The organism is Sphingomicrobium lutaoense (genome assembly GCF_014195685.1).
Classification (GTDB): domain Bacteria; phylum Pseudomonadota; class Alphaproteobacteria; order Sphingomonadales; family Sphingomonadaceae; genus Sphingomicrobium; species Sphingomicrobium lutaoense.
This window is the reverse complement of the sequence record NZ_JACICF010000001.1, coordinates 561935-619605: the sequence shown is the minus strand read 5'-3', so window position 1 is coordinate 619605 and position 57671 is coordinate 561935. Positions and strand designations below refer to the sequence as shown.

Sequence of the window (57671 nt, the reverse complement as noted above, 5' to 3'; positions counted from 1 at the left end):
AACGGCGTGCCCAAGGAAATCTCGATCAACCAGGGCCAGATTGCCGAAGCGCTTTCGGAACCCGTGGGCACCATCGTCGAGGGCGTGCGCATCGCGCTCGAAAATACCGCTCCCGAACTGGCCGCCGACATTTGCGACCAGGGCATAGTGCTTACCGGCGGCGGCGCGCTTCTCGAAGGCCTCGACGAGGTTCTCCGCGACGAGACCGGCCTGCCGGTGACGGTTGCCGAGGATCCTCTGACCTGCGTGGCGATCGGCACCGGCCGGGCGCTCGAGGAGGAACAGTTCCGCGGCGTCCTCCAGACCGCATAGGGTGGATTGATGGCGCCGCCGATGATCCGGCGCTCGGGCTGGTCCCGACGGGCGCAATACAGCCTGTTCTTCGGGTTCGTTGCGCTTGTCGCCGGGGCGGTGCTGGGTCTTGTCCTGCTCACCGTCTCGCTGGTGGCACCGCGTACCTTTGCCGATATCAGGGGCGCCGCGATCGACGCCACGCGCCCCATTGCAGAAACCGGCAGCGCGGTGGCCGCGACGGTCGAGGGCCTCGCCAGCGGCGCGGGCGACTATTGGGATGCCGCCGAACAGAATGCCGCGCTCCGCGAGGAGCGTGACGAACTGCGCCGCCGCCTGATCGAGGCCGAAGCGGTGATGCGCGAGAATATCCGCCTCAAGCAGACGATCGGCCTCGTCGAACGCTCGCGCGAACCCATCGCCACCGGCCGTATCATCGGATCGAGCCAGGACAGCCCGCGACGCTTCGCGGTGCTTTCGGTGGGCAGCGAGAATGGCGTCGCCAACGGCATGCCAGTGCGCTCGAGCCGCGGCCTCATCGGGCGGGTGGTCGATACCGGCCGCTTCGCCAGCCGCGTCCTCCTCGTTTCCGACCGGGCCAACGTAGTGCCCGCCAAGCTGTTGCGCACCGACGAAGCGGTGATCGCCAAGGGGCGCGGCGACGGCACCATCGACATCCGTCCGCTCGAGGTTGGCCGCAATCCCTTTCGTCCGGGCGACATCATCGCGACCAGCGGGACAGGCGGCCTTTATCCCCCGCTCGTTCCGGTCGCGAAGGTGATCCGTCTCGACGATGACGGCGCGATCGCGGTGCCCATGGCCCGCCCCGCCGAAAGCGGTTTCGCCATCGTCGAACCTCCCTTCGAACCCGCCGCTCTCGCCAGTGACCCGCTGGGAGACGAATGATGGGGCGGCGCTCGCTCTCCAGTAGCGCGCAATTCCGCCGTGGCCCGGTTCCCGGCGCGGCCTATTGGCCACCCGCAATGGTGCTGCTCGCCAGCTTCTTCGCGCTCTGGCCGGTGATCAGCTTCCGTGGCTGGTGGCCCGACATGGCGCTGCTTTTCCTCATTGCCTGGCGGCTGCAACGCCCCCTCGCCTTCAGTCCCTGGTTCGCCCCGGTCGCGGGCCTCTTCAACGATCTGGTCGCAGGCCATATGATCGGCTTGAGTGTCTTCACCTTCTCGCTGGCGATGATCGTGGCCGAATTGATCGAACGACGCAGGGAATGGCGCGACTATGCCTCCGAATGGCTGGTCGCCGCGATCCTCATCGCGGTCGCCGAGCTGGTGCAATGGCAGGTCGCGCGCCTCAATGGCGCCGATGTGCCGCTCGCGGCCAACGGGGCGCCGATCGTCATCGCCGTGCTGCTCTTCCCGCTCATCGCGGGGATCGTCAACTGGGCCGACGCCAAGAGGCTGCGCGATCGATGAAGCGCGTCACCGAACAGAATCGCGAGCAGCTTTTTTCCCGCCGCATGATGCTGGTGGGCGGGCTTCAGGCGACCTTTGGCGCGGCACTCATCGCCCGTCTCGGCTATCTCTCGATCAGCCAGAACAAATATTACCAGACGCTCGCCGAGGACAATCGCGTCCAGATGATCATCGTCCCGCCGCGCCGCGGCTGGATCGTCGATCGTCATGGCGCGCCCATCGCGATCAACCAGTCGGCGTTCCGCGTCGACGCGATCCCCGACCAGATGGACAAGGAGAATATCGACCGCGAGCTCGATCTTCTCACCCAATTGCTCGACATCGATCCCGAGGAACGCCAGCGCATCCGTGACGAGATCATGTCGAAGAGCGGCTATCGCCCAGTGCAGGTCGCGGACAATATTCCCTACGATCAATATGCCGCGGTAACGGTCCGCCTGCCCGAACTTCCGGGCATCGAACCGATGCGCGGCTTCCGCCGCTTCTATCCCGCCGGCCCCGCGGTCGGGCATCTCGTCGGCTATGTCGGCGCCGCCAGCCGGGAGGAATATGAAGCCGAGGATAACAATCCGCTGCTCGTCACCCCGGGCTTCAAGATCGGCAAGGAAGGCCTCGAGGAAACGCTCGAGAAGCGCCTGCGCGGACAGCCGGGCGGCCAGCGCGTCGAATTGACCGCGCGCGGACGCCTCGTGCGCGAACTCGAACCCAAGCCCGACCGTTCGGGCGGCACGGTGCAACTCGCGCTCGACGCGGGCCTCCATGAATTTGCCGCGCGCCGCATGGGGCTGGAATCGGGCGCCTGCATCGTGCTCGACTGCCTGACCGGCGAAATCCTCGCGATGGCCTCGATGCCCGCTTACGATCCCAACAGCTTCTCCGACGGCATCGGGCGCACCGAATGGCGGCTTCTTTCCGAGAATGAGCGCCGCCCGCTGGTCAACAAGACGCTCAATGCCCTTTATCCCCCGGGCTCGACCCTCAAGCCGATGGCCTCGCTCGCGCTCCAGGGCCAGGGCATCGACCCCGAAGAACGCGTCTTCTGTCCCGGCGGCTACCAGCTCGGCAACCGTTTCTTCCGCTGCCTCGGCAAGCATGGCTCGGTCGACATGAACCGCGCCATCGCCAAAAGCTGCAACACCTATTTCTACGCCATGGGCCACCGCGTCGGCTATGACGTGATCGCCGACATGGCGCGCAAATTGACGCTCGGCGCGACTTATGACCTGCCGGTCGTCAGCCAAAGCTATGGCACCATTCCCGACAGCGAATGGAAGATGCGCAAATATGACCGGCCCTGGACCTCGGCGGATACGCTCAACGCCATCATCGGCCAGGGCTATGTCATCCTCAATCCGCTGCAACTCGCGGTGATGTCGGGGCGCATCGCCTCGGGCCGGGCGATCGACCCCAAGCTGGTCGGCGTCCATCCCAAGCCCGCGCCTCTGCTCGACATCCCGACCCAGCATCTCGACGTCGCACGGCGCGGCATGTGGCAGGTCGTCAATGGCGACGGCACCGCGGGCGCCAGCCGCCTGCCCCTCGACGGCATCGAGATGGGCGGCAAGACCGGCACCGCGCAGGTCCGCCGCCTCTCTTCGGGCGACGGGCGCAATGTGCCGTGGAAATATCGCGACCACGGGCTCTTCATCGGCTTTGCCCCGGTGGACAAGCCGCGCTTCGCGGTCTCGGTGGTGATCGAACATGGGATGGGCGGCAGCCGCGCCGCCGCGCCGGTCGCACGCGACGTGCTCACTTATCTCTACGACCGGGAAAAGGCGATGGCATCGCTCGAACAGATGGAAGAACAATGGGGCGGCAGCCTCAAGCAGCGCACGGCGGCCTTCCACCAGCATGTCCTCGACGTCGCCAACGCCAATGCCGCGCCTTCGCCCACGCCGAGCGAAGGGGACGGCGCGTGATCATCGTCCCACGCCCCGTCGCCCAGCTTCCGTGGCGCGTGATCTTCCTCATCATCGCCATCGGCACGATGGGGCTGATGACGCTCTATTCGACCGCCGGCGGCTCGCTCCAGCCTTGGGCATTGCGCCAAGGCAGCATCTTCATCGCGCTTCTGGGCGTCGCCATCGCGATACGCTACATGCCCGTCAGCTTCATCAAGTCGATGACTCCGCTGGCCTATCTGGCGGTGCTGGGTCTGCTCGTCGCGGTGGAACTGGTCGGCTTCGTCGGCAAGGGCGCCCAACGCTGGATCGACCTCGGCTTCATGAAGCTCCAGCCCTCCGAATTCATGAAGCCCGTGCTCGTCCTCATGCTCGCCCGCTTCTACGAGCTTCTGCCCACCGGCGACATCCGCAAGTGGCGAGCGATCTGGCCCGCCGCGGCGCTGATCGGCATTCCCGCGGGCCTCACCATGATCCAGCCCGATCTGGGCACCTCGCTGGTGCTCATGCTCGGCGGCATCGCAGTCATGTTCCTCGCAGGCCTGCCCGCCTGGCTGTTCATCACCGGCGGCCTCGCCACGGCGGCGGCGATCCCGCTCGCCTTCAGCTTCCTCCACGAATATCAGCAGCGCCGCATCCTCATCTTCCTCGATCCCGAAAGCGATCCCCTGGGCGCGGGCTACAACCTGTCCCAGTCGAAGATCGCGATCGGTTCGGGCGGGGTCTGGGGCAAAGGCTATCTCAACGGCTCGCAAAGCCATCTCCAATATCTGCCCGAAGGCCATACCGATTTCATCTTCTCGGCGATGGTCGAGGAATGGGGCCTTGTCGGCGGCGTGCTGATGATCCTGGGATTCGCGGGGATCCTCGGCTGGGGTTTGAGGGTCGCGCGCCGCGCCAACGACCGCTTCTCGCAGCTCGCCGCGGCGGGCCTCACCACAAATCTCTTCTTCTACGTCACGATCAACCTGATGATGGTGATGGGGCTGGCACCCGTCGTCGGCATCCCGCTACCGCTGGTCAGCTTCGGCGGATCGGCGGTAATGACGGTGCTCCTGTCGATCGGCGTGCTGATGGCGATCGACCGCAAATCGCAGACCGACACGCGCCGTCCGGGCTGGGGATGAAAATAAGATGTTGCGCATGCGAAAAGCGGGTGTTAGAGGCCGCGCCCGCAGCGCAACCGATCCTCGGTTCAAGCATTGCCCTTAGTGTGGACGCATAGCTCAGTTGGTAGAGCAGCTGACTCTTAATCAGCGGGTCCTAGGTTCGAGCCCTAGTGCGTCCACCATTTTTCCCTCGATATCTGAACCGCTTAAGGGAAGTCTTTCGGACCTCCGTGACTTGCCGGTTTGCAATCTGCCCCTGTTCTCGAGGCTATAGATATCAATAGGTTGCGGATCGACTGCAAACCGAAAAGCAAAATCTCGGTGCCGTGCGCTGACCTGGCGGCAACCGCGTCATCGGGGGTAACCGATCGCGTTGCCGCCGCCTCCCACCGGATACGCAGACGGAAGACGGCGGCCCATTTTTCCTCAGAAAATCTCCACCTTTTTGGGTGAATTGAATTCCGACAACTCTGTCGGATGTTCCGTGGGTTTGGCGCTTCCCTCAGCCGAGCATATAGCCCACGTCCGACGCGCCCGTGGGATAGGCAAACATTGTGCTCTTAAGATCATCGGCGGTGAGGCCATGGCGCACTGCAAGTGCGAAAATATTGATGACCTCATCTGCCCCCGGCCCAACGATATGGGCACCGAGGACACGCCCACTATCGCGTTCGATCAACATCTTGTGCCCGTAGATTTCGGCATTGAGTCGACGGGCTGAAAACCACTTGGAGTGCGCTCCGGCGTCGACATCGAAATCCAGCCCCGCATCGCACGCTTCCTTTTCAAGCAGTCCGACCCGGGCAGCGGGCGGCACGGTAAACAGAGCGGACGGCACACCCATATAATTGGGTTCGCGGCCGCTCCCTTCCAGAATGTTCTCCACGACGACCTTCGCATCGTGACTCGATACCGGCGTGAGCGGTGGCCCCGAAGCAGCGGCATCGCCAGCCGCATAGACATGCTCATTGGTTTCGCTGCACAGCTGTGGGGTCAGGAGGAGGCGCCCATTCGCCGCCGCAATATTGGCCGCTTCGAGATCGAGCGCCTCCAGCGCCGGAACTCGCCCGGCTGAATGCACGGCCATATCCACGGTCAATTGTTGGTCGCCAACATGAACGCGCAGGCTCTGAGCATCTTTCGTAATGCCTGTCACTGCACCGTCGACAATCTCGATGCCGAGCCTCTCGAAGCTGGGTAAAAGCCATTCGACGATATCGGGGTCGAATGCCTGCAGGACGCGGCCGCGCTGGACAATCGTGACCTTCGCACCGGCTCTCGCCGCAAGATGGGCCAGCTCCGCCGCAATATAACCGCCGCCCACGAAAAGGATGTGCTCGGGAAGTTTTTCAAGCTCGAGAAAGACATCGCTGTGAGTGAGATGCGTCTCGCCTTCGATATCCAAAGTGCGCGGCTGGGCGCCGGTAGCAATCAGAATATGATCCGCTTCAAGCAAATCACTGTCCACGGCCAATGAACATGAACCGACAAAGCGAGCCTTCCCGTGGAAGGTAGCAACGCCGGCGCGCTCGTATCTTGCTTGTTGTTTGTCCGGCACCGGATCGGTGAAGCTTCGCTTGAACTCCTGCAGATCGCGCCAGTTGATCTGTATATCACCGTCGATGCCGTGACCACGCATCCGCGAAAAGGCGGCAACTACCTCCTCGCCGCTGACCAGCATCTTTTTGGGGTCACAGCCACGCAATGCGCACGTGCCGCCGTAAGGGCGATAGTCGATAACAGCGCATCTCTTGCCCGCCTTGGCCATTCGATGGACGGCGACCTGTGCTGCGGTACCGGAGCCAATGGCAATGAAATCAAACTTGTCAGTCATCGCAGCAACCTTCTCCCTGCTGAATGGGTGGACAGGCTATCGACCCGTACGAACAGAAGACGCAGCAATCGCCTGGCAAAGGCTTCAAGACCACTCCGCATCCCGAACAGTCGTAAAAATACTGGCAGGCGTCGGTGGGCATGACCTCTTCCTTCTCGGTGCCACATTGCGGACAACGCAGTCTGGAGAGCGGGATGACATCAGCCATAGAAAAATGCTCCTACGAGCAGGCCGAGGCCGATTACCAGACCTGCGAGCGTGGCGTAGCGATAGGTCGGACTCGCGCAGGCTGCATCGGCAGGGCAACTGCGTGCGCGCCGGAATTGCCTAGTAACTTGAACCGCTCCGACGAGTAGGAGCAGTGCGGCAACGATCAGCAGGGGTTCGCGATAGGGGGCGACGATCGGCGAGATCCCTCCAAGCCAAGCCGTGCCAATCCCGGCCGAGACCAGCGCCAAGGGAAGCGCACAACAGGCTGCCGCTCCGAATGACGCGAGGATACCTCCCCCTGTCGTCAGTGCGGACCACCAGGAATTGCCACTGCTCATCGCTAGACGCCTTCCAAGTTGATAGCTTCTCCCTATCTAATCTCTGTAGGCACTACAGACTCAAGGGGTGCGGAATGAAGATCGGTAAGCTGTCCGCTCAAACCGGCTGCAAAATCGAGACGATCCGGTACTATGAACGCGTCGGCTTGATTGCCGCGCCCCCCAGAAAGGGAACGTATCGCGATTATTCGCCAGCTGATGTCGACACGCTGCGCTTTATCAGGCGAGGCAGAGAGCTCGGCTTCTCGCTGGATGAGATCCGCACGCTGCTCAGCCTTGCGCCTCGCCAGAACATTCACTGCGATGAAGTGCAACAGATCGCAAAGCGCCAGCTGGCTAGCGTACAAATCAAGATTGCCGATCTAGGGGAGATGGAAAAAGCACTGACTTCAATGATCGAGCAGTGTGGCGAGATGAGCGGGGGTTACTGCCCTGTGATCCAGAGTCTCGCGGGTAAACAGTATGACCCAAGTCCGCTTTGAGGGATATTTGGCCGGGCCGGAAGACTGAGAGAGGGCGCAAAGCGGAGAGTCGGCGCACCTTTATTCCATTCGAACTATTCCGTCCGCCTCAAAGCAATGCAGGGCATTGTAGTCACTGAATTTGTCGGAACGAGTACTGAAATCATTGAAACTGCGCAGGACTCTTAATCAGCGGGTCCTAGGTTCGAGCCCTAGTGCGTCCACCATTTTCCCAAAAACTTAGCGCCGAAACGGAAGCTACATTCCGACATTTTAGCGGCGGTCTTTCCGACAGATCGGCTGCTCGGTCTTTTCCCTACATGTTTCTTGAGCAGCTGAAGTAGGGCGCCATCGCCAAATGTCCTACGATCACGACACGACCCTTCAGATGTGGGAGGGATAGGAAGCTAGCAACATGCTTGCATCTCGTTTCGAAAAGCTGCCTTGAATGCGGCATGGACGAGAAACGCCGGAAAGCCCTCGAAGAAAGACGGGCAAAGATGCAAGCTGATCTTGCCCGATCTCCGGGCGACGACGAAATGCAAAAGGCGCTAGATCAAAGAGGAGTGCCATTCGAACCGTCGCAAGTTGGACTATGGACGCCTCAGTATTTGGCCATCTCATCTTCGCGGATTGACTGGAGCAGGTCACCCTTGGCAGCAGAATGTTGGAAGTCGGAGGGTCTGGCAGCACGAGTCGAGGCCGTCGGCAAACTATTGCAGCGCGTTGCAGCTCCGTCGGATTGGCTCCACTTCTTTTTCGACGACAGTTCAAGCGGGATCGATCTCCAGCAAACTCATGCGCTGCGGGCGCTGGACATCCTCCTCGATACTAGACGAGAAGTCTGGATAACCGCTCGACCGGCCAATTGGCTCATCGAGGTCGACAGGTGCGGAACCACAAGGCTGGCTTTGCCCCCTATCCTGGGTCCCACGGCCGCAGCGGCAGCGGTCGAGCGACAGATGGCATATGTCGGTGCCCTCGTCCGGCCTTTGCGCGAGGACGGAGTTCCGGTGAGTGTTTATGCACGAGATGACCCGGCGGGACCCGATCTACCCCGAGGTGCGGTCGTCTATAACTGGCGTCAGAACAAGCGGACCGAAGGCTTGCCTTTGGATCGAGGTGACTACCAGGGACTTGCAGCAAGATTGAGAGAATTTCTCGAACAGACGGCACCCGGCATAACCCTTCTCGCCTACGATCTTGGTTATGATGACTCGCCCATTGTTTTGACTGAAGCCGAAAAGCTATTGGAACGTCCGCAACTGCTGATGGCGCCGATCGAATGCGGAGCTTACGAAAAGCACGTAAACGGACTTCTTTTGTCCGCCTTCAGCCTCTTCCCTCCCGATGGAAGCTGGGTGGTCAGCGTGCACGCCGATGGTCCGCGCTGGAAGGTAGAGTCAACGGCCTGGAAATGAATTTCAAATTGCTGGGCGATCCGTCACCCAATCGGTGATAGCCAAGGGCTGGATCACAAGTATCGAGCGAACTAGGTGCAGAGCATGTCCGGCTCTCTCCTATCGGTGCGCACCATCCTGGTGGCGATCTTCATGCTCATGGGGGGCAGCGGGTTTCTCGCCACGCTGATTGCAATCCGGCTTGAGCAAGCGGGCCAGGGCGCGTTTCTCATCGGGTTGGTGGCGACAAGCTACTTCGCGGGCTTGACGCTAGGTGCCCTCAAGGTACCTGCGCTTATTGGCCGGATTGGTCACATCCGGGCGTTTGCTGCATTCGTCTCCTTTTACTCGGCCAGCAGCCTCACATACGCGATCCTCGACATGCCCGCGGTATGGCTCATTCTTCGCTTTGCCGACGGTTTCGTGATGAGCGGCGTCTTCGTTTGTCTGGAAAGCTGGCTGAACAGCCTTGCCCGCCCTCGCAATCGCAGCGCCATCCTCGCGTCGTACATGATCGCTCTCTACCTGGGGCAGGCCATCGGGCAATTCTTGCTCAACCTCGGCGACAACGCTCCGGCGCTTCCTTTCATGGCTTCCGCGGTGCTGCTGTCCCTCTCGGTTCTGCCGATCGTCATGACACCTATCGAGCAGCCGGCAATCGAGGAGGCGGCACCTTTTTCGCTCAGGCGTCTCTACGAAACCTCGCCACTTGGAACCGTCGGATCCGTCTCGACGGGCGTAATGCTCGGCGCCTTCTACGCGCTGGGCGCCGTTTACGTGCAGCGGATCGGACTACCCCTGGCGCAGGTGGCACTGTTCACTTCGTGCGTCATATTCGGCGGTGTGGCGCTTCAATATCCGCTCGGACGGTTGTCCGACAGGTTCGACAGGCGTCACGTGATCATCGGCTGCCTCGTTCTGACCGCGGTCCTGTGTGGCGTCCTGACGATCGTCAGCCACCTGCCGATGATCCTGATTTTCGGCTCGATATTCGGCGGCTTCTCTTTCGCCCTCTACCCCCTTTGCGTCGCGCACTCGAACGACCACCTCGACGAGCGCGATAGGGTCAGCGCCAGCAGTGGGCTCGTCATGGCCTATTCTGTCGGCGCCGCCGCCGGACCCGTGATGGGTTCACTAGCGATGGGGGCCCTGGGCCCCTCGGGCTTGTTCGGAACCATCGGAGCCGTGGCACTGCTCACCGCCCTCTTCGGCTTGTGGCGCACGGCGGTAAGCAAGCCGGTGCCGGCGGCACAACAGCAAGATTTCCAGGCACTTCCTCGCACAACCCCGATGGCGACCATGATGGAGGACAAGACTGAAGCTGGATCGTAGACCAGTCGGATCCGTGCGGCCGATCTCTTTTAAGCAGCGGTTCGAAAGCAAAAGATCGCCTCGATGGCATTCCGCAGCCTGACTTTGGCCTTCCTCGAGCGCTCATCGCGATCTCTTTCCCGACACGGCTCGCCGCTCCCACCGCCCGCCACACCCGTAAATTTAATGGCGGCTAAACAACGCGCCGAGGCATTCATCTGGCAGCAAGGGATGGATGAACAGCCGTGAGGCCGAAGCGGCCGAAAAGTCTGTCGCCTACGCGGCAGAACGGTCACTTGAAGGAGCAAAGTTTGTGAACATTTTCAATCGTTACAAGATATCCCTGCTTATGGCCGCGGTGGCGATCCCGGCCAGCGCGGTCTCCGCTCAACAGACCGGAGAAACGGACCCGATCACGGTAAGCGGCCAACTCCCGGAAACGCTGGAGGGTCTGCCCGAAGGTCCCGAACTCAAGGGCTTCATCGCCGCGCGCCGAGGAGGCCAGATGCAGGTAGCCGGCGATGACGGCGCCAGCACGGTGGTCCTCGTCGCGCCGAGCACCGAGATCCGGTCCAGCGGCGGCTTCCTCGGCCTCGACAAGGACAATCTGGCCGCGGACTCGCTGCTCAACGGGCTGCCGGTCAAGGTCGAGACGGTGCAATGGGGTGGCGGCCTGATCGCGACCAAGGTCAAGCTCAAGGAAAAGAACCTCGAGACCGCGTCGATGATCCGTAACGGTACCGCGCAGCGTTTTGGCGAACATGATACCGCCATTGCCGAAAACGCGGCGGCGACCGAGGCACTTCGCGGCCGCTTCGGCGACATCGACCAATACAATATCAAGGCCACCACCGACATCTATTTCGACACGGGCAAGTGGGCGATTTCGAGCGAAGACGTAAGCCAGCTGTGCGCCGCGGCGCACGAGGCTAGCGGCATCGACAATGCGCTCCTGCTAGTCGTCGGCTATACCGATTCTGTCGGCAACGAAGACTATAACCAGGTGCTAAGCGAGAAGCGCGCCGGCAAGGTCGTCAACACCTTGCAGCAAAAATGCGGTTGGGCGCCGTATCGCATGCTGACCCCTACCGGGATGTCCGAGGCTGACCCGGCGGCGGACAATGCAACTCCGCAAGGCAGGGCCCAAAACCGTCGCGTTGCGGTCAACATCCTTGTCAGCAAGGCCGTCGACGGCATGGAACAGCCCGGCGGTTAGAGTTCGAACAGTCTCTGGCGGTTCCCGGTCCATGCAGGGAGCCGCCAGAGCCTGATGATGCGCATCGCGCCAAGCGCACCCGACCTCATCGGCGCTTCCACTGGATTGCCGCATAAGGGAAGATAAAAACCGGCAAAGAACGTGCCAGATGCCCTGAACGAAGTGCCCGGCGATCATCTTCGAAACTTTGACGGTCGAGTTGGGGCGCAAAGCGGACATTCTTCGCACCCCGGAAATCCATGATCGGAACGGCCCGCGACGGCCCATTCTTTTCCTTTGTGCGCGAACGGCTGCTGGTGATAAAGGGGCCGATCACATCGGGAAGGTCGAAATGCACGAAGTATGCACCGACGTTGCGCCTTGCGATCTCGTTCGCCAGTGACCCCCAACATGCCACCTCGCCCCACCGCCTTTGCCGGACTCCTTTGATGAACGAAGACTTTGATGGCTGAGGCCGGAGGGCACCGGTCTTCCGCGTCCACCGCCAAACTGGCAGCGGGAGCGGTCGGGATCGTCTTCGGCGACATCGGCACCTCGCCGATCTACGCCTTTCGCGAGACCTTTGCCGGTCATCATACGCTCGTCCCGGACGCGCTGCACGTCTACGGGGTGTTGAGCCTCATTTTCTGGTCGATGATGATCATCGTGACGCTCAAATATGTCACGATCATCATGCGGGCGGACAATCGCGGCGAAGGGGGGAGCCTCGCGCTTCTCGCCCTCTACACCCGACAGGGCGGTGGTGCGCGATGGACCAAGGGCATCATCCTCCTCGGCGTGTTCGCGACCTCGCTCTTCTATGGCGACAGCATGATTACGCCGGCGATCTCGGTCCTGTCCGCGGTGGAGGGCCTCAGTACCGTCAACCCCGCCTTCTCGCCGCTGGTAATCCCCTTGGCAGTGGTCATCCTAGTGGCGCTGTTCAGCGTGCAAAGGTTCGGCACCGCCGGAATCGCGCGTTTCTTCGCGCCCGTCATGCTCACCTATTTCTTCGTGCTCGCGCTCTTGGGCCTCGCGCATATTCCCAACCATCTTCCGGTGCTCTGGGAAATGCTCAACCCGCTCAACGCAACGCATTTCCTCGGGACGGAGCCCTATCGGGCATTTTTCGCGCTCGGCTCGGTGGTGCTGGCCGTCACCGGCGCCGAAGCCCTTTATGCCGACATGGGACATTTCGGCCGCAAGCCCATTCGTCTTTCCTGGCTGTGGATCGTCATGCCCGCGCTCCTGCTCAACTATCTTGGGCAAGGCGCGCTTCTCCTGTCCCACGACCCCGCTTCGGCGCAGAAGCTGGTCCAGAATCCCTTCTTCTATCTCGCCCCCGATCTCCTTCGCCTGCCCCTCGTCATACTCGCGACCCTGGCGACAGTGATCGCCAGCCAGGCCGTCATCAGCGGGGCTTTCTCGGTCACCCAGCAGGCGATCCAGCTCGGCTTCATGCCCCGCCTGCGCATCGAGCATACGAGCGAGGATGCTGCCGGACAGATCTATGTCCCGGTGATCAACTGGCTCCTGCTGGTCGCGGTCATCCTGCTGGTCCTCACCTTCCGCTCGTCCTCCAACCTGTCGGCTGCCTACGGGATCGCGGTCACGGGCGCGATGCTGATCGACACCATCCTGATCTCGGTGATCCTCCTTTCGCTATGGAAATGGCGCAAGAGCCTCGTCATTCCGCTGCTCGCGCTCTTTTTCACGGTCGACATTCTCTATTTCGGCGCGAACCTCCTGAAGGTGCCCGAAGGCGGCTGGGTCCCGCTGCTCATCGGCGCGCTCGTCTTCACCTTGCTGACCACCTGGGCGAAGGGGCGCCAGCGTCTTCTGCGCTACTTCTCCCGCGAGGTACTGCCCGTCGAACTGTTCGCCAGGACCGGCGCCAAAACGGCGCTGCGTGTCCCGGGAACGGCGGTTTTCCTGACGACCTCCACCGCGGGCGTGCCCCCTTCGCTCCTCCACAATCTGAAGCATAACAAGGTGCTGCACGAGCGCACGTTCCTCCTCACCGTGAAGATCGCCGACGTTCCCCGCGTCCCCGACGACGAACGCACCGAGGTGGAGAGCTACGGCTCGGGGATCTATCGCGTCATCCTCAACTATGGCTTCATGGACCATATCCACGTGCCGCGCGCGCTGGCCCGGCTCGACGGCGGTGGCGGACCGTGCAAGGTCATGGAAACAAGCTATTTCCTCGGTCGACAGACCCTGCTGCCCAGTCGCGGAAAATGGATGCACCGCTGGCAGGAGCAATTGTTCGCGTCGATGATGCGCAATTCGGAAAGCGCCATGACCTATTTCCGCTTGCCTCCCAACCGCGTGGTCGAACTGGGAAGCCAGGTGAAGATCTGATCGCCGGGTCGCCCGCCCCTCACGCCACCTTGTGCGCGGGTCCTTCGTCGCGATCGCTGCGCTTGGCCTTGTTAGCCGCCGGATTGGGCTGCCCGAAATGATAGCCCTGGAAGCAGGAACAGCCGAGCTTCGTCATCGCGCGCACCTGGTCTTCTTCCTCGATGCCCTCGGCGGTCACATCGATATCGAGCGACTTGGCGAGCGACACGATCGCCGAGATGATTGCTTCGCTCTTGGGCGAACCCGAGGCCGCCGACTGGACGAAGTCGCGATCGATCTTGATCATCGAGAATTGCATCTTCTCGATATAGTTGAGCGATGAATAGCCCCGACCGAAATCGTCGAGCGCGAAGGTCACGCCCAGCCGGTTGAGGCTCGCCAGCAACTGCTCGAGCTGCTCATCCATCTCGAGAACCACCGACTCGGTGAGTTCGAGAAGCAGCCGCTGCGGGGCCAGCCCGCTCTTGGCCAGCGCATCGACCACGGTGCCAAGGAAGGCGCCGTTCGAAATCTGGAGCGCCGACACATTGACGGTCAGCCGCACATTCTCGGGCCAGTTGACCGCCTCGTTGCACGCGGTGCGCAGCATCCAAGCGCCCAGCTGCTCGATCAGCAGCGCCTCTTCGGCAATCGGGATGAATACGCTCGGAGAGATTTCGCCCCGCTCAGGGTGGTTCCAGCGCATCAGCGCCTCGTAGCAGACGACCTCACGGTTGGTGCCATTGACGATCGGCTGATAGGAAATCGACAGCTGACCCTCTTCCAGCGCCGCCGCCAAGTCATTCTCGAGAATGGCCCGTTCCTCGAGCTTGTCGCGCATGTGCGGCTTGTAGATTGCGCTCGTCGCGCGCCCCCGCCGCTTGGCTTCGTAGAGCGCAAGGTCGGCATTGGTCATCAAGGTGCTGGTATCGCCGTCCGTCTCGCCGATCGTGGCCAGGCCCACCGAAGCGCCCACCGACACCTCGAAATCGTCGATGGCATAGGGTTGGCCGATCATTCCGATCAGGCGAGCCGCGACTTCGCGCGCTTCGCTCATCTCGGTGGGCGAAGGCAGCATCACGCCGAATTCATCGCCGCCCAGCCGTCCGATCACGGCCTTCTTGCCCGCCGCCGCGCGGAAACGCTCGGCAACCAGCGCGAGGAGCTTGTCGCCCGTCGCATGACCGTAAAGATCGTTGACCTGCTTGAACCGGTCGAGGTCGATGAACATCAGCACGCCCGTCTCGCCGGCCGCGGCGGCCTTGCGCTGCTCGGTTTCGAGAAGGTGGCGGAAATGGTCGCGCGCGAACACGCCCGTCAGGCTGTCATGCTGGGTGACATAGGTCAGCTTCGCATTGGCGGCACTGATCGCCGCCTTGCTGCGCGCCATCATCCTCAAGGTCGCCAGTGCGGCAAGGAAAGCGAGGATGACGAAGGCGATCCCGCCGGTCAGCAACCAGACCTGGTTCTGGGCCTTGGCGAGGCGCACCTCGTTGGCGGCCTTTTCGGCCGACAGCTTGGAAATGCGCAATTCGCGGTTGGCGGCGTCGAAACGCGCGCCGAGAAGCGCATTATTAGCCTTGGCCGACAGGTCGCGCGCTTGCCCGTCGAGCCGGTTGAAGGCGACGAGATGCTGGCTGGCGCGCTGATGCTGGCCGAGCGCCGAATAGACGGTGAAGGCGGTTTCATGGAAATCGCGGAAGAAAGGCGAGGTCGCATCGAGGTCCTGCCCGGCAAAAGTGCGCTGCAGATAGCGTTCGGCCAGCTTGGCATTGCCCCGTGCAAGCGCGATCTGCGCGCGCACGCCATAAAGGAAAGGCTCCCAGGGCTCGGCACCCTTCTCGGCAAAGGCGAGGCCCTTGACGACGGTGGCTTCGGCGGCGCCCAGCTGTCCACGCAGATATTGGGTCGAGGCAATATTGGTCAGGATTCGCGCCTCGAGCAGCGGGCTATCCATCTTCGCGGCGATTTCGAGCGCCTTGCGGAATTCGGCCTCGGCCTCGTCGAACTTCTTCAGTTCCTTGAGCGCATTGGCGGTATTGTTGTGCGCCGAAAGCGAAAGCGCGGGATCTTCGGGATAGGCCAGCCGCGCCTGGCGATAATAGCCGAGCACGCGCTGATAGTCGCGCGCATCCGAATAGAGCGAACCGATATTCTGAAGGACGATCGCTTCGCTGCGCGCCTCGCCGAGCGCCTGGTAACGTTCATGCGCTTCGAGGAAGGAGGAAAGTGCTTCGCCATAATTTCCGCCGAAGGCATTGACCGAGGCGTGCGATCGCAACAGGTCGGCATGCAGCTTGGTTCGCGGAGCGATGCGTTCGGCTTCGGCTAGGCTCTTGCCGAGAAGGTCGGCCGCTTCCTCGCCACGATTGAGGCGCATCAGTGCCTCGCCCTCGAGCCATTGCGCGGTGAGCCTGGCGACATCTTCCTGCCCCGCTTCGCTCGAAGCGAGCTTGCGCGCTTCGCGCGCCAGTTCGAGAGCGGCGGCGGAATCAGCCATCATTGAGGACTTGGCTTCCTCGATCTTGGCAGTGAAGGCGGAAGGAGCGGGAGCCGCGGCCAGGGCCGGGACAGCGGTCGCGAGCGTTGCCGAAGCCAGCGCCGCTACGATCAGTCTCGAACCTCGTCGTGCCATATGCTTTCCCCAAAGTGGGCGTCTGCTGACGGTATTGGCGCAGAAAGCCGACTTTTCTCCCGTTCTTTCGAAATCAGTCCTTAAAATCGGAGGCTGAAGCTACCGCCAAAGACATAATTTTCCGTTTCACCCGGATTTCCCCGGCTTTCGTAGCGTCCGAAGAAGGACAGCTCGCCATCATCGCCGAGCGGTGCGGCATAGGCGGCCTCGCCGACGACGCGGCGCTTGCCCTCGATGCTGAACTGCTGTGCGATCTCGCCCAGTTCGCCGGTCTGCCGATCGACGACGCCGAGGCTGTAGAACTCGATCTCGCCCTTCTCGACATTGAGAGGCTGGGCAACCGACAGGCGGAGCGCATCCTTCTTGCCGAGGAGGCCATGCTTGGTCACCGCGAGCTGGCCCGCCGTACTCAGCACATCGCCCTTGGTGGCAAGCGCCTGGTCGCTGGCGGTTCCGGTCCGCGCGGCGGTGGCCGAAAGGTCGACCTGGATGCCGTGACCCGCGTCATAGGCGGCGGCCAGCGTCAGCGCTTCGGTCGACGTGCCCTGACCCAGCAGGTCGTCGATCGTCGTCTGCGTGCCCAGGAGAGCGCTCTTCTCGCGAAGACGCGTCACCTGCGCGCTCAGGCTGAGGTCGCGATTTACCTTGTGCGACACTTCGACCGAGAAAGCATGCGCTTCATGGTCGTCGAGCTGGTCCATCAGTACCCTCTCCTGCGGCGTGAGGCCCGGCAGGTCGCCCGCGTCGCGGCGGTTCTCGCTATAACCCAGCTTCACGCGGGTGTTCTCGCCAAGCTGGTAGCTCGCGGCGGCAAAGCTTTCGCCCGAAGCGAAGCCCAGCACCGGATTAACCCCGCCGGTATGGCGGTCATGGTCGGCGCTGTTGGTGAAACGCCCGCCGTTGAGGGCCAGCGAGCCCTCGCCATAGCCCATGGTCAGGGCGAACTTGCCCATCGGGTCGCTCAGCGTGGCCGCGCCATGGCTCGGGGTCAGGCGTCCGTCGTAACGGACCGTGGGCAGGGACGCGTCGTAGCGCAGCATCCAGCCGCCCGGCACCTGTGCGCTGCTCGAACGCACGTCGCTGAAGCCGGCGGTGCCGTCACCGTCGCTGTCCGCGCCGCCGCTCAGGATCCACTGCGCGAAACGACTTGCAACGAACTTCTGCAGATATTGCCAGCTTCCGCCGACATTGGTTTTCTTGCCATAGAGCACGCTCGACAGGGGCACCGCGAAATCGCGATGTGTCCCGCCGACACGCTCGAGCATGAAGAAGAAGACCTCGTCGCCTTCCCAGGAGGAACTGATGCCTGAGCGGATGATTTCGGCCGCCGACTGGCTAGAGGAGCGGTAGAAACTGCCCTTTTTCTTGTACATGGTGAAGCTGAGCGCATTGAAATCGAGCGGCGATTGCGAGGCCAGCACGTCAAGCATGCCCCAGCCATAGACCGGATCGGGACCCGGCGCGCCAAGGTCGCGTGCCGACCGGAAAATGATTTCGGTCGTCGCTTTGGGATTGCGCGCCAGCCAAGGCCAGCGATCATGTAAAAGCGAAATCGCTCCCGACACCAGCGGCGCGGCGAAGGAAGTGCCCGAACGGCGAACCACGCCGCCCTGACCGTCAGAGACGAGCAGCATCTCACCAGGCGCCACGATGGTGCGCATATAAAGGCGATTCTGCTCATGGCAGATGCCGTGATCGAGAAGGCACGCCGTGCCCGGACGGTTCGAGAAAGCCGAGATCTCGTCGAGCGGATTGGTCGAACCGACGAGGATCATCGAAGGGTCGGACGCGAAATTCCACTCAAGATCGACAGTCTGGCTAAGGCCGTCATTGCCAGCGGCGATGACGTAAACCGTATTGTCCTTGTGCTTGGCGACCGAGGGGTCAGAGAAGACCTTCGCGATGCCCGGCGCGAGCGCCCAGCCGCTTTCGCCCAGCGAAAGGTTGATGATGCTCGCCGAGGCATGGTCGGTCGATTTGAGGGCCGAGATCGCATGGGTGATGTCGGGCCAGTCGGCGGTGCCGGCGGCGGCAAAGGGATTGTAGAAACTCACGCGGACGTCAGGCGCGATGCCCATCACGCCTTCGCCGTCATGCGCGCCGAAGAGAAGGCTCGCCACCCCGGCTCCATGGCCACCGAGATCGGTCTGACTTCCGCCCTGCCAGATCACATTGTCGGCAAGATCCTGGTCGTTCATCACGGTGGAATCGATCATCCCGATCACCGCGTCGCCGCCACCGCCCTGCATCTGGGTGATCGCGGGGGTCCAATTGACCGACGACATCCAGTGATCGACATGGTCGAGCCCCGAAAAGGTCATCAGGCTGTCGTGCCAGTCGAGGAAGAAGAGCGCGCGATCAACTTCGTCGAGCGCCGCTAGCGAATTGGGATCGTTGATGTCGATGCCGTGCCGCTTGAAGACCTTCTGCGCGAACCCGGCATCGAAGCCGAGGCCGGTTTTGGCCATTACGGCCTTGCCCCACTGCGCTTCGGACCGGCGCACCAGTTCTTTCAGCTGCGCCTGCACGGTCGAATATGGCGAGCTCACCGTCCCGCCCACCAGGCTGTAGCTGAGCAGGCTATCGCTGCCGGCGGCGGCCCACTGCTTGTCGATTTCCTGCCAGAAGACCGTGGTGTCCTGCCAGAAGGTCCCGATCGAGTTCAGATAGGCGCTGTCGAACGCGGAGATATCCCCATAAAAAGCGTTAATGTCGCCCCAGAAGGCACTGATATCGCCGTAGAAAGGACTGATATTCCCGTAGAATGGGTTGATGTTCCCATAGAAGGGGCTGATGTTCCCGTAGAAGGGGTTGATGTTCCCGTAGAACGGATTGATGTTGCCGTAGAACGGATTGATGTTGCCCCAGAAGGCGCCGATGTCGCCGTAGAAGGGATTGATGTTCCCGTAGTTGGGATCGACCCCGTAATTCGCGATCGCGTGCGGCTGGAGAGTGCTCGCTTCCGAAACATTCCCGCTCGGCGGTGCATCGCCTTCCTGGTCGGTGACGATGGAAGTGCCCAGAAGCGCAGCGGGAATGGCATCCCCGTCCTGTGCGTACGCGGGGCTGGCGAGCGAGGCCCCGAGGGCGAGGCTTGCTGCTCCATATGCGATGCTCTTCTTCATATCACTTCCATTCTTGGTCGTTCGGCGTGGATACACACCGGGATATTGAAGAAGTTAATCGCAGGATGTTAACCGAGAGGTATCCCGATGGAGTTAATGGTAAAATAATCACGTATCGGCTTCATTTTCCTGAGTTTCGCGACATTTCCGAAAAGGGAAGATCGACTGTTTCCACCCTTTACAACCCCGCGTCAGGCCTATTTTCCGCTTTTCAGCCGCTTCGTTAACCCGCTCGTCAACAGGCCGCCCAGTGTGCCCCTAGGCACCCCCGGGGCGTGGTCGCAAGCCTCCGCAAACAGCCTTGCCACCAACTCCGAATAGTGAGAACATATAGGGAACATAAACCTCGATTCGATTCTTGTCTGCCCGTGAATGATGACCTGCCCCGCTGCCTTTCCGCCCTCGACGCGCTCCGCGCGGCCGACCTTTCCGGTCATACCGGAAACCCGCATGGCAGCTGGTCCCCGGACCTCCCTCTATCCCCTTCCCTATGGGAGATTTTCTCCAGCGGGGACGAGCTTTCCGCCGATGCCCTCGCCCTCGCGCTCGGCCAGATGCACGGCAATGCCGAGGCACCCGCCCCCTCCTGGCTCTGGGTCCAGGACGCCGACAGCATGCGCCGTTCGGGCCGTCCCTTCCTGCACGGCCTCCCCGCGCCGCTGCGCCCCGGCCTCATCCATGTCCAGGCCCGCCATGGCAGCGATGCCCTCTGGGCGATGGAGGAAGGCGTAAGATGCGGCGCCATGGCCTTTGTCGTGGGCGAATTGTGGGGCGATCCCAAGTCGCTCGACTTCACCGCCACGCGCCGCCTCGTGCTGGCGGCGGAGCGCAGCGGCGTCCCGCTCCTCCTTCTGCGCCGCGAAGGCACGTCCAACCTCTCGGCGGCGCGGCTGCGCTGGCGCACCCGCTCGGCCCCGGCACAGGATCATCGCTGGAACCCGCAGGCCCCCGGCTCGCCCACGCTCGAGGCCGAGCTCTATCGCGGGCGCGGCTTCCGGCCCGGCACTTTCCTCCTGTCGCATGGAGAGGGGCATGAACCGGGCGATCGTCTCCATCTGGTTTCCGACCTTCGCGATCGACCGCTGGAGCCGGATCAGCGCGCGGCAGGGTGAAGAGGCGCGCACTCTCGCCCCTGCCCTGCTCGTCACCGAGACCGCGCACGGCCCCGCCATCGACGCCGCCAATCCCCTCGCCCGTGCGCTGGGGGCGGAAGCGGGCATGCGCCTGGCGGACGCGCGGATGCTCGCGCCGGGCATCGCCGCCTTCCCCTCGGATCATGAAGGCGACCATCGCACGCTTGAGAAAATGGCTCTCGCGGCACAGCGATGGGGACCCTGGACCATGGTCGACGGGCAGGACGCTCTCCTGCTCGACGCCAGTTCAAGCGCGCATCTGTTCGGCGGAGAGGCCGCGATGCTCGCCGACATCGAACATCGCTACGGGATGGAAGGCTATGGCGCGCGCGTCGCGCTGGCTACCAATGCGGGCGCGGCCTGGGCCTTGTCCCATCATGGCGGCGAACGGCCGGTCGTGACCGACCCCGCCGCGCTTCCCGCCGCGCTCGCTCCCCTGCCCGCCGCGGCGCTGCGTCTCAATGCCGACACGCGGCTCCTCCTCTCGCGGCTGGGGCTCAAGACCATCGGGGAGCTGATGGCGGTCCCGCGCGAAAGCCTCGCGCGCCGCTTCCGCAACCGCCGCTCGCCCGAGGCCAATCCGCTGCACCGCCTCGACCAGCTCTTGGGTCGCACCCACGAACCGCTCGTTCCCCTGATCGAGGAAGTGCCTCCCACCGCCGACCGCCGTCTTCTCGAACCGGTGCTGCACGCGCCGCTCCTCGCCCGCATCGTCGCCGATCTCGCGCTCGACCTGGCGCGCACTCTCGAAGCCGCGCGCTTGGGTGCCCGGCGGCTGGTCTTGCGACTGTGGCGCGTCGATGGCGACGCGATCGAGCGGGCGGTCGAACTGGCCTCGCCCTCGCGCGATCCCGACCATCTCGCTCGGCTGTTCGACGAGCGGCTCGACGATATCGAGGCGGGCTTTGGCATCGACCAGGCGCGATTGACCGCGGTCTGGGCCGAACCTCTCGACCAGGCGCAGGACCGGCTCGACCGCGAGCGCGGCAAGGGCACTCCGCTGCCGATGCTGATCGACCGTCTGGTGACCCGGCTGGGCAAGGCCAATGTCGCTTGCCTCGCCCCGCGCCAGAGCCATCTGCCCGAACGCAGCCAGCAGCGCATCGCCGCCGGCGCGGAGCCGCCTTCGCGCGCCCAATATGATCTCGATATCGCCTGCCGCCCCTTGAAGCTGCTCGACCGGCCCGAGGCGATCAGCGTGATCTATCTCACTCCCGACGGCCTGCCGCGCCGCTTCCGCTGGCGCGGCACGATGCACGATATCGTCAAGGTCGAAGGCCCCGAACGCATCTCGCCCGAATGGTGGCGCCAGCGCTCCTCGACGCGGCTGCGCGACTATTATCGCATCGAGGATGGCGAAGGGCGGCGCTACTGGATCTTCCGCAACGGGCTGGTGGGCGACGGGCGCGGCGGCCTGCCCGACTGGTATCTGCACGGACTGTTCGCCTGATGCCCGACAAGCCCCTCACTCCCGACCGGCGCACGCTCGCGCGGCGCGAAGGCGATCCCTTCCGCGGCAATCCGCGCGCCGATTTCGTCGAACTGGGCCTGATGAGCTGCTTTTCCTTCCTGCGCGGCGCATCGGATGCGGTCGATCTCGTGCTCACCGCGCTGCACCAGGGGCATGACGCGCTCGGCATTGCCGATGTGAACACGCTCGCCGGGGTGGTGCGCCTCCACACCGAGGCGAAAACCGCGCGGCTGCGCCCCGTCATCGGCTGCCGGATCGAAACGGTCGAAGGCCATGCCTTTCTCGCCTATCCCGAAGACCGCGCCGCTTATGGCCGCCTCTCGGCGCTCCTCAGCACGGGCAAGATGGCGACACTGTCGGGCGACTGGCAGGACAAGGGCGCGTGCGAAATCGACCTCGCCATGCTCGCGGCCCATGCGACAGGGATCCAGCTCATCCTCTGTCCCCCCGACCGGATCGATTCCGCTTTCGAAAAGCAGGTCGCACGGCTCGCAGGGCAATTGCCGACGATGCGCCACCTGGCCGCCTCCTTTCTCTATCGCGGCGACGATGTGGCGCGGATCAACCGGCTCGACGCGCTGGCGCGGCAGCACGACCTGTCGATCCTCGCCACCAATGCGGTTCTCTACCACGCTCCCGAACGGCGCCCGCTCCAGGACGTGATGACATGCATCCGCGAGAAAACCACCATCGACAAAGCGGGCCTTCTTCTCCTCGCCAATGCCGAGCGGCACCTCAAGTCCCCGGCCGAAATGGTCCGCCTGTTCGCGCGCTGGCCCCATGCCATCGCGGCGACGCGGCAGGTGGCCGACGCCTGCACCTTCAGCCTCGACGAACTGCGCTACGAATATCCCGACGAACCCATTCCCAGGGACCGTACCCCCGACGAACAGCTCGAACGGCTCGCCTGGGAAGGCGCGGCGCGGCGCTATCCGGGGGGCGTTCCCGAAAAGGTGAAGGGGCTCATCGAACGCGAACTGGCGCTGATCGCGAAGCTCGACATCGCGCGCTATTTCCTGACCATCAAGGACATCATCGACTTTGCCCGTTCGTGCGATCCCCCGATCCTCTGCCAGGGCCGCGGCAGCGCCGCCAATTCAGCGGTCTGCTACTGTCTCGAGATCACCGCCGTCGATCCCGACGAATATGAACTGCTGTTCGACCGCTTCATCTCCGAGGAGCGCAAGGAGCCGCCCGACATCGATGTCGATTTCGAACATGAGCGGCGCGAGGAGGTGATCCAATATATCTACCGCCGCTACGGCCGCCATCGCGCGGGGCTGTGCGCCACGGTGATCCACTACCGCCCGCGCATGGCGATTCGCGAGGTCGGCAAGGTGATGGGGCTTTCCGAGGACACGACCAGCGCGCTCGCCCGCACCGTATGGGGCAGCTATGGCAAGGAGATCGCCGAAAAACATGCCGCCGAGGCGGGGCTCGACATGGCCGACCCGCAATTGCGCCGCGTCCTCAGGCTGACCGAACAGATGATCGGCATGCCGCGCCATCTCTCGCAGCATGTCGGGGGCTTCATCCTCACCCAGGGTCCGCTCACCGAAACCGTCCCGGTGGGCAATGGCGCGATGCCCGACCGCAGCTTCATCGAATGGGACAAGGACGATATCGAGGCGCTGGGCATCCTCAAGATCGACGTGCTCGCTCTGGGCATGCTCACCTGCCTGCAAAAGGGCTTGGACCTCTTGCGCGAGCATCATGGCCGCGACATCGATCTCGCCACCGTCCCGCGCGAGGATCCGCGCGTCTATGACATGCTGGTGAAAGGCGACAGTCTGGGCGTGTTCCAGGTCGAAAGCCGCGCCCAGATGAACATGCTGCCGCGGCTCAAGCCGCGCAAATTCTACGATCTGGTGATCGAGGTGGCGATCGTCCGCCCGGGCCCCATCCAGGGCGACATGGTCCATCCCTATCTCAAGCGGCGGCGCGGCGCCGAGCCGGTGGTCATTCCCAAACCCGGCCCCGAACATGGCCCGCCCGATGAACTTTCCTCGATCCTCGGGCGCACGCTCGGCGTTCCCATCTTCCAGGAACAGGCGATGAAGATCGCGCTCGACGCCGCCAACTTCTCCAGCCGCGAAGCCAACCAGCTCAGGAAGGCGATGGCGACCTTCCGCTCGCGCGGCATGGTCGATGAACTGCAGGACAAGATGGTCGGGCGGATGATCGAACGCGGCTATGATCCCGATTTCGCGGCGCGCTGCTTCCAGCAGATCCGCGGTTTTGGCGAATATGGCTTTCCCGAAAGCCATGCCGCCAGCTTCGCCCATCTCGTCTACATCTCGAGCTGGATGAAATGCCATTATCCCGCGGCCTTCGCCTGCGCGCTCCTCAATTCGCAGCCGATGGGCTTCTACGCCCCCGCGCAGATCGTCCGCGACGCGCAGGAACATGGGGTCGAGGTGCGTGCTATCGACGTCAACCATAGCGACTGGGACAACCGGCTCGAGACCGGCTCCGGCGAACAGCCCCCGCTGCGGCTCGGGCTGCGGCAGGTCGACGGGCTGTCCGAGGTCGCGGCGGCGCGCCTCGTCGCGGCGCGGGCCGAACAGGGGCCTTATGAAAGTGTCGCCATGCTGCAGGAACGCGCGGGCCTCACTCCCGCGGTGATCCAGCGCCTCGCCGCCGCCGATGCCTTCCGCTCGATGGGGCTCGACCGGCGCCAGGCGCTATGGGACGCCCGCGCGCTCAAGCCCGCGCTCGACCTGCCCCTGTTCGCCGCCGCCGATGCACGCGACGAGGGCCGCGAACGCGCCGCGCACCAATTGCCGGAAATGGCGCTGGGCGAACATGTGGTGGCCGACTATCAGACCACCCGCCTCAGCCTGAAGGCGCATCCCCTCTCCTTCCTGCGCCCCGATCTCGACGCGCGCGGCTTCACCGCCAGCGCCGACCTTCGCAAACGCAATTTCCGCCAGTCGGTGAAGGTCGCGGGCGTGGTCCTCATCCGCCAGCGCCCGGGCAGCGCCAAGGGCGTCTGCTTCATCACGCTCGAGGACGAGACGGGCGTGGTCAATCTCGTCATCTGGCCGGACGTGATGGAGAAATATCGCAAGGTCATCATGGGCGCGCGGCTGATGGAGGTGACCGGCCGGATCGAGATGGACGACGAAGTGCTCCACGTCATCGTCACTCGCCTCGAAGATGCCACGCACCGCCTGTCCGAACTCAGCGAGGATCTGCTCGATCCGCGCATGTCGCGCGCCGACCATGTCACCCGCCCGCTCCGCACGATGAGCGAGGTGAAACACAAGGTGCCGGTGATCCCCGACGCCGCCAATGCCGACTGCCCCCCGCGCCAGCCGAAGCGGACGCTCGCGCGGCCCGCGGCCACGGGGCATCCGCGCAACGCGCGCATCCTCCCGCGCAGCCGCGATTTCCACTGACGGGCAAGGCCGCCCGCCACCGCGATCAGTCGTTGGCCTTGCCCCGCTCGCGCATCGCATCGACCATCTTCGCAGGCCGGGAATTGTCCGGCCCGGTCGGCCAGCCCTCGCGCTGCCTGGCCCGGTCGCCATCGCTTTCCTCGGTCTGGTCGTGGAACAGCACGACCTGCGTATCGAAAGGCATGTCGATCCCCGCCTCGGTCAGATGGTAGGCGACTTCCTGGATGACCTCGCTGCGCGTCCGCGTCACCGCGCTCCGCACCGAATCGGTCCACCAGCGCGCCTTGAGCGTGACCCAGCTCGCATCGAGCGAGGAGACAAGCACATCCGGCGCCGGCTCCGACAATACCCCCTCGACGCCGCGGACCGCCTTTAACAGCACCTCGCGAGCGGTCTTGATATCGTCGCCATAGCCGATACCGATCTCATATTCGCTCCGCCGCACGTCATAGGCGGTCACCACCGTGATCGGGTCCGAATAGATCTGGCTGTTGGGAATGATCACCTGCTGCCCGTCCGGCGTCTTCAGATAGGTCGCCCGCGTCTCGATCGCCTCGACCTTGCCGAGATAGTCCTTGCTCTCGATCTCATCCCCGATCCGGAACGGCCGCCGGATGAGAATGAGGATCCCTGCCAGTAAGTTCTGGAAGATATCCTTGAAGGCAAAACCGATCGCCAGCCCGCCAATCCCCAAGGTCGAAATCAGCTGCGCGGGCGTCAGCGAAGGCAGCACCACGGTGAGCGCAATGAACAGCCCGACGATCAGCAGCACCCAATAGACGATCCGCGACAGGACAAGCGCCAGTTCGCCATTGTCGTCGCCGAACTTCGCCCGCGATATCACGGAGCGCACTAGCTTGGCGATCATCCAAATAATGACGAAGACGATCGCGCCGATCACTAACTTAGGCAGCGTTGCGAAAAAGCCTTCCACGAGACTGTCGATTGTCTGCCACGTCGCCGAGATATCTGCGTCAATGCCGCTCATACCCGCTCCTCCCTTAATGATTATCAATGAAGCGAGTGCCAAAACCGTTCCCCTTAACACCGAGAAGACGAGCTGCACACAAGCCATTATCGCGCGACGCCACTTCCGATCCCAACGCGTTGGGCTCGCAGCTCTAACACGCCGCCTTGAAGCGTCTGACTATCCTTGAGCTGCAAATGAGAGGGAAAAAGATGTGGCCCGCTTCTAAAAGAGGCGAAGCCCTTTTTCTCCTCACTGCCAACGGGACAAGGCACTGTTTAGCGGATGCCGCCCCTTGGAAGGAGCGGAGCCTGAACCCATCAGATACGGGCTTAAAAGCAGGTGCAGGCCCTGTTATCTGAAAGCTAAGAAAAGCTCCTCTCGGTTGGGAAGCCTCACGCCGCGCGAGACTGCTCAATTGCACTTGCGCCCGATTGGACCGTTTCAAGCCAAATGTTGGTCGATATAGGAGCGAAAACCTCTCGGAACCAAATGCGATCGTCCCCAGCGAGATAGCGCCTGAGCATGGCGAGATAGGGCTCTCGCTCAATTAAGCCATGGGCATAAACGGGGGCATCGGGCGCGCCCATCATCTCAAGTGCATGCGCCCCGGCTCCGCGCAGCCAGTTGTCCTCCGGGTTGGCAAAACCCTTCTTATCACGCCGCCAGATTACAGCATCGGGCAATGTGTCGGCATAGGCCTTGCGCAGCGCATATTTTGTCCAGCCCTGACCAAGCTTCATCTCCATAGGCATCGCCAATCCTAGCTCGATCAAGCGATAATCAAGGAACGGGGAGCGTACTTCACGCGACCAACTCATGGACATGCGATCTTCGTAATGACAAAGCGCAGGAACACTATAATGGCGGATATCCGCCCATTGGCGAGCCGCCAGCCCGGTCCCAGCGCGCAGGTTGTGATTGAAGTCCGCAAGCGCCTCCCCCAGATGTCCGCGCTCGGACCGGCCCAGATAACGCTTAGCTTCGACAAATCGAAAATTCCCGATTGCGCCCTTGGTCAGAAACTGCAGCGCTTTGAACGCCGCCCGGAGGGGGCGCTTCTCGGCGATTAGTTCCCGCAAGGCAAAGAAGGGATATTTCCGATAACCGCAAAAAGCCTCATCTGCGCCCTGTCCCGTCAGAACAACAGTGATACCCATTTGGCGCGCGCGCTCCATCAGGCGACGGAACAGAAGAGGCGAGAAACTCGTGAGCGGGCCGTCGTGAAAGCGGCTGCAATCAGCGACTTCTGTAAGAATGTCGGCGCTATCCGAATTACTAAGCTCTACCTTCTCGACAGGTATGTCGAGGTGACGCGATACCATGTCGACGAAACGACTTTCATCCTCAGGCTGTCCGGGACTCACCGCTGAAAAAAAGGTCGCGCCCTGTCCATCGCGCATCGCGCGGGTAATCGCGCAAATCACCGAACTGTCGATTCCACCCGACAAAGCCACGCCAACCGGGACATCTGCGCGGAGCCGCATTGCGACCGAATCCTCTAGCGTGTCGCGAAGTCGCGAAAGCCATTGATCCTCACTGAGGTGGGGAGAGGGCACCATCGCTTCATTTTTAAGCAGCGACCAAAAGAAACGCGGCTCGCTCAACTCGGGTATAGGGTGGGATAGGTTGATCGTGCGCACCGCGCCAGCCGGAATCGCGCTGATTCCCCTAGCCCAGCTCCGATCGTCAACATTCTGCAGCGACAACGACAGGAATCGACCCGCTGTGGTAAGGTCGGGTTTGAAATCCATCCCAGGCATCATCAGCAGGCTGTGCATCTCCGAGGCCGCCATGAATTGTCGCCCGTAGGTCGCATAATACAGCGGTTTCTTGCCCAGCCTGTCACGCGAGAAGTGCAGCAACCCCCTTTGGCGATCAAGCACTGCCATCGCCCACATACCATTGAAACGGCTGCACGCTTCTTCGATACCCAGTCGCTCGATTAGCTCCACAGCCACGGCGGTATCGTTGCGAGCCATCGGTCCCGCCAAACCGTATTCGTACGCCAACTCAACATAGTTGTAGATTTCGCCATTAAAAGCGATGATTGTGCGCCCGCTGGTTGATCGCATTGGCTGAATCCCAGCATCGCTCAAATCTACAATCGCGAGGCGTTCGTGGGCGAGCCCAACAGTCTTGCCGGCGATGACTTCTTCATGAATGCGGCCTGCGTCTGGCCCGCGGTGATACTGACGGCGATGGGCTTCTTCAAGCGTGGCCAGCAGCGGACGCTCTCCGACGGATACTACAAGGCCGCACATTTTCCAGCCTTTCTGGCTTCACTCAAAATGGTTTGGATCATTCTCGTCAAATAGACATGGATGCTGCCAGGCAAAAGGAAAAACTTAGCGGTCGTTCATGCTGCAAAGTTGCTCCCGTGAGGGTCATGCTCTACGCCACTCACGGTGCCGAAGAGCGTGATTCCCGGTAGACCGCTAGGGGGCGGAGGTCGACGATATGTCCAAGTTACTTGATGTGAAAGCCAATGGGGCGCGATCGACGGACCATTACCCGATTGGCCCTGTGGGAATCGCCGCGCTGACACTATTCGCGCTAGCGACAATTATTGGTGGCGGCGGAGCGGATGGTCCTCTTGGCAACGGCATTCTTGCTTTCGGCGGGGCAGGGCTTATCGCCATGACGCTAGCGGCGCATTTTAATGGTCGCAGACGACTTCCCTCCATCGCATGGCCGACACTGGGCCTGATGATCGGACTCGCCGCTTTGGTGGTCTTCCAACTTTGGGCGTTCAACGATCGCCCATGGGACGACGCGCCCCTGCGCGGTTCCGAACAATCGGTATTGGGCTTGATCGGGGCCGCTGACGAGGCACGGTCGCTTTCACTCGACCCCGAAGCGACCAAGCGATCCGCGCTAATGTTTCTCTTGCCTTTCGGGTTGGTGCTTGCGGCCCTTGGCGCGCGCATCCGCGAAATACGGCTATGGTTATGGATTGCCGTGGCGGGAGGGTTGGTTAACGCCACCGTCGGGGTACTACAACTAATTCTCGGTCTTCCTGACTGGCTGCAATTCTACGCCAGCCGAAGCTTAAGCATGGCGAGCGGACTATTCGCCAATCACAATCATTTCGCCCACTTTCTAGCGTTAGGCATGATAGCTAGCGGCGCGTTGATCGCGATTGCTCCGGCGCGGGTGGAGGAAGGCTCCTCTCCCCGCCCCCGCGACAAGGCGCTTTGGTTGGCCGTCCCATATATGGCTTTGGGGATCATTGCGAGTGGATCGCGTGCCGGGCTCATCCTCGGAGCGGTAGCGTTAGCACTTGCGATCGTAATCGCGTTGCCGCCGCGCAGATCCAGCCGCGCTCTCGGCTTGGTGATGCTGATCCCCATCGCTCTGCTGATCGTCATGAGCATCTACCCTTCGGCTTATGCCAATGCGTTCGACGAGGCATGGCTTAACCCCAGCGATCTACGGATCACGATCGTCCCAGACACGCTCTATGTTCTTCAAGGCTACTTTCCATGGGGAAGCGGGCTCGGAACCTTTGTGCCAGTCTTTGCCAGTCAGGAGAATCTCGATCATGTCGTTCCCGCTTATGTCAATCACGCGCATAACGATTGGCTGGAATGGATTCTTGAAGCCGGGGCGCCGGGCTTCGCATTGCTAGCGGGCCTATTCGGGCTACTTGCTTTTTTCGCCCTTCGACAGTTTCTGCGTCGCAAGGTGATTCCGGGTTATTCGTGGCGGCTCTTTTTCGCAGGCGCGGGAATTCTTTTCATTTTGAGCGTCCACAGCGCGTTTGACTATCCTATCCGAATTGCGGCGATCGCCGCGATGAGCGCGCTTGCTATCGCCCTTATGGGGGCAGGCTGGATGGACCTGCGCACGCCGCGTGAGGCTACTCGGCGGTCGGGAATGGCGGTAATCGGATCGGGACTCGCTGTAGCGGGGGTCGTGGCAATTCTGATACTTCCAATACAGTTAGCTCAGGCAGCGTTCCGGTCGGGAGACAGCACTACCGCCGCTCAATTGCGTCCGTCGCACGGTCAAGCGGTGGCAATCCTTGCCAGTGAAGCGGTCCGCGCTCGGGAAGCCGCGCGTTCTCAAGCGCTCGCGGCTCATGCGATTAGGAACAGCCCTATGAATCAGGCGGCGGTCCGTTCGCTTGCCGTCGCGCAAGAGTTGAGTGGGCAGGATTCCAGTGCGGCCTGGCTCGCCGCGGCTAGCTTAGGATGGCGCGACGCGCCGACTCAGCTTTGGGCACTGGGTCAGGCCTTGACCAACGAAGAATTTGAGGTGGCGGCGCTTCGAGCCGATGCCTATATGCGCACACGCCAGGCCGCCGACCGAAGGCCGGAAGTAGCGAAGCTCGTCCGCATCGCAGCGAACGAACCCGGCTTCCGTGTTGCTATTACCAATCGATTAGCCAAATCGCCCGATTGGCGTCGGCAAGTCTTTCAGCTCGCTGCAGAAAGCGACCCGCGCGAAATTAACGGTGCGCTCGCGCTGATCGCGGCGATGGAAAAGTCCGATCTGCCTGCATCGATCGCCGAGGCCGCACCGCTCATACAAGCTCTTATCGCCGCCGGACGTGCGGAGGAGGCCTTTCGGGTCGACCGCCTTGCGCGCGATCTGCCGCAAAACCAATCTCGCCTGGCAGGCGGCGATCTTTCCCATTTTAGGCTGCGCCGGCCCCTATCGCCTTTCGAATGGGGAATACATTCCGGGACCAATGTCGAGGTTGCCGTAGAGGGAGCAGACAATCCTTCGGTGTTGATCGAAACGCACAGCTCGGAGGGGTATCCCGCTCTGCGCCGCTTAGCGATGCTCCGACCGGGCCTCCACCGAATGGAATGGAGCGAGTGGAGCTTTGACGCGGACACGTCTCCAGTGCGCGCGCGAGTGAGTTGCGTTGGCGGCCCTCGGATCGCGCAGTCTCAGGACGATCGAATTTCAGCCTCCCCGCAGCGTAAGTCGATGACCTTTCAGGTGCAGCCAAGTTGCCCCCTCCTACAGTTGGCTTTCGTAACCGTTGAAACCAGAGAGCCGACCAGCGCACAACTAGATGATATAGAAGTCAGCAGACTGACTAGCCCAAAGTGACCGACACGACCTTTGAGCGTCACGAAAATTGCATTTCGCGGCAAGGCACCATAGAGGAAGCCGACTCCTCTTCAGTCGGGACCCCGTTTCGGTTAATGAGCTATCAAAATTACTGCGGCGGGCTTGTCCCGGCGCCTATTTCGCAACAGGAAAAACAGTGACGCAGTATCCCGCCAACCCCGCCGCTTTTCCGATCGTCCCTGCACAGCAGCAAACCAATACGGCCATTCCTTATGCCGCTGGTCCGCAAGGCCCCGAAGAGGAGCCTTTGCTGCGGCAATATTGGCGGATCATGTTTCGCCATCGCTGGATTGTCCTTGGCGTTGTCGGCGGCTTTCTGTTGCTGGCGATCGTCGTGAGCCTCCTTATGCAGCGCCTTTACACCGCGGAAGCCAGACTCGAAATCGCGCGCGAAGAAGCAAAGATCGTGGACATCGCCGGTGCAGAAGAGGACCGTTCAAGTGCAGCGGCGAGCGCTGAATTTTACCAGACGCAGTACGAGCTACTGCAAAGTCGGTCACTCGCCGAGTCAGTCGTACGCGACCTGCGCCTGAGCGAGAACTTTACATTCCTTGCAGAAGGCGATGCCGACGCAGCCGGAGGGTTCAAAGCTGTACCGCGCAAAGATCGGTTCGAAGAAGCGGTAAAGCTTATCGACGAGGGGCTGGAAATTGCCCCAGTGCGCAACAGTAGCATCGTCGATGTTCGTTTCACTGATCCGGCGCCTGCGCTTGCCGCGCAAATTACGAACTCGGTAGTCGAAAATTACATCGAGAACAATCTCGAGCGACGCTTTGAACGTACGAAGTATGCTCGTGAATTTCTTGAACGCCAGCTAGAAGAAACACGCCAAAAGCTTGAACAGTCAGAGCGTCAGGCGACCGAATATGCGCGCCGCCAAAACCTCATTCAGGTTGGCGGCGATGGCGAAGATGGTGCGATGCGTGCAAGTCAGATGCTGACCACGCTGGATTTGCAGCAACTGAGTGAACAGCTCGCGATTGCACGCGCGCAGCGAGTCCGGGCAGAAGCCGACTTTCGCGCGGCGACCGGCGGTGCGGCGGCCACTTCTTCGCTAAGCAACCAAGCGGTGAACATGATGCGGCAAAGTCGCGCAGAATTGCGGGCTGAGCTGAGCAAACTTGAAAGCGATTTCGGCCCCGAGTTTCCGCGCGTCGTCGCTCTAAAGGCGCAGGTCGCCGAACTCGATCAGCAGATAGCTCGGGAAGAGGACCGGGTTCGCAGTTCGGTGAGAAAGGACCTGGAGGAAAAATATCGTCAGGCGCTACGTAACGAGCGATCACTTCAATCGCGGGTCAATGCCCTTAAGGGGAACGTGCTCGACGAGCAGCAGCGGTCAATTGCGTTCAATATCATCCAGCGCGACGTGGACACTAATCGCGAATTGTATCAAGCGCTGTTGCAGCGGTATAAGGAAATCGGAATCGCCGGCGGCGTTGGGACGAATAACGTCTCTATCGTCGATCCTGCTCGAGTGCCAAAGCATCCTTCGTCGCCCAACCTTCCGCTAAACCTTGCGCTCGGTCTTGTGATGGGGCTGATCGTCGGAGGCGCATCCGCCTTCGTCGCGGAACAACTGGCCGACAATGTTATCCTTCCGGGCGAATTCCGCCAGAAGCTCGGCGTACCCCTTCTTGGCACGACGCCACGCTTGGCGTCAGATAACATAATGGGCGAATTGAGTGAGGACCGCTCGGAAATTTCCGAAGCCTACTTCTCGACAATGACTTCGATCCAATTCGCAAACGAACGAGGTACGCCTGCAACCTTGCTGGTGACCAGCAGCCTTCCCAATGAGGGCAAGAGCACCAGCGCTTTCGCCCTAGCGAAGTCGCTCGCGTCGGTCGGACGGCGCGTTCTTTTGATCGACGCAGACATGCGTAATCCTTCGCTCCATCGCCTTCTCGGGCGCACATTGGGGCCCGGTCTGAGCGAAATTCTTGCTGCTCGCGCGGACATTAATGATTATCTCTCAGCATCCGATGTCGAAGGGCTGACTGTTCTCCTCGCGGGCGCCATCCCAAGCAACCCAGCCGAACTGCTCGCTTCTGGCCATCTTGAAAAGATCCTCAGCGGATCGCTTAATCACTTCGACCATGTCGTTATCGACGGCCCTCCGGTAATTGGACTGGCCGACGCGCCTCAACTCGCGCGGCTTGTCGAAGGCACCGTGCTTGTCATGGAAGCGGGGCGGACGCGTGTCACCCAAGCGCGCCAGGCGCTCGAGCGGCTCCGCGCCGTACGAGCCAATATCCTCGGAACTATCTTGGCCAAATTCGACGCAAAGGCTGAAGGATATGGCTATGGCTACGGTTATAGCTATCGGTATGGTGCGAACGACGACGAACAGCGTCCTGCCATCGAGGGCTAAATAATGAGGCCGAGGCTTGGCGTTCCTACCAAGGACGTTAGTCCCTCGGCCAGCTCGATGGTCTTCCGAGGACAAAGCGGCCCAGCGCAATCGCCGAGAGGGCTACGGACGGCATAATCGCCGCATCCACTACCGTACCGCCATGTACCTTTAATGCTGCCCAGCCTACCATCGCGACCAAGCCCGTCGCATAGATGGCCAGCATATGCCGATCGCGATCGAGCCCGAAAAGCGCGTAGTGATACGGCATCGAAGCGCTGAATAGCGCGGTCCCCACGAGGAGCCACGCGAAGGCCTCCGAATAGCCTTGGTAGAAACTCGGGAGCAAGGGATCGATGATCAAACCATAGACACCCAGCGCGACAGCAAACGTGCCCCCCGTGGATAGCAAATTGACTCGAACGAAGCGGCGAAAGCCCTCATGTGCGCGTTTCCAATCCGCGGCCCGGATGTCCTTGACCATCTCCGGATAATGGAACGCGCTTACACCGGCTTCGAGCAGGCTAAGAATACCCATAGCAAGCGCAATCAGCACGGCATAGACAGCCAGCACCTCGGTCCCAGCTAGTCTCTCGACAATCAGCCGATCCAACCCAATGATCGCGCGATAAAGCACGGTGCCGGCAAAGAACCAGCCGACCGACCGGATGAGCGCGCGGGTCCATGCAGCATCCCAGCGAGGCGTAATAGACTGTCCGGACAGCCGTTGGAGAAGAAATCCTCCATAAAGGGCGGCCAGAGCCGATCCGGCGGCCCAGACAAGCAAGAGGTCCTCGAACACCGCGTCCGCCCCTTGGAAATAAAGGGCCGGGAGGGCGGGAAAGACCCACGCCGCAGTACGCAGGAAGATCAAGAGATTAGCGCGGAGCGGCGCGCCTAGGGCAATCGCAATGCGGGCGGCATTGGCTGAAAGAATTTCGAGCAGGATATGCCCCGCCATCACGACCGCAATAAGGCTCCCCAGTGCTGGCGTTGCAGATACGTATAGCCAGGCTACTGGCAGTCCCAGTGATAGCGCGCTTGCCGCCAGCAACCCAAAATAGCGCTGTAATATTCCTTTCAAATCAGACTTCTCGCCCAGCAGCTGCCGAATTATGGCCGCGTAACTATCGAGGGGAAGGAGATCCGAGATTAGCAGTAGCGCGCTTGAGTATAAGGCAAAGCGCGCGACTTCGGCTGGCGGCAGTAAGTGCGCTAGTGCGACGATCAAGAGCATCCGCGTGCCCAATGAGACAGCCCGCAACCCGGTGCTGGCTATCCGCCTGATCATCGGCCATCCTTGCCAAGCACATCGGCCAAATCCCTGATCGATAGCTCGGGCAGGACGGACGAACGAAGCACCCCGGTCCTGGATGAAAGGCTATTCGGATTGGCAATCAGTTCGGCCAACTGAGCTTCATCATTGGCCACAAGCCCAGTCGCCCGAGCGGAATCGAGATAATCGGCACTAAGTGACCTGTCACGATCGGTAAAATGGCAAAAAACGATATGCGCCCCCGCACCGAGCGCGTCCTTTGCTAGACTTGATGTTTTAAGAACAATTAGCGGGTATTTTTCGAGCGAATTCGAAAGCTCGTCCCGATCGACAATTACTGTGATTCCTGCCGCCTCGAGTGCTGCTCGGTAAAAGGTCATATCGTCGCGCGGATGTGGCCGGACGGCGAGTCGCCTCCCCCCGTTTTTAGCCAGCGGGATCAGTGCCTTAAGAATGCGCAGGTTGGCAGAGCGATCATCGGGCTGGGTGCAGAAAAGTAGATCGCAATCAGGGGGCAGCGGGCGGATTGGCTGCACGGGATAGGGTGATCCTACAAATTTCACCTCGCCCATCCGCACATGGCCAAGCCGCTCGCACAAGCAAGCCATCTCAGGACTATCCGAGTAAAATTCATCGCTGAACGGAAAAATTGCGAGCGGGGCATCGGAAATCAGAGCGGTTTGGACGCTCGATAGACGCAGTCCGGCTCGTCGCGCAGCCAACGCTTCGAGACCCGCCATTGCCCCGATCATCTCGAAATTGACCAGATCTCTGCCTCCTCTTTTAGCAACGCGGTCAATTAATGCCACATGAAACAAACCGATATGAGCATGTCGCATTTCGATGGCTAAACCGACCAAATCGGGGGGCGTGCGGGTCCGAGACAATTCGCGCCCCAACCGCCATCGCATCGCGATTGCCGCGAACAACGCTCCGAACCAATCGGACAGTCCCGGGACCATGATGAATCCCTTCCGCGGGAGCGTGCGAGCGCGATCGACCAAAGTTTTGACATTGCCCTGGCTATATTGAGGCACCAGGCAGAGCGACAAATGGCCGCTTTCTCGCAGCAAGCCGCGCGCAAAACGAAACTGGTGTAGGGCTCTAACTATGAGTAACGGTGTATGGCTCTCGGCTCCCCGTGCTGCCGGCGCTGCATTTAACAACCGTACGGCATACCGTAACAGTAGCCATGCGGATGCCAGCAATAACAGGACTGATCGGAAATGCCTGCGATGCCAGAGGTCACGAATGGGGGCCGAGGTCAGCTCCAGACGGGCATTGCATTTAGTAGCGAGCCATTGCGCATAACGCGAATTCAATAACGAAGGCGACCCGATGCTACGTTCGCTGTTGTGAACACCGAATAGTGGCATGCTTTCGCAACCGGTGGCGTAGGCTAAAATGACGATTTCCTTGGCAGCGTGTCGCCATTTGAGCACTGCGTTCAATGCAGCTTCTCTGACTACTAGAGCATAATTAAGGTAATCGTTGAGATGCGCGCCACACAAATCTTTTACAAGACCCGGAGACATCGACGACCACTGTTCCCCGGTTCGAGCAGCTAATGACGCGCGCGCCTCACGATCGAGCGGTCCGACGGGTCGCGCGTCGAGACCCAGCTCAATTGGCGGAGGAGGGCCAACATATAGGACCAGCTCCTTCGAAGCGCCCCTCCAGATCGGGTCATCCCAATCGCTCCTCAGATTCACCAAGAGACGGGGCATCAAGCTGCAGATCGGGCTGCCTTATCTCTTTCAACGCCCGCAAGCACGGCACCCGCGAAGAAGAAGATAAAAAAGTCGATAAATATGCTATATGCGAAAAGGGTGTGGACGATCGCACCGCTCAAGTAAATTGGCGCGATGCTTTCAGCCACCGTCGGCGCACTAGTTCGGCGCATTCCTCGCCACACTGTCCTGATCAGGAAAGCATAAATATATACCGCAAAAAAAACCCCGAACACTACGGTCAAAGAGATGGGCGTGAAATGTACGTTCTGCGCAAAATGGTCCCTTAGATAAATCGTCCAGCCCGCTCCCGAGCCAAACGCCAGTTCAAACGAGTCAAGGGTATCGAGCGCAGTTTGCACCTCAAAGGTACGCCCAGCATCAATCTCCTCCAGGGATCGCTCGCCCGTCCCCACCTCAATGCTGGAGGCCATACGCTCGTAAGTAATTTGCGCCGCTCGAGTCACGCCAGACTGGTCGCTCCCCGCACTTCCAGCGATAAATCCCAACAAAGCCGCCGCTGATGCCATCACGCTAACGCCGACCAATAGCATGAGCAATTTTTCGGTCACTTTTCTCCTTCGGGCATGCGAAGAAGGGCCGATTTTCATGAAAACCGCGAACATCGGGGCAATTGCTAGCATTACAGCTCGTTTATTCGAGATGATTAATAATAAAAAAGAAGCAATCGCCATGCGCCGCGAATACAGCAGTCCGAAGGCCATAGGCAACAATAGTGAGTAAGCGGCAGTATAGAAGCGCTCTACCTCACCTCTCTCAAGCGAAGAGATAATCGTCTGCGTTGACAAGAGTACAGCGCCAACTGTCGCCCAACCTAATATCATCCAAACCTTTTTTGGAATCTGGTTCGACGCATGATAACCCACCCCTAGAAGGCAATAGGCACTGCCAAGTTGGAAAAGGTGCGAGAGATAGTTGCGCTGGTAAAACGGGTTATAAAAATTTTCGATCCCGCGCCAAGCTGATACGACGATCATAAGAATTAACACATATTGTACCAAGAAACGCGGCTTAAGTATTCGAAAGGGGTTTCCAAGGACTACCCAAAGGCCAAGCGATGCGATCAGTAAGGGGTTGCGCAGCTCCACCGGATCCAGAATGCCGGCAATTCGCAACGGAGTTAAGGCCGAAATCAAAAGGTTAGCGACAGCAACATATACGATCAGCCCCCAAACGATCGGGTGCCAAGACTTCCTTAAATCCGCTAAAGCCACTCTACTGCTTTCTACGAACGCAGGCTGGAGATGTGGACGGGGTCGATCAGGTAAAGGAAGCTCAGCCATCGGCCTCCAGGCCTTCCGACGCCAAATGCCTGCTAGTTACTGGCGTACCGTAGCTCACCGGCTCTCGCAGGGTACAGCCGACGATCTGATCAAAATATTTGGGAGGTAAGCCGAATCCGGGCCGCACCGAGCGAATATCGTTGGGTCCGATGGTGGCGCCCGCTTCGAGATCGGTCACGAAATACAGTGATCGCCGGAATTGCACATTGCCGATTTCACTCGACTTACGACCATAGTCGACCGCACCCAACGCCTCGAAGGTTGTACGCGCGCCTTCCACTAGATTTCTCAATTCGGCAGGTTCGAGCGAGAAACTGTCATCAGGCCCCCCAGCTTTGCGATCGAGGGTGAAATGTTTCTCAATAATTGACGCACCAAGCGCGACTGAGGCAATCGCGGTATAATTCGACAACGTATGGTCGGAGAGCCCCACGACCACCCCGAACTTCTCCCGCATGTCAGGGATCGTACGCAAGTTGTAATCGGCCGCTGGGGCCGGGTAGCCACTTACGCAATGCAAAATGGCGAGCTGGCGGCACCCCGCTTCGCGCGCCGCGGAGATTGCTTCCTCGATTTCCTCAGCATCAGCCATGCCCGTCGAAATGATCAACGGCTTACCCGTCAAGGCAACATATCGGATCAACGGCAGGTCGATCGCTTCAAACGAGGCGATCTTGTAAGCTGGAGCGCCTAAATCTTCGAGAAAGTCGACCGCGCTTTTGTCAAAAGGTGAGGAAAAGGCAGTAATGCCGAGCTTGCGGCACCGATCGAAAATCCGAGGAAACCAATCCCAAGGCGTGTAAGCCCGCTCATATAGGTCATGGAGATACTCTCCATCCCACAGCCCGCCTTCAATCTTGAAGTCCGGCCTCGTTGACTTCAGCGTCATCGTATCAGCAGTATAGGTTTGCAGCTTGATGCAGTCGGCCCCGGCTCGAGCGGCTTCGTCGATGATCCCGAATGCACGATCAAGCGAACCATTATGATTGGCCGAAACCTCTGCGATAACGTAGGGGGGAAAGCCCCCGCCGATCTTGCGACCATCGATTTCAATTGTATGAGAATCCATGGGATAATCACCATCTTTCACGAGTTAAGTGCGAAGCCTCTGCGGGAGACGTATTGCTCTATTTCTTTTGTCGTGTCGAAGCTCAATCGATCTCTGTCGCACGCCCCCCTTCGCTCATCCACTCTTAGACCATGGGGCACCGGCGTCATACCTTTCTGCATTCAAACCATCGATCTCGCGTCAGTCGCAAATACTGCACATCACCCGAATAATCGCCTTTTCGAATTTCGACTGGCTGGCCGTCTGGCTCGAAGCCGAACACTCGATGAAATGACAGCGAGGCGTAATTTGACAGTATGACTGCCCCTCGGACTGCATCACACCCTATCACACCAAAAAGATAATCGAGCGCCAGCGTGCCTAGACGCCGACCCGTTCCCTTAGGGCTGCCAGGCGCTGCATGGAAGCCCCATTCAGCCACAGTGCCCGCGTCATCTCTCTCGAATTGAACGAAGCCGCTCGGCTTGCCTTCGCACTCGTAAATAAAGGCCTGTCGCAAGGGGTCTCGCTTTAAGTTCTCAAACCAACGACAATGATCAGCAAACGCAATAGGTCGACTGGAATACATGTGCCTCCTAACATCATCGTGATTGCGCCATTCGAGCAAAATCTGCAAATCTGTTTCGGTTAGCGGTTTCAAGAGATCCACAGCGTGTTTCATCCGGTTCACAGCCGCAGCTACGCGGCCCGTCCCGCGACCATCGCAAAGTACCGAGGCGTTGTTACTTAGCCTGCGATAATCACTTGGGCGATCAAGCAGCGCCAATAGTCTTGCTAAGTCTTCTGCTTTTGGGTTCGTCCCGCTCGAGATCGCGGCTCCCGCTTTTTCAAGTGAATCTGCGATCACAGTTTGATTTTCCGATTGGACAACGAGCAGAGATGGCAAACCTAGCGCACAACGCTCCCAAGATGTTGACCCCGCCCCGCCCACGGCAAGATCAGCGTCACGGAAAAGTGCGGCCATCTGATCACTGTCGACCTCGACACGGTGGGGGATCGGACAGTCCTCCAGAAGCCTACAAACCGCGTCGCGATGAGGCGCCGAACTCCCCATCACTACTGTAAGTTGTTCGAGCGAATGCCACCCCAACTCTGCTAACTCACGCAGCACCCTTCCCGAAAAATCGTCCTTGTCCACCCCGCCAAGACTGATAAGCAGATGGCGCCCGGGGTCCTTGCGCCGTGCTAGCGCGGCCGATCGTTCCGCTGCGAATTCGGGGCGGAGCAATCCGAATTCGGGGCCAGTAAGCACTTCGCAGTCGGATGGTACAAGCTTCGAGTAATGTTCGGCGCACCTGCCCAGATTTTGATCGAGAAGCAAATCAGCATGATGCACACGGTCGGCGAGATCGTCGATCGCCATGATCGCCGCGCCCACGGTAGCCAAAGAGGCTTCCCATTCTAGGCCAAGCGCATAATGGTCCACCACGACTAAGTCGGCCTCGACCGATCGAGCGACCTCAAGCGTTTCCGCTGCGTCGCGCGAAGAGGAAACACCCAGCCAGCGCAGATAGCCAGTGAGTGATTGATCATTACTCCCTTTTCGAAGGCGCTCCACACTATGCCCCTGTGCGCGGATTTTCTCTTCAAGCGCGTCTGGACAATGGCGAACTGCAAAGGTTGTGCGCGTCGAATGTCCTAAAAGGGCATTAGCAAGCGTCAGGCATCGCTCCATATGACCGATTCCCGATAGTCGGGATGCATCACAGCGAAAAAGGATTGATCGAAAGACGGTCATCTCTCTACAGAGCGGTCCAACCGCCATCGACTGGCAGATCGGCCCCGGTAACGAAAGATGCTGCAGGCGAACAAAGGAACACGGCGGCTTGCGCTACCTCGTCTGGACGCCCCGTCCGACCAAGCGGCACTTTGCTCGCGAGCTTCTGGACGAAATCCGGCGCTTCTTCGCGCACTTTTTTATTAGGTATCGGACCCGGGGACAGGCTGTTTACGCGGATTCCTTCGCGAGCGAGTTCGACAGACGCATAGCGGGCCCATTGGATCAGCGCTGCCTTGGCGGCCCCGTAAAATGGTGGGTTGGTTGCCTCCGGTTCCAAGTATAACGAAGGATCTGGACTCACTTTGCCATACATCGAGGCGATTGCGAGAATTGCGGCATCACCATACTCAGCACTTCCCCTCCGTAGTGCCGGAAGTGCAAGCCGAGTTAAGCGCTGCGCCGCAACCATCGCAACCTCGTAGCTTTGTCGGAAATCCTCGTCACTAGCCGTTGCGAGCGTTCCACCCCGCCCAGCATAGGCATTATGCACTAATGCATGCAGCGGTTGGCCAAAGCGCTCGAAAAAGGTCTCGCAAGCCGCCGCATCAGTGATATCGAAACATGCGTACTTGAGATTCTCGCTAGCCCCACCATCGAGTAGGTCAAGTTTTTTGGGGGTGCGGCCTTGCGCCACCACAAATGCGCCTGCCTCAAGAAATCGCGCGACCATCGCCCGTCCCAGATAACCCATGGCGCCAGTAATCATTACATTTCGCCCCACCAATGGAGCATCGGAAGTGATCATGCCGCTTGGGTCCACAACGCTGGATTTAGGGTTTCAGGTTGAATGCTCGGGCGATCAGCGGGAATGATCAAATCGGATGAGTCCCGATTACCGAGCAGAGCGCGAAGCTGAGCGGGAGTCTCGACACCGATGATGACCGCGTCGATCCATTCCAGACGCCGTACACCCTCAATCAATAACTCGGCCAGCGAACGGTTCTCATTGGCCAAAACTAGATTATCAAGCCATCGCCAAATAGGATGAGGGTCTTCAACGTGGGCCATGCGCCAATGATGGGGATCGCGAGAAAGAAGCAACCCCTGGAGCAACGCAGAGCGGGCGTGGAGTTTAAGATCGCGCTCTTTCCGGACCTTTTCAAAACGCGCCAAAAAGCTCTCCCAACGGTTATCAAGCAGATTGTACGCAAATTGGATTATCGAAATGCGCTCGTCTCCAAGCGCCTTCTCCATTTCCTCCGGCCCCTGAACAGAAACCCCTATTCGTTCGATGAGACCATTAGCCTGTGCGTCCATTAGCGCTTGCATAGTTTGCTCATGGGCTAGTTGGGCGATGCGATGGAGTAGCAAGCCGTCAAGCCTGTCACGACGCAGCGCAGAAAGAGATTCCTCGATTGCTGAGCGGACATCCTCGGAACGAGGACCCATATTCGGAGGCGTTTTCGTTAGAATTGTAAATCGAGAACTAAGCGCGCTGCGCCCAATACGCTCTTCACTATCTCCGTATGCTCTTGCCGTATCCAGCGTTCGAACTCCACCCTGATATGCAAGTCGCATCATTTCATGAACCTCATTTTCGCAGGGCAGGCCTGTGCGATTGGCGATGCCATAATCAAGTCCCCACTGAGCGGTGCCGACAATTCGTTCAGCAAAGTGGAAACCCCTTCGTGCATGACGGGCTGCATCCGACGATGGCATTGACTTAACTCCTTCGGAGCACTCGATGACATTATTGCGATACACGGCACCGCCGTGCCATTAATCTCGTCGCATTAGCAAAACGCGGCCCGGTTCGATCTATTTCATACGGGTTTGGTGATCGAGCATATCGATGAGGTTCTTATCCTCCTTATAGCGCAGCCCGATATGCGCGTTTTTTCCAGCAAGCGCCGGGTCCGATCGAAGAACCGAAAGAACATCGTCGAGCGCGTAAACTCGTTCCTTTTTCCCGAGCCGGTGAGCGAGTTCATCCATCATCTCACGATCCTCTTCATAATCGAGGGTGAGACGAAAATCGCCGACCCAATCTTTAGGCAGGTCGACAATATTCACCTTAAACCTGTCTTTATTGTTCTGGAAATACCAAGTCATATATTCGGAATGCTCGGCCCTACCAAAATGATCGGCAACTCTCTGTAGTGCCTCACGATTAATTATTTCAGAAGCCGTACCAACAACAAAATCTGCAGCCGCCGTATAATCAGCCCCGGTTGCAAAATGGCTATCAAGAAGGAAATCGATTATTTCTGGAGATGCAAAAACATTATCCGCTGTCATCCGAACCACCACGTCTATATCGTAATGTTTGCACGCCCCGAGGTAACGATCAATTACGTCGTCCTTGTCGCCTTTCCAAAAATCTACGCCCGCCTCTCGTGCTACATTCTCTAGTACTCCATCTTCTTCAATGTCAGACGTAGCGAGAATAGTTTGTTGGACGCCTCGAGCGGCTGCGCACTGACGCAAGCAGCGCACAGATGATGCGGTTCCGCCGATTTCCAATAGTGCTTTTCGCTTCAGACGTGTCGATTTCATGCGAGCAGCGATGATCGCTGCAACCTTCGCAGATCGAAAGTTTTCGGCAGCGACTACATTAAAAGTATCGACAGGCTCGGCGAGAATGTAGCGCCTCCTTTGCAGTTCAAAAAGCTCGTGCCTTTTAAGGCCAGACTGCGCCGTCCGGCGATATAAGAGGTCGACGTCCGAAAGAAGAGAACCGGCCGAAACCATCCGAGCGGCAACCGGCACTTGGATCGTAGAATCCAGATAAGTCCGTTCGCTCCGAGGGACAAATTGCGCCTGGCTCGACGCATGAACTAACTTAAGATGCTCTGCGAGATTCTGCATCTCCTGAGGCTCCAAAGCGGCGGAACCGTCGAATTTAGCAGATGTGCGCGAAATGCAGATGTGTTTCTCAACATATTTTGCTCCTTTCGCCACTGCGAGAAGGGGAGCTATTTGCGCAAAAGCACTGTTCGCATCGCTATGGTCCGCGATACCCAGTTCATACTCAGGAAACCGGGCCGCAAGACGCTCTATTTTCTGCAAACCAAGATCCTCAGGGTGTGTCGGGTAGGATTGAAATCCGACCTGCAGAATGATTTGCGCGCCAAAACTTCCCAACTCCTCAAGCGTCGCATCAATTCTATCGAGCGAAAGGCCTGAGACATTGACCAAGATTTTTTTGTCGCTGAGATCGATCGATCGAAGCGCGGTTAGGACCTCGTAATTCTCTAATATGGACGATTGGAATTTGATAAATGAGATTTGCTCACAATTCGATCGCAAAATTTCACAACTATAGAGATCCAAAATGTCCAAGCAAACTTTACAGTTACTTGCCGTTTTTAGGATCATTCGCCCCCATTCACTAGGAGAAAAATACAAATCCCGATACACTGAGTAGTATTCGAAGTCCGGAATTGCGATCAGATCGAATTTGAAGGGCTGAAATTTGATTACCTTGTCAGGGTACTCAACTGCGATCGCCGCCTCGATCATGGCATCGATAACTTGCTCAACGCCACCATGAGCATTAGCCAATTCGATCATCAACACCGGCATAGTGTCGTTCATTCTGAGCACTCCAATACAGGCATCACATCCGTATGATTGCTTAACATATCGCTTTCCGGATTGCTGCGATCACATAGTCTTGCTGCTCTTCGTTCATGGCAGGAAAAAGCGGTATCGTAATCGCTTCGCGGTAATAGGCTTCGGCCTGCGGAAAGTCCGACGGATCGAAACCCATTTCGCGATAATAGGGCTGACGATAGACGGGGATATAATGGAGGTTTGCGCCAATTTCCGCCTCGCGCAGATGATCGAACAGCGCGCGTTGCGCAATGCCTCCCCCTCCCTTCGCGAGCCGAATGACGTATAGATGCAGAGACGAACGACGGTCGGGCAGACGGACTGGCAGCTGCAATGCGTCTAGGTCGAGAAGCCGATCGTAACGGTCTGCCAGCAGGTGGCGCATATCGATGAACTCGGCGAGCCGATCCATCTGGCTTGCCCCGAGCGCTGCCTGCATATCGGTCATGCGATAGTTGAAGCCGAGCAACTGCTGCTCGTAATACCATCCGCCATGGCTGGGCTCTCGCAACCGCTGATCATCACGAGTTATGCCATGGCTGCGCAAAAGTCGCATCCGCTCGGCAAGTACTTCATCCTGAGTTGTAGCGACCCCGCCCTCGGCTGAAGTCACGATTTTCACTGGGTGGAAGCTGAAGACACAGATATCCGAGTATCGGCAATCACCGACCGGTCGACCCTTGTAGCTAGCGCCGATGGCGTGCGAGGCATCTTCTATGACACGAAACCCATACTTTTGCGAAAGCCTGTAGATTCGCTCCATGTCGCAGCTTTGCCCAGTTAGATGCACAGGAACGACCACCTTGGGCAATCGCCCTTCACGTTCGGCGACCAGCAGCTTTTCCTCAAGGCGGTCGGGGTCGAGATTGTAACTTCGCGGGTCGATGTCGACGAAATCGACCCGCGCCCCACAATAGAGCCCGCAATTAGCAGACGCGACGAAAGTGACAGGGCTGGTCCAAAGCCAGTCGCCCGGCCCAAGCCCCAGGGCCAGACATGCAATATGTAGTGCCGAAGTCGCACTATTGACTGCTACCGCGTGGCGAGCGCACGTCGCAGTAGAAATTTTCTCCTCAAAATTTGGAACCGCGGGTCCTTGGGTAAGGAAATCTGACTTCAGCACCCTAATGACCGCAGCGATGTCCTCGTCGCTAATCGATTGGCGACCGTAAGGGATGAAAGCCATCAGATCGCCCCGATTTTCCCACGATTGTCCTCGATCCACTGCGCCAATTCGCTTTCGCTCATCCAGCTTTCATTGTTGTCGCTGGAATATGTGAAGCCGGCCTCGACCCGCTTGCCATCCTTGATCCGGTCTGAGGTTTGATCCCAGCCGTGAATAGCGGGAAGGATTTTGTAATGCTCGTCATATTCATATGTGTAGGGTGCATCTTCAAATCCGATCATCTGCTCGTGAAGCTTTTCTCCGGGGCGGATGCCGACCACCTCCTGTTCTGCATCGGGGGCCACAACCCGTGCAAGGTCGGTTACCCTCATCGACGGGATTTTCTTAACATAGATCTCGCCTCCGACCATGTCCTCGAAAGCATGCCATACCAATTCAACACCCTGTTCCAGGCTGATCATAAATCGGGTCATCCGAACATCGGTGATCGGCACCTTGCCCTTTCCGCGAATTGACTGGAAAAAGGGTATAACCGAGCCGCGCGATCCCATGACATTACCGTAGCGCACCACAGAAAATCGCGTCTTTCCCGACCCGGAATAACTGTTACCGGCGACAAACAGTTTGTCGGAAGCCAGTTTTGTCGCACCGTATAGGTTGATCGGACTCGACGCCTTGTCGGTTGAAAGCGCGACTACCCGTTCGACACCTTTATCAATACAAGCATCAATCAGGTTCATTGCGCCATTAATGTTGGTTTTGACACACTCGAAGGGATTGTACTCGGCAGTCGGCACAATTTTTGTCGCTGCGGCATGCACGACGAAATCCACTCCGTCGAGAGCGCGGTATAGCCTCTCCCGATCGCGCACGTCGCCAATGAAGAACCGCACGCGTTCATCGCCGTCAAACTTCTTGGCCATCTCCCATTGCTTCATCTCGTCGCGCGAAAAGATAATGATTTTTTTAGGGTTAAAACGTTTGAGCGTCATTGGCACGAAGGCATGGCCAAACGATCCTGTGCCGCCCGTTACAAGAATGGTTTTGCCTTCAAACATGCTACAACACTCCGTTGACAGCGAGCAGCATCTAGCCACCCTGAGAATTCATTAGCTGGGTCTGGCAGGAGGGGTTTCCCCACGAGGCCTAACGGCCGCCTATCCCATTCGTATAGCGACTTCAACTGAGCATGGACCCTGGAACTGGGCGCTCGGAATAATGAGCCAATGCGCGAGGGTTGGAATACGCCGGAGACTTGCCGGTTCCAACTTGAGCGCATAAAGCCCTGGCAAGTCGTCTTCCCTTCGGCTCGACACCAAAAAAAGAGGTCGTGAGGAGTGCAGCCGACGTGCATGAGTCAAGTTTCGTCCACTGATCGGCGAACATATTATGGGGCACGCTAACATCCCTCACTATCATCACTTTATGATGCCGCTGATTAGGCGCATGATCGCATTGCCCCGTGCCGTGAGGCACGCCGTAGTGATGCTTGCCGATATCTTCGCCTGCCTTATTGCAGCGTGGGCTGCATTTTCGATCCGACTTGGCGTTACGCAGGTCGATTTTGATGATTACGTCGTGATTAGCGCCTATTCGCTCGGCTGCTGGACACTCGCTTCTTTGATTGTGCGCCCGTATCGCTCCACGGTTCGTTACACAGGGCGCCACACAATCATTCTCGTCGGGCGCGCTACGATTGTGATGGTCGCTTTACTGGCCTTCGTTATTCTGTTGACCCAGCCAGCGGGAGTGCCCCGCACGCTCAGCATTCTCGTCCCGGTGCTGTTCTTTTGCTTCATCGCCACGTTACGGGTCGTCCTCTCAAGCTTGATCCAACCTTATCTGGAAGGACGTGATTCGACTTCAGCGCCCAAACGAGTCATCGTCTACGGCGCGGGGAGCGCCATGCAGCAAATCGCTGTGGCGGTGGGACGCGAACCCGGCCTACGGCTCGTGGGCATTATTGACCATAGCGGTAAAGAAGTAGGGGGGCTCCTCGAAGGCGTGCCGATCTGGCATGAAAGTGATCTCGAGGAAGTGCTCGCAGGTGCCAATATTGATGAGCTCTTCCTCGCCAATGCCGAAAAAGGGCAGCGTGCAAAGCGCCGTGAATTACTCGATCGGCTGCGAGCCAGCGGCATGCGCCCTCACGTCCGCGTACTTCCGAGTATTGCAGACGTAGCCTATGACAAGGTCAGCGTGAGCGACCTACGCCCAATTGAAATAGGTGATCTTCTAGGACGCGATCCAGTTGAACCCGTTCCTGAATTGATCGGGCGCAACATCATGGCGCGACGTGTGCTTGTGACCGGAGCAGGCGGTTCGATCGGAAGTGAGCTTTGCCGTCAGATTCTTCACCAGTCGCCCGCTCAGCTCATTATTGCCGACCAGTCCGAATATGCACTTTACGCGATTGACCATGAATTGCGCGACATGGCCCGAGAAAGCGGTATCAAGGCGGAGATTGTATCGGAGCTCGTGGATGTCGCTAATGAGCACGAGGTCGAGCGGTTATTCTCTGAACGTCAGCCCCAGACGATCTATCATGCTGCCGCCTACAAGCATGTGCCATTGGTTGAGGCAAACGTAGCGGCAGGCATCCGGAACAATGTCACGTCCACGCTCTATTGCGCTCTCGCCGCCGAGCGTCACGGCACCGACCGCTTCATCCTTGTGAGCACAGATAAGGCGGTGCGTCCCACGAACGTAATGGGCGCCTCGAAGCGGGTATGCGAACAGATTATACAGGCGCGCGCTGCCGTCCAGGATCGCACGTGTTTCTCGGCGGTTCGATTTGGCAACGTGCTTGGTTCCAGTGGATCGGTGGTGCCGCGTTTTCGCGAGCAAATCCAGCATGGCGGCCCTGTAACAATCACCCATCGCGACGTTACCCGTTTTTTCATGACCATTCCCGAGGCTGCCCAGCTTGTGATCCAAGCCGGCGCGATGGCGGAAGGCGGGGAGATTTTCTTGCTTGATATGGGTGAACCCGTCCGAATTGCCGACCTTGCCCGCTCGTTGATTGAATTGTCGGGACTCGAGGTGCGCGATGAACTAAACCCGGACGGCGATATCGAAATCGTCGAAGTGGGACTGCGCCCTGGTGAAAAGCTTTACGAGGAATTGTTGATCAATGATGCGCCCCTACCGACGCGCCACCCCCGCATTGTTAATGCCCATGAACAGCGCCCAGAATGGCGGGACATTGAGCAAGCCATCGCGACCCTCGTGCCACTGATCGAGAATAATGCGCATCAGGATTTGGTTGATTGGCTGAAAGAGCAGGTAGAAGAATTTAATCACGATCGCGATCGCACCGAAGACGATATTGCGCCTCCGGCGATGAGGAATCGGGCCCGGACCCGATGACGAACACGGAGAGGAGTCTAGACGGAAAAACCATCGCGCTGACCGGAGCGAGTGGAAAGCTCGGACGGCTGCTCGTCCCTTACCTCGCCAAGCACGGTGCCCAATTGCGATTGTTTGGACGCGATGCCGCAGCATTGGCCCGTATATTTCCACAACATGATTGCCATCACTGCGCCGACTTCGGTGTCGCTGCTCGGGGTTGCGACGCACTGGTCGACCTTGCCGTTCTGAACAATGACGCGAAAGGCGACCTGAAAGCGTTTCGCGCGGTCAATGTAGACCGATTTACCGCCCTAGTGGGAACTGCACGATCTATCGGAATCAGGCGAATTCTTGCGTTTTCCTCGACCCACGCTCTCGATCCCGGAAATTGCAGCCCGTATGCGATCAGTAAAGCCGAGGCGCAGGAATGGGCACGTCTCGATGGCGGAAAAGACATCTGCTGGCTGGTGCTTCCAAAATTGATTACAGCACCCGAAGGCAGCTTGTCTCATACCCTCTGGCGCTGGGCGGCGGCTATTAAGCCGACAATTCCTGCAAACGACGCGCTCAAAGCCGTCCACGAGTGTTTGGACAATTCAAACTCGTCGCCCGTCCGGCGCCTTGTACCCGATAACGGACAAAACACTTTGTACCGCATTGCAAGCTTTCTTATCGACATGGCATTCGTCGCTTTTGTCATACTGCTGATTGGGTGGCTAATGCTGCTCGTAACGATCCTGATCCGTTTGGAGAGCAGGGGACCGGCAATTTTTGCTCAGCCTCGAGTAGGGAAGGACGAGCGGGTTTTCATCCTGTACAAGTTCAGGACTATGCGTGTGGGTACCAGGCAAGCTGGCACTCACGAAGTCTCAGCCGCGGAAGTCACTAGAGTAGGTAAATGGCTTCGCCGGCTCAAAATTGACGAACTTCCGCAAATTTTTAACATCGCGCGGCGTGAATTGAGCGTCGTGGGTCCCCGCCCCTGCCTGCCCGTTCAACAAAAACTGATAACGGAGAGGCGGAATCGTGGCATTTACCAGATCCGTCCAGGACTAACCGGCTTAGCGCAGATCAACGGTGTTGACATGAGCAACCCTGTGCGTCTCGCACAATGGGACGAGCGTTACCTCCAGCTTCGCTGCCTTGCGCTTGACCTGCGAATTCTAGTCCAGACTTTTTTGGGTAGGGGCGGCGGGGACCGCACCGCTAACTAATCTGTCCATGCAATAAGATTTCGCGGGCCATCTGCTTCATGATATTGCACCGGGCATATCGCTCGACGAATTTCGTGCGATCGTAACGAGGGGGGCCAGCTGCGCTTGCCTTTAGCGCGGCGAGACACCCATCCACATCACACGGATCGAAGGTAAATGCCCCCACTACGTTTTCATCGAGAAATCGGCGAGCATAGCCTTTTACGCCTGCCACAATAGGAAGGCCCGTCGCGGCGTACTCGAATATTTTCGACGGGAGCACACGGTCAAAAGCTCTCAAGTCATTGAGGTGGAGGAAGAGAACCGACGCTTCATGATATTGCTCAATCAACTCTTCGCGGGGGATGGGGTCCCGGATTTCGGCAAACCTCCCAGCGTCACTCTGTTCTAGCGCATTTTCGAGCTCCGGGCGCCTACCCCCACCGCCAATTAGACGGAAGGTTAGCCCTGTTCCTTCAAGCCGCTCCGCTACTTGCGGGATAATACGGTGGAGCCCCTGCCCATCGCCCATATTGCCCGCCACCATTACAATTCGTTGAGCCGAATCTCGGTTTAGCCCGGGAGGTATCGCCTCCAGGAAAAGGCTGTCTACGCCGTTGGTGAAAGTTGAGAACTCCCGATGCCCCACTATCGGACCAAAATAGTCTGCAAAAGCAGGCGACACTATGTTGATTCTATCAGCGCGGCGTAGCGCCCAGTGTTCTACGCGAGAAAATAGCGGAATTAACGTGCGCATCGGCCCGGTGGAAACGACGTCAGCCAGTGTTTCGGTGAAAATATCGCGCAAATCGAGATAGAGCTTGGCGCCATTTCGACGTGCAACGGCCGCGCCGAGCGCCGCAGTTGCGAGCCGAGATGAAGTTGCAACCACAAGGTCTGGCTTGAACGCAAGCGCGGCCTCCCATGCGGCACGAGCAAAATGCCGAAACCCAAGAGCTTGGTCGACAAAGCCGCTGCGATGCGCCGGGATGCTTGCGCGCACCACCGAGAACCGCTCATCGTCATGAAATTGCGAACCGCCAGCAGTTCGCATTTCCGCATAGCGATTGGGGTGGGTTGTGACAACCCGCAATTGATCGTGCGAATCCATCTGTCCGAGCAATGCATCGACGAGTGCGCCACTGCGAAAGGAGCCCGCGCTAAGATCGGGAGGAAAGTAATAGGTGAGTAGAAGGATATTCACGCATCACTCCAAGTAAACCGGGTCTGGCATATTTCAGCATCGGGATCATCCCAATCGATACGCAGCGCACAGTTGCCTACCCGCTCGCCGAAGCGCGGATGCCAACTTCCAAATTCAATCACCAGCGGGAAGTCGGCCTTAACCCCCACCCGCAGTCGGCTCGCGCGAAGCACTATGCCGTCTTCGCAGTGGTGCTCGACTTCAAGATCAGGGTGGAGATGAAAATATGCTCGCGCCGTACGCCCGCGTCGGGCATCAATCCAGTCAGTTACCGCCAGGCAACCAGTGTCGAGCGTCCAAGAGCGGCGATGCACGGGTTTCCCAGGTAGATGCGCATAGCCATCGTGCGCTGCTTTGAAAACTCCCGCATCTCTGTCGAACTTTTCGATCAGGGGGCGAGCGCGTCGGCCTACCCGGAAGGCCGACCAGACCTCCGAACTATCCTTGTCGTCAAAAACCAGAGTTGAATGTGCCGCGGTTGCGCGCTGCCGCAGTCGCTCGGAATCGCATTCGTAGTGCGAAATGCCTGAATTGACCACGACGCGTTGAGGTCCCACAGACAACTCGAAGCTCAGCGTATCAGCATGCCCGTGACCTGGCTGATATTCGGGGCCCAGCGGCGCCGCGTCAGCCAGCACGACAGCGTCCCCAGCCTTTAAGCGCGCATACCCACTCGATCGCAGAAGCCGCGAACCTGGAAGGGGGTCAAATTTGATTGCTAGTCGATTGGCATAATCTGCGATGCGGTAAGGGCGAGGTGCTACTCCAAGCGCACTGTCATTGAAAAAGGAAATGTCACCGTCGGGATGACACATAGCGATTAGCCATTCGACGGCTCTTGAGGCGTGGGCCTCCAGACTTGCAAGCAGTGGTCCATGCTCGCAGTGGCGGCACAGATTTACGAGGTCTAAGAGATCCTCGGTCAGTATCGCTTGATACATCGGGCTGCGCTCGTAATGCCCTCCATCGTCAAGGAATTGTTCCTCAACCTGCTCAGCAACAATCTGTGCACCCCTTTTTCGCCATTCCCCGGACTCTTCACCCTCTAACAGTGAACCCGCAAAAAACAGCGCCTTGCCATTGGTGAAATAGTGATTTGCAAGCAGGTGCGTCTCGAGGTTAGCCGCGAGCCAGCGGGCCTGATGCGCAAGACTGGCGCGCACACTGCGTTGGAGCCCGCCTCGCCGGAGCCCAAGCTTAACGATATTCACAATTCGGAGCGATAGCGGGTAGGGATCCCAAGCAACTTCGGTTCCCGGTTCGACCTCTCTGATCCATCGCATTAACAGGCTGCTAAGTTCGGCTTCGCGCTGCTCCGAGTTGTCGCTAGTCAACTCGTCGAGATAATGGAGATTATAGCGCCAAAGGAGCGGCAGATGGTGTGCGTGCCAACCATCGTCACCCAATTTTCCATCGATCCCGACGAACCGGAAACGCCGTTCGCCAAGCATTGCTCGCTTCTTTGCAATTGGCTTCACCCAGCTACCCTGACATGAGCGCCAAGCGGGCAAATTAGTGGGCGGCGAAGGACGCCGTTGCCACAGGCGCTGACGCAACTGCCCGACGAGCTGTACTGGCTGCAAAGGGGCAACCGTCCGACTTAGGCGAGCCAACTGCTCAAATAAAGCAACCATTAATGCCCGCTCCTGACGAACGCCGCCGCTTCGAAATTCACCGGTTTTTCAAGCAGGCAAAGAGTAGAGTCGTAGTCAACCGGTTCTAATTGCATTGACTAAAAAATTTTTTGTGGGCGGGTACGCCGCTGCTTGTCATTACCATGGACCGTCTTGCAACCTTGGTTCCGTCGTCCATTTGGCTTGTAAATGTCGACCTCCTCCCATTTCCCTAACGCGCGGTCAACCGCACGCAGAGCGCGGATATAGTCCGCACACGTCAATGATAGTTCCACCGGACAGGTCAATCTTGGTGAACTGGCGGTGCTTGACCAGCACCAAGTGAATATCCGCATCGGCCGCTTCTGCGCTGCTCACCAGCCGTACGCCGCTAAGTTCTTGCGGTAGTTTCTCGATGTGGGGTTCGACCGCTAGCACGGGACCGGGATGTACGGCCGCGAGCATGCGGGTGATCCTGAGCGCTGGGCTCTCACGTAAATCGTCAATGTCTGCCTTGAACGCGAGTCCGTAGGCAGCAATCGTTAAATCCTTCGCGTCCCCGCCTTTTGCGACTAGTCCCTGTACTGTATCCAGCACCTTGTCGATAACCCAGTCGGGCTTGCTGTCGTTCACCATACGCGCTGCACGGATTAAGTGCGCACTATGCGGTGCTTGAGAAACAATGAACCACGGGTCAACTGCGATGCAATGCCCCCCGACTCCGGGTCCAGGCTGCAGAATATCAACCCTGGGATGTCGGTTGGCGAGCGCAATTAATTCCCAGACGTCAACATCATGCTCGTCGCAAATGAGAGATAATTCATTTGCGAAGGCGATGTTGACATCGCGGAAGCTATTCTCCGTTAGTTTGGACATCTCAGCAGTGCGTGCGTTCGTAACCACACATTCGCCTTGGACAAACATTCGGTAAAGCTGCATCGCAGCTGCACTGCAAGCGGGGGTTACTCCCCCTATCACCCGGTCGTTGTGAATCAGCTCCTGCATCACTTTCCCAGGGAGCACACGTTCGGGACAATGAGCTACGCGTATATCGCTTTTTTCGCCCGCGTTTTGAGGGAAACTGAGATCTTCTCGCTCGGCGGCTAGCCATTGCGCCAATTGATCGGTGGTGCCGACAGGAGACGTGGATTCAAGAACCACGAGATCGCCTTTCTTTAGGACAGGTGCGATCGCCTTTGCTGCTCGCTCGACAAAAGAAAGGTCAGGGACATGATCATCCTTGAAGGGAGTCGGCACAGCGATGAGGAAGGCATCAGCTTTCTCAGGCACCGTGGTAGCGCGCAGATGCCCGCTTTCTACAACCGACTGTACGACAATATCCAAATCAGGCTCAACGATGTGAACGCCTCCGCTATTGATCGTCGCGACAGTGTCAGGATTGATATCGACACCGATCACTTCAATTTTTCGGCTGGCAAACATCGCGGCAGTGGGCAGGCCGATATAGCCGAGCCCGATCACCGAGACTGACTTAAAAGCACGATCCATGGCTAATTCCTTGTCCTTGGCAGCAGCTGAGCCTCATGCCCCAGTCGGCGCTCAAGCGCATCGAGGATGCGTCCCGATGCTTTGCCGTCACCATAGGGATTATGCGCACGGCTCATTGCACGATACGCAGTTTGATCATCGAGAAGCCGGGTGGTTGCTGCGACGATAGTACTCGCGTCGGTTCCAACCAGTTCTACCGTGCCCGCTTCGACTGCCTCAGGCCGCTCAGTGTTATCGCGCATGACAAGAACAGGTTTACCGAGCGAAGGCGCTTCCTCTTGAATTCCGCCACTATCGGTGAGGACGATGTCCGCTCGGCGCATTAAGTCAACAAACGGAAGGTAGTCGAGCGGCTCGATTAACCGAACGTTGGGCTTGTTCCCAAGCTTTTCTTCGACCGGTCCTTTGACATTGGGGTTTAGGTGAACTGGGTATATTATCTCAACGTCATCCCGATCGGCCAACTTACCAATCGCCTCACAAATCCGCTCAAATCCACCTCCAAAATTCTCGCGTCGATGGCCCGTCACCAAAATTGTACGACGCTCAGGATCTGTAGGCGACATGGCGGCAAGCGAAGCACGCAGCGCCTCATCGTGCTCGATGCGTGCGACCACATCGAGCAGCGCATCGATCACCGTATTTCCGGTCACGATGATATCCTCGTCGGGATAGCCCTCGGCGAGAAGGTTCTGGCGCGAGCGTTTAGTGGGCGCAAAATGCAGGGAGGTGACCGTCGCGGCGGCCTTGCGGTTGATTTCCTCGGGCCAGGGCGACTCGGGATTGCCGGTGCGCAGCCCCGCTTCGACATGGCCTACCGGAATACGGGCGTAAAAAGCCGCGAGGGAAGCGGCTAACGTCGTCGTGGTGTCGCCATGGACCAGCACCATGTCGGGCCGCTCTTCATCGAGCACGGCGCGCATTCCAGTCAGCACCTTGGCGGTGATGTCGGTGAGATCCTGCCCGGGCTGCATGAGGTCGAGGTCATGGTCGGGCTCGAGGCCGAACAGGTCGAGAACCTGGTCGAGCATCTGGCGGTGCTGGGCAGTGACGCAGACACGGCCATCGAACCGGGGATCGCTTTCGAGCGCCTTGACCACCGGGGCCATCTTGATCGCCTCGGGCCGGGTGCCGAAAACCGACAGGATTTTTGCCATGCGAAGACCCTTGGATAGACGGGTGAGCCGGACTGCAAACAGGGCCCTGTCGGACCCTGTTGCACTTGGCTCGCCGCCTTAGGTCAATGCCCGCTCACCCGCAACAGGCCAATTGGCGATGCGAGTGGCCGGCGCGGCTTCGCCTGCCTATTCCTCGAGCTGACCCAAAAGCGGCGAGATCAGCGCCGCACTCATATCATTCGGAGCAAACCGCATCGTAGCCTTCCCTCCCCGCTGGCTTCGCGCCTTGCCAAAAATCCCCGCACCTGGCTCGTCATCGGCGCCCCCGGCTTCATCGGTTCGAACATCGTCGAGGCGCTGCACGAGGCCGGCTAAAAGGTCGTCGGCCTCGGCAATTTCGAGCCCGGCAAGCATGCCAATCTCGAAGCGGGGAAGGAAGCCCAGCCAGAGGCCTATGCCGAACGCTTCACACTGATCTAAGGCGACATTCTTGACCATGATACTTGCTCGAACGCCGCCAAGGGACGCGACCTCATCCTGCACCCGGCAGCGCTCGGATCGAACCCCCAGTCAATCGAGGAACCGACGCGCTATAATGTGGTCAACGTCACCGGCTTCGTCACCATGCTTGAAGCCGCAAGGGCAAAAGATATCTCGCGGATCGTCTATGCTTCCTCCAGCGCGGTCTATTGTGACGATCCCGCGCCCGAAGAACTGGAGGAGCACATCTGCCGCGCGCTTTCGCGCTCTGCTGTGACCAAGCGCGTCGTTGAACTTTATGCCATCGGCTAGTTGGACCATTATGCGACGGAAGCGGTCGACTTCGCTACTTCGATGTCTTCGGCGAGCGGCAGGTCCGCCCGGCTCGGTCTTCAATGTCGGCGCGCGCAAGCGTACCAGCCTCGACCAGCTGTTCACGACCATCTGCGATGCGATAGTGGCGATGGGCTATGAATATTACCGCGAACCCGAACATGCCGATTTCCCCTTAGGCGATATCCGCCATTCGCTTGCCGACATCGGAAAGGCGCGCAACGTGTTGGGCTTTTCGCCCGAGATTGACCTCGCGACGGGGCTGGAACTCTCCATCCCGCATTACGGCTAGTCTCGGCCGAAAAATCCTGCCCGCTACGGCAGTGCGGCCATGCGCGCATGCCGTAGCGTCAGCAGCGATGAACGGGCTCCCTTGCGGGCGGCGGACAGCGCCCCGCCTCTTGCCACCCCGGCTTTCTTCGCGGAAAAGAGCGCAAAATCTTCCGCGAAGAGGAATATCATGAGCCTACCGCCCCTTCTCCAGAATTTGCGCATCCCTGCCTTCGGGGCGCCGCTCTTCATCATTTCGCACCCCGCGCTGGTGATCGCGCAGTGCAAGGCGGGGATCGTGGGCAGCTTTCCCGCTCTCAATGCCCGGCCTGCCAGCCAGCTCGACGAATGGCTGGCCGAGATCACCGAGACGCTCGCCAAACATGACCGAGAGCATCCGGACCGGCCCGCCGCGCCGTTTGCGGTCAACCAGATCGTCCATGCCTCCAACACCCGTTGGGAGGAGGATCTCAAGCTTTGCGAAAAATATGAGGTCCCGATCGTCATCACTTCGCTCGGCGCGCGAGAGGAATTGAACCAGGCCGTGCATGGATGGGGCGGGATTACCCTCCATGACATCATCAACGACCGGTTCGCGCACAAGGCGATCGACAAGGGCGCCGACGGCCTGATCGCGGTTGCTGCCGGTGCGGGCGGCCATGCCGGCAAATGGTCGCCTTTCGCTCTGGTGCAGGAAATCCGTGCCTGGTTCGATGGCCCGCTTCTTCTTTCGGGCGCGATCGCCAACGGGGGGTCGATCCTTGCTG

The 57671-nt window shown here is 59.4% G+C and carries 43 protein-coding genes and 1 tRNA gene (2 of these 44 running past the window's edge); 21 read left to right on the top strand and 23 right to left on the bottom strand.

The genetic code is table 11. The annotated features are described in order from the left end of the window. The 6 genes from FHS50_RS02885 to FHS50_RS02860 all read left to right on the top strand — a co-directional run. Positions 1–312: the 3' end of a rod shape-determining protein gene (locus FHS50_RS02885; protein ID WP_183932879.1), read on the top strand. It extends 732 nt beyond the left edge of the window; 312 of the gene's 1044 nt are visible here — the last part of the coding sequence; its start codon lies off the left edge, out of view; it ends in the stop codon at positions 310–312. 9 nt (positions 313–321) lie between these two features. Beyond that, entirely contained in the window at positions 322–1197 is an 876-nt protein-coding gene (mreC, locus tag FHS50_RS02880) for a rod shape-determining protein MreC (RefSeq protein WP_183932878.1), read from the top strand. Next, entirely contained in the window at positions 1194–1721 is a 528-nt protein-coding gene (gene mreD, locus FHS50_RS02875; RefSeq protein ID WP_183932877.1) for a rod shape-determining protein MreD, read from the top strand. Before mreC ends, mreD begins: the two co-directional genes overlap by 4 nt. Further along, the gene (mrdA, locus tag FHS50_RS02870) at positions 1718–3640 is read left to right on the top strand and encodes a penicillin-binding protein 2 (protein ID WP_183932876.1); all 1923 of its coding nucleotides are present in this window, start codon (positions 1718–1720) and stop codon (positions 3638–3640) included. Before mreD ends, mrdA begins: the two co-directional genes overlap by 4 nt. After that, positions 3637–4749, top strand: a complete 1113-nt coding sequence (gene rodA, locus FHS50_RS02865; protein ID WP_183932875.1) for a rod shape-determining protein RodA — start codon at positions 3637–3639, stop codon at positions 4747–4749. Before mrdA ends, rodA begins: the two co-directional genes overlap by 4 nt. An 88-nt stretch (positions 4750–4837) precedes the next feature. Next, positions 4838–4913, top strand: a tRNA-Lys gene (locus FHS50_RS02860). Between the two features lie 320 nt (positions 4914–5233). Here the strand turns inward: FHS50_RS02860 and FHS50_RS02855 are convergent. From FHS50_RS02855 to FHS50_RS02850, 3 genes are read right to left on the bottom strand one after another with little or no spacing between them, the layout of a single operon-like run. Further along, positions 5234–6565 carry a dihydrolipoyl dehydrogenase family protein gene (locus FHS50_RS02855; RefSeq protein WP_183932874.1) on the bottom strand — a complete coding sequence of 444 codons (1332 nt, stop codon included), beginning with the start codon at positions 6563–6565 and terminating at the stop codon, positions 5234–5236. Then, positions 6558–6773: a GDCCVxC domain-containing (seleno)protein gene (locus FHS50_RS10775; protein WP_281376315.1), complete on the bottom strand. Its 216-nt coding sequence runs from the start codon at positions 6771–6773 to the stop codon at positions 6558–6560. Before FHS50_RS10775 ends, FHS50_RS02855 begins: the two co-directional genes overlap by 8 nt. Further along, entirely contained in the window at positions 6766–7113 is a 348-nt protein-coding gene (locus FHS50_RS02850) for a mercuric transporter MerT family protein (protein ID WP_183932873.1), read from the bottom strand. The genes FHS50_RS10775 and FHS50_RS02850 overlap by 8 nt, the downstream gene beginning before the upstream one ends. 74 nt (positions 7114–7187) lie before the next feature. Between FHS50_RS02850 and FHS50_RS10770 the strand changes: the two genes are divergently transcribed. The 4 genes from FHS50_RS10770 to FHS50_RS02830 all read left to right on the top strand — a co-directional run bounded on the left by FHS50_RS10770 (position 7188) and on the right by FHS50_RS02830 (position 11501). Further along, positions 7188–7595, top strand: coding sequence for a MerR family transcriptional regulator (locus FHS50_RS10770; protein WP_183932872.1), 408 nt, complete (start codon positions 7188–7190; stop codon positions 7593–7595). A 434-nt stretch (positions 7596–8029) separates the two neighbouring features. Next, positions 8030–8995, top strand: a complete 966-nt coding sequence (locus tag FHS50_RS02840) for a hypothetical protein (protein ID WP_183932871.1) — start codon at positions 8030–8032, stop codon at positions 8993–8995. Positions 8996–9079: 84 nt separating this feature from the next. Further along, positions 9080–10306 (top strand): MFS transporter, encoded by a 1227-nt coding sequence (locus FHS50_RS02835; protein WP_183932870.1) that lies wholly within the window; start codon positions 9080–9082, stop codon positions 10304–10306. A gap of 328 nt (positions 10307–10634) precedes the next feature. Further along, entirely contained in the window at positions 10635–11501 is an 867-nt protein-coding gene (locus FHS50_RS02830) for an OmpA family protein (protein WP_183933865.1), read from the top strand. Positions 11502–11586: 85 nt separating this feature from the next. On the opposite strand, the gene FHS50_RS02825 is transcribed toward FHS50_RS02830, so the two are convergent. Beyond that, entirely contained in the window at positions 11587–11838 is a 252-nt protein-coding gene (locus FHS50_RS02825) for a hypothetical protein (protein ID WP_183932869.1), read from the bottom strand. A 107-nt stretch (positions 11839–11945) separates the two neighbouring features. On the opposite strand from FHS50_RS02825, the gene FHS50_RS02820 reads away from it, so the two are divergent. Next, positions 11946–13844: a potassium transporter Kup gene (locus FHS50_RS02820; protein WP_183932868.1), complete on the top strand. Its 1899-nt coding sequence runs from the start codon at positions 11946–11948 to the stop codon at positions 13842–13844. Positions 13845–13863: 19 nt separating this feature from the next. On the opposite strand, the gene FHS50_RS02815 is transcribed toward FHS50_RS02820, so the two are convergent. Together FHS50_RS02815 and FHS50_RS02810 are read right to left on the bottom strand one after the other, a co-directional pair. Continuing rightward, positions 13864–16458: an EAL domain-containing protein gene (locus tag FHS50_RS02815; protein WP_183932867.1), complete on the bottom strand. Its 2595-nt coding sequence runs from the start codon at positions 16456–16458 to the stop codon at positions 13864–13866. Between the two features lie 80 nt (positions 16459–16538). Then, a complete protein-coding gene (locus tag FHS50_RS02810; protein ID WP_183932866.1) occupies positions 16539–19583 on the bottom strand; it encodes a S8 family peptidase in 3045 nt (1014 codons plus the stop codon). A gap of 368 nt (positions 19584–19951) precedes the next feature. Between FHS50_RS02810 and FHS50_RS02805 the strand changes: the two genes are divergently transcribed. From FHS50_RS02805 to FHS50_RS02795, 3 genes are read left to right on the top strand one after another with little or no spacing between them, the layout of a single operon-like run. Continuing rightward, a complete protein-coding gene (locus FHS50_RS02805) occupies positions 19952–20695 on the top strand; it encodes an ImuA family protein (protein ID WP_183932865.1) in 744 nt (247 codons plus the stop codon). After that, the gene (locus FHS50_RS02800; protein WP_183932864.1) at positions 20616–22166 is read left to right on the top strand and encodes a Y-family DNA polymerase; all 1551 of its coding nucleotides are present in this window, start codon (positions 20616–20618) and stop codon (positions 22164–22166) included. Before FHS50_RS02805 ends, FHS50_RS02800 begins: the two co-directional genes overlap by 80 nt. After that, positions 22166–25588, top strand: coding sequence for an error-prone DNA polymerase (locus FHS50_RS02795; RefSeq protein ID WP_183932863.1), 3423 nt, complete (start codon positions 22166–22168; stop codon positions 25586–25588). The genes FHS50_RS02800 and FHS50_RS02795 overlap by 1 nt, the downstream gene beginning before the upstream one ends. 25 nt (positions 25589–25613) lie before the next feature. Here the strand turns inward: FHS50_RS02795 and FHS50_RS02790 are convergent, their stop codons facing one another. Together FHS50_RS02790 and asnB are read right to left on the bottom strand one after the other, a co-directional pair. Further along, the gene (locus FHS50_RS02790; protein ID WP_183932862.1) at positions 25614–26576 is read right to left on the bottom strand and encodes a mechanosensitive ion channel family protein; all 963 of its coding nucleotides are present in this window, start codon (positions 26574–26576) and stop codon (positions 25614–25616) included. Between the two features lie 374 nt (positions 26577–26950). Beyond that, on the bottom strand, positions 26951–28819 hold the full coding sequence (asnB, locus tag FHS50_RS02785; RefSeq protein WP_183932861.1) for an asparagine synthase (glutamine-hydrolyzing): 1869 nt from the start codon (positions 28817–28819) through the stop codon (positions 26951–26953). A gap of 196 nt (positions 28820–29015) precedes the next feature. Here asnB and FHS50_RS02780 point away from each other — a divergent pair, with 196 nt between their 5' ends. Both FHS50_RS02780 and FHS50_RS02775 read left to right on the top strand, forming a co-directional pair. Then, the gene (locus tag FHS50_RS02780; protein WP_183932860.1) at positions 29016–31622 is read left to right on the top strand and encodes an O-antigen ligase family protein; all 2607 of its coding nucleotides are present in this window, start codon (positions 29016–29018) and stop codon (positions 31620–31622) included. Positions 31623–31779: 157 nt separating this feature from the next. Continuing rightward, complete coding sequence (locus FHS50_RS02775) at positions 31780–34014, top strand: GumC family protein (RefSeq protein WP_183932859.1); 2235 nt, start codon at positions 31780–31782, stop codon at positions 34012–34014. Between the two features lie 37 nt (positions 34015–34051). On the opposite strand, the gene FHS50_RS02770 is transcribed toward FHS50_RS02775, so the two are convergent. From FHS50_RS02770 to pseB, 10 genes are all read right to left on the bottom strand, one after another. Next, positions 34052–35284 (bottom strand): lipopolysaccharide biosynthesis protein, encoded by a 1233-nt coding sequence (locus FHS50_RS02770; protein WP_183932858.1) that lies wholly within the window; start codon positions 35282–35284, stop codon positions 34052–34054. Further along, positions 35281–36804, bottom strand: a complete 1524-nt coding sequence (locus tag FHS50_RS02765; RefSeq protein ID WP_183932857.1) for a hypothetical protein — start codon at positions 36802–36804, stop codon at positions 35281–35283. Before FHS50_RS02765 ends, FHS50_RS02770 begins: the two co-directional genes overlap by 4 nt. Positions 36805–36995: 191 nt before the next feature. Beyond that, positions 36996–38303 carry a hypothetical protein gene (locus tag FHS50_RS02760; RefSeq protein ID WP_183932856.1) on the bottom strand — a complete coding sequence of 436 codons (1308 nt, stop codon included), beginning with the start codon at positions 38301–38303 and terminating at the stop codon, positions 36996–36998. Further along, positions 38296–39372 carry a pseudaminic acid synthase gene (gene pseI / locus FHS50_RS02755; protein ID WP_183932855.1) on the bottom strand — a complete coding sequence of 359 codons (1077 nt, stop codon included), beginning with the start codon at positions 39370–39372 and terminating at the stop codon, positions 38296–38298. The genes FHS50_RS02760 and pseI overlap by 8 nt, the downstream gene beginning before the upstream one ends. Before the next feature lie 145 nt (positions 39373–39517). Beyond that, entirely contained in the window at positions 39518–41110 is a 1593-nt protein-coding gene (pseG, locus tag FHS50_RS02750) for a UDP-2,4-diacetamido-2,4,6-trideoxy-beta-L-altropyranose hydrolase (RefSeq protein ID WP_183932854.1), read from the bottom strand. A 4-nt stretch (positions 41111–41114) separates the two neighbouring features. Continuing rightward, complete coding sequence (locus FHS50_RS02745) at positions 41115–41897, bottom strand: SDR family NAD(P)-dependent oxidoreductase (protein WP_183932853.1); 783 nt, start codon at positions 41895–41897, stop codon at positions 41115–41117. Continuing rightward, positions 41894–42856 carry an aldo/keto reductase gene (locus FHS50_RS02740; protein WP_183932852.1) on the bottom strand — a complete coding sequence of 321 codons (963 nt, stop codon included), beginning with the start codon at positions 42854–42856 and terminating at the stop codon, positions 41894–41896. Before FHS50_RS02740 ends, FHS50_RS02745 begins: the two co-directional genes overlap by 4 nt. 54 nt (positions 42857–42910) lie before the next feature. Beyond that, positions 42911–44689, bottom strand: a complete 1779-nt coding sequence (locus tag FHS50_RS02735) for a cytidylyltransferase domain-containing protein (RefSeq protein ID WP_183932851.1) — start codon at positions 44687–44689, stop codon at positions 42911–42913. Positions 44690–44729: 40 nt separating this feature from the next. Continuing rightward, positions 44730–45893, bottom strand: a complete 1164-nt coding sequence (pseC, locus tag FHS50_RS02730) for a UDP-4-amino-4,6-dideoxy-N-acetyl-beta-L-altrosamine transaminase (protein WP_183932850.1) — start codon at positions 45891–45893, stop codon at positions 44730–44732. Beyond that, positions 45893–46891: a UDP-N-acetylglucosamine 4,6-dehydratase (inverting) gene (pseB, locus tag FHS50_RS02725; protein WP_183932849.1), complete on the bottom strand. Its 999-nt coding sequence runs from the start codon at positions 46889–46891 to the stop codon at positions 45893–45895. The genes pseC and pseB overlap by 1 nt, the downstream gene beginning before the upstream one ends. Before the next feature lie 367 nt (positions 46892–47258). Between pseB and FHS50_RS02720 the strand changes: the two genes are divergently transcribed. Continuing rightward, entirely contained in the window at positions 47259–49202 is a 1944-nt protein-coding gene (locus FHS50_RS02720; RefSeq protein ID WP_183932848.1) for a nucleoside-diphosphate sugar epimerase/dehydratase, read from the top strand. Further along, positions 49199–50398, top strand: a complete 1200-nt coding sequence (locus tag FHS50_RS10610) for a hybrid nucleoside-diphosphate sugar epimerase/sugar transferase (protein ID WP_221184822.1) — start codon at positions 49199–49201, stop codon at positions 50396–50398. The genes FHS50_RS02720 and FHS50_RS10610 overlap by 4 nt, the downstream gene beginning before the upstream one ends. Here FHS50_RS10610 and FHS50_RS02710 read toward each other — a convergent pair. The 5 genes from FHS50_RS02710 to FHS50_RS02690 all read right to left on the bottom strand — a co-directional run bounded on the left by FHS50_RS02710 (position 50391) and on the right by FHS50_RS02690 (position 56319). Continuing rightward, complete coding sequence (locus tag FHS50_RS02710) at positions 50391–51581, bottom strand: glycosyltransferase family 4 protein (RefSeq protein ID WP_183932847.1); 1191 nt, start codon at positions 51579–51581, stop codon at positions 50391–50393. The two genes, FHS50_RS10610 and FHS50_RS02710, sit on opposite strands and share 8 nt — an antisense overlap. Beyond that, on the bottom strand, positions 51578–53032 hold the full coding sequence (locus FHS50_RS02705) for a heparinase II/III family protein (RefSeq protein WP_183932846.1): 1455 nt from the start codon (positions 53030–53032) through the stop codon (positions 51578–51580). The genes FHS50_RS02710 and FHS50_RS02705 overlap by 4 nt, the downstream gene beginning before the upstream one ends. Before the next feature lie 405 nt (positions 53033–53437). Then, positions 53438–54703, bottom strand: coding sequence for a UDP-N-acetyl-D-mannosamine dehydrogenase (wecC, locus tag FHS50_RS02700; RefSeq protein ID WP_183932845.1), 1266 nt, complete (start codon positions 54701–54703; stop codon positions 53438–53440). A 2-nt stretch (positions 54704–54705) separates the two neighbouring features. After that, a complete protein-coding gene (gene wecB, locus FHS50_RS02695; RefSeq protein WP_183932844.1) occupies positions 54706–55860 on the bottom strand; it encodes a non-hydrolyzing UDP-N-acetylglucosamine 2-epimerase in 1155 nt (384 codons plus the stop codon). Positions 55861–56007: 147 nt separating this feature from the next. Further along, positions 56008–56319 carry a hypothetical protein gene (locus FHS50_RS02690; protein WP_183932843.1) on the bottom strand — a complete coding sequence of 104 codons (312 nt, stop codon included), beginning with the start codon at positions 56317–56319 and terminating at the stop codon, positions 56008–56010. On the opposite strand from FHS50_RS02690, the gene FHS50_RS02685 reads away from it, so the two are divergent. From FHS50_RS02685 to FHS50_RS02675, 3 genes are all read left to right on the top strand, one after another. Then, positions 56308–56613, top strand: coding sequence for an NAD-dependent epimerase/dehydratase family protein (locus tag FHS50_RS02685; protein WP_183933863.1), 306 nt, complete (start codon positions 56308–56310; stop codon positions 56611–56613). The genes FHS50_RS02690 and FHS50_RS02685 overlap by 12 nt on opposite strands. Positions 56614–56623: 10 nt before the next feature. Further along, complete coding sequence (locus tag FHS50_RS02680; RefSeq protein ID WP_183932842.1) at positions 56624–56926, top strand: Rossmann-fold NAD(P)-binding domain-containing protein; 303 nt, start codon at positions 56624–56626, stop codon at positions 56924–56926. Positions 56927–57094: 168 nt separating this feature from the next. Further along, positions 57095–57671 carry the 5' portion of an NAD(P)H-dependent flavin oxidoreductase gene (locus FHS50_RS02675; RefSeq protein ID WP_183932841.1) on the top strand. 368 nt of this gene lie beyond the right edge of the window, so 577 of the gene's 945 nt are visible here — the first part of the coding sequence; its start codon is at positions 57095–57097; the stop codon falls past the right edge of the window.

Bases quoted from the DNA above. Each gene is read 5' to 3' on its own strand.
- asnB (WP_183932861.1), bottom strand. From the start codon at position 28,819: ATGTGCGGCCTTGTAGTATCCGTCGGAGAGCGTCCGCTGCTGGCCACG.
- pseB (WP_183932849.1), bottom strand. From the start codon at position 46,891: ATGTTTGAAGGCAAAACCATTCTTGTAACGGGCGGCACAGGATCGTTT.
- FHS50_RS02795 (WP_183932863.1), top strand. From the start codon at position 22,166: ATGCCCGACAAGCCCCTCACTCCCGACCGGCGCACGCTCGCGCGGCGC.
- FHS50_RS02855 (WP_183932874.1), bottom strand. From the start codon at position 6,565: ATGACTGACAAGTTTGATTTCATTGCCATTGGCTCCGGTACCGCAGCA.
- FHS50_RS02840 (WP_183932871.1), top strand. From the start codon at position 8,030: ATGGACGAGAAACGCCGGAAAGCCCTCGAAGAAAGACGGGCAAAGATG.
- FHS50_RS02705 (WP_183932846.1), bottom strand. From the start codon at position 53,032: ATGCTTGGCGAACGGCGTTTCCGGTTCGTCGGGATCGATGGAAAATTG.
- mreC (WP_183932878.1), top strand. From the start codon at position 322: ATGGCGCCGCCGATGATCCGGCGCTCGGGCTGGTCCCGACGGGCGCAA.
- mrdA (WP_183932876.1), top strand. From the start codon at position 1,718: ATGAAGCGCGTCACCGAACAGAATCGCGAGCAGCTTTTTTCCCGCCGC.
- wecC (WP_183932845.1), bottom strand. From the start codon at position 54,703: ATGGATCGTGCTTTTAAGTCAGTCTCGGTGATCGGGCTCGGCTATATC.
- FHS50_RS02690 (WP_183932843.1), bottom strand. From the start codon at position 56,319: ATGGTCAAGAATGTCGCCTTAGATCAGTGTGAAGCGTTCGGCATAGGC.
- FHS50_RS02830 (WP_183933865.1), top strand. From the start codon at position 10,635: ATGGCCGCGGTGGCGATCCCGGCCAGCGCGGTCTCCGCTCAACAGACC.
- FHS50_RS10775 (WP_281376315.1), bottom strand. From the start codon at position 6,773: ATGGCTGATGTCATCCCGCTCTCCAGACTGCGTTGTCCGCAATGTGGC.
- FHS50_RS02760 (WP_183932856.1), bottom strand. From the start codon at position 38,303: ATGGCTGAGCTTCCTTTACCTGATCGACCCCGTCCACATCTCCAGCCT.
- FHS50_RS02765 (WP_183932857.1), bottom strand. From the start codon at position 36,804: ATGTCTCCGGGTCTTGTAAAAGATTTGTGTGGCGCGCATCTCAACGAT.
- FHS50_RS02800 (WP_183932864.1), top strand. From the start codon at position 20,616: ATGAACCGGGCGATCGTCTCCATCTGGTTTCCGACCTTCGCGATCGAC.
- pseI (WP_183932855.1), bottom strand. From the start codon at position 39,372: ATGGATTCTCATACAATTGAAATCGATGGTCGCAAGATCGGCGGGGGC.
- FHS50_RS02815 (WP_183932867.1), bottom strand. From the start codon at position 16,458: ATGGCACGACGAGGTTCGAGACTGATCGTAGCGGCGCTGGCTTCGGCA.
- FHS50_RS02770 (WP_183932858.1), bottom strand. From the start codon at position 35,284: ATGATCAGGCGGATAGCCAGCACCGGGTTGCGGGCTGTCTCATTGGGC.
- FHS50_RS02835 (WP_183932870.1), top strand. From the start codon at position 9,080: ATGTCCGGCTCTCTCCTATCGGTGCGCACCATCCTGGTGGCGATCTTC.
- mreD (WP_183932877.1), top strand. From the start codon at position 1,194: ATGATGGGGCGGCGCTCGCTCTCCAGTAGCGCGCAATTCCGCCGTGGC.
- FHS50_RS02720 (WP_183932848.1), top strand. From the start codon at position 47,259: ATGATGCCGCTGATTAGGCGCATGATCGCATTGCCCCGTGCCGTGAGG.
- FHS50_RS02790 (WP_183932862.1), bottom strand. From the start codon at position 26,576: ATGAGCGGCATTGACGCAGATATCTCGGCGACGTGGCAGACAATCGAC.
- FHS50_RS02810 (WP_183932866.1), bottom strand. From the start codon at position 19,583: ATGAAGAAGAGCATCGCATATGGAGCAGCAAGCCTCGCCCTCGGGGCC.
- FHS50_RS10610 (WP_221184822.1), top strand. From the start codon at position 49,199: ATGACGAACACGGAGAGGAGTCTAGACGGAAAAACCATCGCGCTGACC.
- FHS50_RS02680 (WP_183932842.1), top strand. From the start codon at position 56,624: ATGCGACGGAAGCGGTCGACTTCGCTACTTCGATGTCTTCGGCGAGCG.
- wecB (WP_183932844.1), bottom strand. From the start codon at position 55,860: ATGGCAAAAATCCTGTCGGTTTTCGGCACCCGGCCCGAGGCGATCAAG.
- pseG (WP_183932854.1), bottom strand. From the start codon at position 41,110: ATGACCGTCTTTCGATCAATCCTTTTTCGCTGTGATGCATCCCGACTA.
- FHS50_RS02735 (WP_183932851.1), bottom strand. From the start codon at position 44,689: ATGAACGACACTATGCCGGTGTTGATGATCGAATTGGCTAATGCTCAT.
- FHS50_RS02850 (WP_183932873.1), bottom strand. From the start codon at position 7,113: ATGAGCAGTGGCAATTCCTGGTGGTCCGCACTGACGACAGGGGGAGGT.
- pseC (WP_183932850.1), bottom strand. From the start codon at position 45,893: ATGGCTTTCATCCCTTACGGTCGCCAATCGATTAGCGACGAGGACATC.
- FHS50_RS10770 (WP_183932872.1), top strand. From the start codon at position 7,188: ATGAAGATCGGTAAGCTGTCCGCTCAAACCGGCTGCAAAATCGAGACG.
- FHS50_RS02745 (WP_183932853.1), bottom strand. From the start codon at position 41,897: ATGATCACTTCCGATGCTCCATTGGTGGGGCGAAATGTAATGATTACT.
- FHS50_RS02820 (WP_183932868.1), top strand. From the start codon at position 11,946: ATGGCTGAGGCCGGAGGGCACCGGTCTTCCGCGTCCACCGCCAAACTG.
- FHS50_RS02780 (WP_183932860.1), top strand. From the start codon at position 29,016: ATGTCCAAGTTACTTGATGTGAAAGCCAATGGGGCGCGATCGACGGAC.